At 44.6% G+C, this 57,671-nt stretch carries 47 protein-coding genes (1 of these 47 cut by a window edge); 18 read left to right on the top strand and 29 right to left on the bottom strand.

The features are described from left to right. Positions 1-353: 353 nt before the first annotated feature. From SDEN_RS05505 to SDEN_RS05490, 4 genes are all read right to left on the bottom strand, one after another. Positions 354-1,157 carry a DUF1338 domain-containing protein gene (locus SDEN_RS05505; protein WP_011495507.1) on the bottom strand — a complete coding sequence of 268 codons (804 nt, stop codon included), beginning with the start codon at positions 1,155-1,157 and terminating at the stop codon, positions 354-356. A gap of 114 nt (positions 1,158-1,271) precedes the next feature. Continuing rightward, entirely contained in the window at positions 1,272-2,768 is a 1,497-nt protein-coding gene (astD, locus tag SDEN_RS05500; protein ID WP_011495506.1) for a succinylglutamate-semialdehyde dehydrogenase, read from the bottom strand. Continuing rightward, a complete protein-coding gene (gene astA, locus SDEN_RS05495; protein ID WP_011495505.1) occupies positions 2,765-3,808 on the bottom strand; it encodes an arginine N-succinyltransferase in 1,044 nt (347 codons plus the stop codon). The genes astD and astA overlap by 4 nt, the downstream gene beginning before the upstream one ends. Positions 3,809-3,958: 150 nt before the next feature. After that, on the bottom strand, positions 3,959-5,176 hold the full coding sequence (locus SDEN_RS05490; RefSeq protein WP_011495504.1) for an aspartate aminotransferase family protein: 1,218 nt from the start codon (positions 5,174-5,176) through the stop codon (positions 3,959-3,961). 166 nt (positions 5,177-5,342) lie between these two features. Here SDEN_RS05490 and SDEN_RS05485 point away from each other — a divergent pair, with 166 nt between their 5' ends. The 4 genes from SDEN_RS05485 to SDEN_RS05460 all read left to right on the top strand — a co-directional run bounded on the left by SDEN_RS05485 (position 5,343) and on the right by SDEN_RS05460 (position 8,975). Continuing rightward, the gene (locus SDEN_RS05485; protein WP_011495503.1) at positions 5,343-5,771 is read left to right on the top strand and encodes an Lrp/AsnC family transcriptional regulator; all 429 of its coding nucleotides are present in this window, start codon (positions 5,343-5,345) and stop codon (positions 5,769-5,771) included. Positions 5,772-5,950: 179 nt separating this feature from the next. Continuing rightward, a complete protein-coding gene (locus SDEN_RS05480; RefSeq protein WP_011495502.1) occupies positions 5,951-6,862 on the top strand; it encodes a substrate-binding periplasmic protein in 912 nt (303 codons plus the stop codon). A 12-nt stretch (positions 6,863-6,874) separates the two neighbouring features. Further along, complete coding sequence (locus tag SDEN_RS05475) at positions 6,875-7,306, top strand: thioesterase family protein (RefSeq protein ID WP_011495501.1); 432 nt, start codon at positions 6,875-6,877, stop codon at positions 7,304-7,306. 509 nt (positions 7,307-7,815) lie between these two features. After that, positions 7,816-8,975 (top strand): IS3-like element ISSde6 family transposase gene (locus SDEN_RS05460; protein WP_086022092.1). Its coding sequence is split into 2 segments (ribosomal slippage): positions 7,816-8,065 and positions 8,065-8,975, totalling 1,161 coding nucleotides; the frame shifts between segments, so codons are not numbered across the junction. Here SDEN_RS05460 and SDEN_RS05455 read toward each other — a convergent pair. Beyond that, entirely contained in the window at positions 8,911-9,732 is an 822-nt protein-coding gene (locus tag SDEN_RS05455) for an FRG domain-containing protein (RefSeq protein WP_011495500.1), read from the bottom strand. The genes SDEN_RS05460 and SDEN_RS05455 overlap by 65 nt on opposite strands. 706 nt (positions 9,733-10,438) lie before the next feature. Here SDEN_RS05455 and SDEN_RS20655 point away from each other — a divergent pair. Then, a complete protein-coding gene (locus SDEN_RS20655) occupies positions 10,439-10,633 on the top strand; it encodes a hypothetical protein (RefSeq protein ID WP_041405690.1) in 195 nt (64 codons plus the stop codon). A gap of 275 nt (positions 10,634-10,908) precedes the next feature. Here the strand turns inward: SDEN_RS20655 and SDEN_RS05445 are convergent, their stop codons facing one another. Next, on the bottom strand, positions 10,909-12,411 hold the full coding sequence (locus SDEN_RS05445) for a putative bifunctional diguanylate cyclase/phosphodiesterase (RefSeq protein ID WP_011495499.1): 1,503 nt from the start codon (positions 12,409-12,411) through the stop codon (positions 10,909-10,911). A 56-nt stretch (positions 12,412-12,467) separates the two neighbouring features. Beyond that, on the bottom strand, positions 12,468-13,310 hold the full coding sequence (locus SDEN_RS05440; RefSeq protein ID WP_011495498.1) for an HDOD domain-containing protein: 843 nt from the start codon (positions 13,308-13,310) through the stop codon (positions 12,468-12,470). A gap of 283 nt (positions 13,311-13,593) precedes the next feature. Here SDEN_RS05440 and yegQ point away from each other — a divergent pair, with 283 nt between their 5' ends. Both yegQ and SDEN_RS05430 read left to right on the top strand, forming a co-directional pair. Beyond that, positions 13,594-15,003, top strand: a complete 1,410-nt coding sequence (gene yegQ / locus SDEN_RS05435) for a tRNA 5-hydroxyuridine modification protein YegQ (protein WP_011495497.1) — start codon at positions 13,594-13,596, stop codon at positions 15,001-15,003. Beyond that, positions 15,003-15,260 (top strand): YfhL family 4Fe-4S dicluster ferredoxin, encoded by a 258-nt coding sequence (locus SDEN_RS05430; RefSeq protein WP_011495496.1) that lies wholly within the window; start codon positions 15,003-15,005, stop codon positions 15,258-15,260. The genes yegQ and SDEN_RS05430 overlap by 1 nt, the downstream gene beginning before the upstream one ends. 12 nt (positions 15,261-15,272) lie before the next feature. Here SDEN_RS05430 and SDEN_RS05425 read toward each other — a convergent pair whose 3' ends face one another. Together SDEN_RS05425 and SDEN_RS05420 are read right to left on the bottom strand one after the other, a co-directional pair. After that, positions 15,273-16,241 (bottom strand): PA2778 family cysteine peptidase, encoded by a 969-nt coding sequence (locus tag SDEN_RS05425; RefSeq protein WP_011495495.1) that lies wholly within the window; start codon positions 16,239-16,241, stop codon positions 15,273-15,275. 15 nt (positions 16,242-16,256) lie between these two features. Next, positions 16,257-16,637, bottom strand: coding sequence for a PA2779 family protein (locus SDEN_RS05420; RefSeq protein ID WP_011495494.1), 381 nt, complete (start codon positions 16,635-16,637; stop codon positions 16,257-16,259). Positions 16,638-16,919: 282 nt separating this feature from the next. Here SDEN_RS05420 and SDEN_RS05415 point away from each other — a divergent pair, with 282 nt between their 5' ends. Then, the gene (locus tag SDEN_RS05415) at positions 16,920-17,264 is read left to right on the top strand and encodes a DUF2956 domain-containing protein (RefSeq protein WP_041405688.1); all 345 of its coding nucleotides are present in this window, start codon (positions 16,920-16,922) and stop codon (positions 17,262-17,264) included. 136 nt (positions 17,265-17,400) lie between these two features. Here SDEN_RS05415 and SDEN_RS05410 read toward each other — a convergent pair whose 3' ends face one another. Further along, the gene (locus SDEN_RS05410) at positions 17,401-17,946 is read right to left on the bottom strand and encodes a ubiquinone anaerobic biosynthesis accessory factor UbiT (RefSeq protein WP_011495492.1); all 546 of its coding nucleotides are present in this window, start codon (positions 17,944-17,946) and stop codon (positions 17,401-17,403) included. A gap of 147 nt (positions 17,947-18,093) precedes the next feature. On the opposite strand from SDEN_RS05410, the gene SDEN_RS05405 reads away from it, so the two are divergent. The 4 genes from SDEN_RS05405 to SDEN_RS05390 all read left to right on the top strand — a co-directional run bounded on the left by SDEN_RS05405 (position 18,094) and on the right by SDEN_RS05390 (position 22,426). Beyond that, on the top strand, positions 18,094-19,095 hold the full coding sequence (locus tag SDEN_RS05405; RefSeq protein ID WP_011495491.1) for a ubiquinone anaerobic biosynthesis protein UbiU: 1,002 nt from the start codon (positions 18,094-18,096) through the stop codon (positions 19,093-19,095). A gap of 55 nt (positions 19,096-19,150) precedes the next feature. Continuing rightward, positions 19,151-20,020, top strand: coding sequence for a U32 family peptidase (locus SDEN_RS05400; RefSeq protein WP_011495490.1), 870 nt, complete (start codon positions 19,151-19,153; stop codon positions 20,018-20,020). A 345-nt stretch (positions 20,021-20,365) separates the two neighbouring features. After that, positions 20,366-21,724: a YjiH family protein gene (locus tag SDEN_RS05395; protein ID WP_011495489.1), complete on the top strand. Its 1,359-nt coding sequence runs from the start codon at positions 20,366-20,368 to the stop codon at positions 21,722-21,724. 324 nt (positions 21,725-22,048) lie between these two features. Continuing rightward, positions 22,049-22,426, top strand: coding sequence for a PilZ domain-containing protein (locus tag SDEN_RS05390; protein ID WP_011495488.1), 378 nt, complete (start codon positions 22,049-22,051; stop codon positions 22,424-22,426). Between the two features lie 107 nt (positions 22,427-22,533). Here SDEN_RS05390 and radA read toward each other — a convergent pair whose 3' ends face one another. Then, positions 22,534-23,910, bottom strand: a complete 1,377-nt coding sequence (gene radA / locus SDEN_RS05385) for a DNA repair protein RadA (RefSeq protein ID WP_011495487.1) — start codon at positions 23,908-23,910, stop codon at positions 22,534-22,536. 174 nt (positions 23,911-24,084) lie between these two features. Between radA and SDEN_RS05380 the strand changes: the two genes are divergently transcribed. Next, positions 24,085-26,475, top strand: coding sequence for a PilZ domain-containing protein (locus tag SDEN_RS05380; protein WP_011495486.1), 2,391 nt, complete (start codon positions 24,085-24,087; stop codon positions 26,473-26,475). A gap of 78 nt (positions 26,476-26,553) precedes the next feature. Here the strand turns inward: SDEN_RS05380 and SDEN_RS05375 are convergent, their stop codons facing one another. Next, positions 26,554-27,465, bottom strand: a complete 912-nt coding sequence (locus SDEN_RS05375; RefSeq protein WP_011495485.1) for an alpha/beta fold hydrolase — start codon at positions 27,463-27,465, stop codon at positions 26,554-26,556. Positions 27,466-27,699: 234 nt separating this feature from the next. Next, entirely contained in the window at positions 27,700-28,746 is a 1,047-nt protein-coding gene (serB, locus tag SDEN_RS05370; RefSeq protein WP_011495484.1) for a phosphoserine phosphatase SerB, read from the bottom strand. A gap of 146 nt (positions 28,747-28,892) precedes the next feature. On the opposite strand from serB, the gene SDEN_RS05365 reads away from it, so the two are divergent. Together SDEN_RS05365 and gbpA are read left to right on the top strand one after the other, a co-directional pair. After that, complete coding sequence (locus SDEN_RS05365; protein WP_083759639.1) at positions 28,893-29,525, top strand: AhpA/YtjB family protein; 633 nt, start codon at positions 28,893-28,895, stop codon at positions 29,523-29,525. Between the two features lie 422 nt (positions 29,526-29,947). Further along, a complete protein-coding gene (gene gbpA / locus SDEN_RS05360) occupies positions 29,948-31,393 on the top strand; it encodes an N-acetylglucosamine-binding protein GbpA (protein WP_011495482.1) in 1,446 nt (481 codons plus the stop codon). Between the two features lie 458 nt (positions 31,394-31,851). Here gbpA and SDEN_RS05355 read toward each other — a convergent pair whose 3' ends face one another. The 11 genes from SDEN_RS05355 to pnp form a co-directional block, all read right to left on the bottom strand. Further along, positions 31,852-32,802, bottom strand: coding sequence for a hypothetical protein (locus SDEN_RS05355; RefSeq protein WP_232279930.1), 951 nt, complete (start codon positions 32,800-32,802; stop codon positions 31,852-31,854). Between the two features lie 238 nt (positions 32,803-33,040). Continuing rightward, the gene (gene deoD / locus SDEN_RS05350; RefSeq protein WP_011495480.1) at positions 33,041-33,751 is read right to left on the bottom strand and encodes a purine-nucleoside phosphorylase; all 711 of its coding nucleotides are present in this window, start codon (positions 33,749-33,751) and stop codon (positions 33,041-33,043) included. A gap of 85 nt (positions 33,752-33,836) precedes the next feature. Beyond that, a complete protein-coding gene (locus SDEN_RS05345; RefSeq protein WP_011495479.1) occupies positions 33,837-35,054 on the bottom strand; it encodes a phosphopentomutase in 1,218 nt (405 codons plus the stop codon). A gap of 11 nt (positions 35,055-35,065) precedes the next feature. Further along, positions 35,066-36,397 (bottom strand): thymidine phosphorylase, encoded by a 1,332-nt coding sequence (gene deoA, locus SDEN_RS05340; protein WP_011495478.1) that lies wholly within the window; start codon positions 36,395-36,397, stop codon positions 35,066-35,068. A gap of 123 nt (positions 36,398-36,520) precedes the next feature. Next, the gene (deoC, locus tag SDEN_RS05335) at positions 36,521-37,294 is read right to left on the bottom strand and encodes a deoxyribose-phosphate aldolase (RefSeq protein WP_041405686.1); all 774 of its coding nucleotides are present in this window, start codon (positions 37,292-37,294) and stop codon (positions 36,521-36,523) included. A gap of 376 nt (positions 37,295-37,670) precedes the next feature. Next, positions 37,671-38,558 (bottom strand): outer membrane protein OmpK, encoded by an 888-nt coding sequence (locus SDEN_RS05330; RefSeq protein WP_011495476.1) that lies wholly within the window; start codon positions 38,556-38,558, stop codon positions 37,671-37,673. A 326-nt stretch (positions 38,559-38,884) separates the two neighbouring features. Beyond that, positions 38,885-40,147 carry a NupC/NupG family nucleoside CNT transporter gene (locus SDEN_RS05325; protein ID WP_011495475.1) on the bottom strand — a complete coding sequence of 421 codons (1,263 nt, stop codon included), beginning with the start codon at positions 40,145-40,147 and terminating at the stop codon, positions 38,885-38,887. A gap of 176 nt (positions 40,148-40,323) precedes the next feature. Further along, positions 40,324-41,091, bottom strand: a complete 768-nt coding sequence (locus SDEN_RS05320) for a TatD family hydrolase (RefSeq protein ID WP_011495474.1) — start codon at positions 41,089-41,091, stop codon at positions 40,324-40,326. 93 nt (positions 41,092-41,184) lie between these two features. Continuing rightward, the gene (gene prfC, locus SDEN_RS05315) at positions 41,185-42,768 is read right to left on the bottom strand and encodes a peptide chain release factor 3 (RefSeq protein WP_011495473.1); all 1,584 of its coding nucleotides are present in this window, start codon (positions 42,766-42,768) and stop codon (positions 41,185-41,187) included. 219 nt (positions 42,769-42,987) lie between these two features. Further along, positions 42,988-43,884, bottom strand: a complete 897-nt coding sequence (nlpI, locus tag SDEN_RS05310) for a lipoprotein NlpI (protein WP_011495472.1) — start codon at positions 43,882-43,884, stop codon at positions 42,988-42,990. A 146-nt stretch (positions 43,885-44,030) separates the two neighbouring features. Next, positions 44,031-46,127 (bottom strand): polyribonucleotide nucleotidyltransferase, encoded by a 2,097-nt coding sequence (gene pnp / locus SDEN_RS05305; RefSeq protein ID WP_041405684.1) that lies wholly within the window; start codon positions 46,125-46,127, stop codon positions 44,031-44,033. A gap of 565 nt (positions 46,128-46,692) precedes the next feature. Between pnp and SDEN_RS05300 the strand changes: the two genes are divergently transcribed. Then, a complete protein-coding gene (locus tag SDEN_RS05300) occupies positions 46,693-48,729 on the top strand; it encodes a putative bifunctional diguanylate cyclase/phosphodiesterase (protein ID WP_011495470.1) in 2,037 nt (678 codons plus the stop codon). A gap of 2 nt (positions 48,730-48,731) precedes the next feature. Here the strand turns inward: SDEN_RS05300 and SDEN_RS05295 are convergent, their stop codons facing one another. Then, positions 48,732-49,478, bottom strand: coding sequence for a DUF599 domain-containing protein (locus SDEN_RS05295; RefSeq protein ID WP_011495469.1), 747 nt, complete (start codon positions 49,476-49,478; stop codon positions 48,732-48,734). Between the two features lie 469 nt (positions 49,479-49,947). Between SDEN_RS05295 and SDEN_RS05290 the strand changes: the two genes are divergently transcribed. After that, on the top strand, positions 49,948-51,777 hold the full coding sequence (locus tag SDEN_RS05290; protein WP_408640237.1) for a S8 family peptidase: 1,830 nt from the start codon (positions 49,948-49,950) through the stop codon (positions 51,775-51,777). A 134-nt stretch (positions 51,778-51,911) separates the two neighbouring features. Here SDEN_RS05290 and SDEN_RS05285 read toward each other — a convergent pair whose 3' ends face one another. The 4 genes from SDEN_RS05285 to SDEN_RS05270 all read right to left on the bottom strand — a co-directional run bounded on the left by SDEN_RS05285 (position 51,912) and on the right by SDEN_RS05270 (position 56,510). After that, entirely contained in the window at positions 51,912-52,433 is a 522-nt protein-coding gene (locus SDEN_RS05285; RefSeq protein ID WP_011495467.1) for an NADPH-dependent FMN reductase, read from the bottom strand. A gap of 112 nt (positions 52,434-52,545) precedes the next feature. Beyond that, the gene (locus SDEN_RS05280; protein WP_408640236.1) at positions 52,546-53,238 is read right to left on the bottom strand and encodes an RluA family pseudouridine synthase; all 693 of its coding nucleotides are present in this window, start codon (positions 53,236-53,238) and stop codon (positions 52,546-52,548) included. A gap of 343 nt (positions 53,239-53,581) precedes the next feature. Continuing rightward, on the bottom strand, positions 53,582-54,190 hold the full coding sequence (locus SDEN_RS05275; RefSeq protein WP_041405683.1) for a hypothetical protein: 609 nt from the start codon (positions 54,188-54,190) through the stop codon (positions 53,582-53,584). A gap of 1,030 nt (positions 54,191-55,220) precedes the next feature. After that, the gene (locus SDEN_RS05270; RefSeq protein ID WP_011495464.1) at positions 55,221-56,510 is read right to left on the bottom strand and encodes an NCS2 family permease; all 1,290 of its coding nucleotides are present in this window, start codon (positions 56,508-56,510) and stop codon (positions 55,221-55,223) included. A gap of 881 nt (positions 56,511-57,391) precedes the next feature. Between SDEN_RS05270 and SDEN_RS05265 the strand changes: the two genes are divergently transcribed. Beyond that, positions 57,392-57,671 carry the start of an aminoacyl-histidine dipeptidase gene (locus SDEN_RS05265; RefSeq protein ID WP_011495463.1) on the top strand. The gene runs 1,181 nt beyond the window's last position, so the window shows 280 of its 1,461 coding nt (coding positions 1-280); the start codon lies at positions 57,392-57,394; the stop codon falls past the right edge of the window.

Below are 57,671 nucleotides of genomic sequence, written 5' to 3'. Positions count from 1 at the left end.
ATTCCCCTCGAAGTTGCCGACATATTCGCTTAAAAATACCGTGCAACCATCAGGGACGATGGTTAAGGCTCGTAGGGCACACGGATGTGCTGTCGAGCCGTTAGGTATTTTTACGTGAATATGAGGAGCAACAACTTCGCGGGCGGCGCGGAGGGAGATCCAAGGGGGAGGGATTGCTGTTGATCTTTCCCCCTTGGCCGAGTGTGAGCTGGAAGCTCACGACTTTGATCCAAGCTAAGCTTGGACATAGATGAGTCATCATGTTTAGCTCACTGCTAAACATAAAACGCTAGCCAATAAAAAACCCGCTTGCGCGGGTTTTAAGCTCAAACATTGGCGATGATAGTCAGCAATTAACGGGCGTTAGTGCTTTCGAAAATCTTGTCGGCAGAGGCGGCCACAAAACCTGGGTACAGCGTGCCATCGGCCATTGGGAAACGGCGAGCAAATTCATAGAAACAGCTTGGGACCATCTTGCTGCCATCGGTGAATTCGACCAAGGCTTCATCGGCTAAGGTTGATGATTGCTTCAGCATCACTTCCTGGCTGCCTTTGATTTCACCGCCTGAGGTGTTTAATGCAAAACCTGCCGCTTTCAAGGTATCGTTCACTGAGACTAAGGTCTCAAAGTTTTTCAGTGCATTCACTGACACGGTAAAGTGGTTGGCACGAAAGCCCCACACAGAAACCCATGCGGCGTATTCACTTTCTTTCACTAAGGTGTTGTAAGTCGCTTGATCGATTGACCAGTGACGCCCAGAGTAAAGGAAATTGTCAGCAGTCACGGCGGCAACATCGATTTGATCCACCAACTTGTGCACTATGGCTTGTAATTCAGGCGAGCATTTTTCCAATAACAACTCAGAAATAAACACCTTAGGCTGAGTTGGATCTGGATGCTCATAATGCTTGGCATAGAGTTTCTTAGCTTCGAAATGGTATTCACCATTTTCTTTGTAACCCAGCGCCAAGAAGTGGGCGGCGAGCTTGTCTAAGTTAATTTTCTCAATGTTGAAGGTGCGCAGGGCAATATGATCGTTTTGCACATCATCTTGCTGAGACGAGCCTAGCAAGGCATGAATTTTGGCTGCCGATGGGGTAACCGACACATAGTTTTGCCACAACTCAGAGAACAACTCATTAACTTGGGTATGCATACTACAAATTCCTAATAACTGTGGTGACGAATTTAATGATGACTATTTTGGGTGTTACACTCGCCTTAACCCCTATTTTGACATGCTATCAAACGGGGTTAAAGCGAGCTTTCTTTATTCTATAACAAGCCCTGGGCTTAAACTGGCTGGCAAGCTTACCGCCTGCGCTTCTACCGATGACACTGGGTAGGCACAATAGTCAGCGGCATAATAGGCGCTAGCTCTGTGGTTACCACTGGCACCAATACCGCCAAATGGCGCGGCGCTTGATGCGCCAGTAATCGGCTTGTTCCAATTGACTATGCCAGCACGAATGCGGCGATAGAAATGTTGGTAGTCTGTTTCGCTGTCGGCCAATAATCCTGCCGATAAGCCAAAGGAGGTGTTATTGGCTTCATCGATGGCGGCATCAAAATCTGTGTAACGGTAGACTTTTAATAACGGCCCAAAATGCTCTTCATCCGCAAGCGGGCTTGCATCTGTCACATCGATAATACCTGGGGTCACAAAGCCAAGGCCTGGCGTCACTTGAGTCAGCTCAATCAGAGACACGCCACCAGCGGCTTGGATATCGGCCTGAGCCTTCACCATACCGGCAGCGGCTTTGTCGCTTATCATGGCGCCAAAGAAAGGCTGGGTCTCAGCAAACGGGTCGCCTAGGGCAATTTTAGCCGTCGAGGTTAACAATTTAGCCAAGATGGCATCGCCATTAGCGGTTTTGGGAATAAATAATCGTCTGGCGCAGGTGCATCGCTGGCCGCTACTGATGAACGCCGACTGAATAATATCGTGCACTGCGGCATCGACATTGGCCACTTCGGTGATGATAAGCGGGTTATTACCGCCCATCTCCAAGGCCAAAATTTTACCTGGTTGTCCTGCATATTGCTGATGCAGCAGGTGACCGGTATTGGAGCTACCAGTAAAGAACAAACCATCGATGCCCTTGTGGCTAGCTAATGCCTTACCTGTCGCTATCTCGCCCTGTAACAAATTCAGTACGCCATTAGGAAGCCCAGCTTGCTGCCATAACTGCATAGTAAGCTCAGCCACTTTGGGTGTTAACTCTGATGGCTTAAACAGCACAGTATTACCGGCGATAAGCGCAGGCACTATATGACCATTGGGTAAGTGGCCTGGGAAGTTATAAGGGCCAAATACCGCCACCACACCGTGAGGCTTATGACGAATAAAGGCTTTGGCGCCTGGCATAGGGTTTTCAACCGTGCCGGTACGCTCTGCATTTGCCTTAATAGAAATGGCGATTTTACCTGTCATGGCGCCCACTTCGGTGCGGCTTTCCCACAGGGCTTTACCTGTCTCTAACGCGATAGTGCGCGCAAATAGCTCGGCGTGCTCTTTAAGCTGCTCGGCAAAAGCTTCAACTATGACCAAACGCTCAGTCAAGCTCATGGCTGACCAAGTATAAAAAGCCGCTCTTGCGCTAGTAATAGCCGCATCCACTTGGCCCGCATCAGCGCCTAAGCCTTGCCAGATCACTTCGCCATTGGCAGGATTCACTGAACTGAATGATGGCCCTTTACCTGCAAGCCATTGGCCGGCAATAAACTGGGTTTGCGTAAGTGGGGTTAACTGTTCAAGTTGATTCATTTGGCACCTTTATCAAGATTTAGGTAGCGTACGTTGTCGCCATTTTGCACATTTAGCGCATCTGCAATCGCACTGGTGACAACCAGAGTATGGGAGGCTTTATCTAAGTAACAGTTATCACTGAAGGTGGCTCTAAATTGCTCGGTCTCACAGTTGCATATGCCTAACTGGCTCGGCCCTGTTAACTGTTCATCAGTGGATATTTGCACTTTAATTTTATGGCTTAGACGCACAGATTTTATCTGCTTAAGCTGGGCTTCGACGGTCGGGCCTGCATCGAATAAATCCACATAGCCTCTGTGAGTAAAGCCTTCTTTTTCAAGCAGTTTAAGCGCAGGCATAGTGTTATGGTGCACTTTACCTATCACTTGCTGCGCTTCAACCGGCAATAATCCCACATAAATGGGGTAGCGCGGCATTAAATCGGCAATAAAGCCTTTTTTACCCACACCAATCAAATAATCGGCCTTAGAAAACTCCATATTAAAGAAGTTGTTCTGCAACCAGTGCCAAAAAGGCGGGATGCCATTTTCATCGGCTTCGCCGCGCATCTCGGCAATCACAAGCTTTGCAAAGCGCTGTGGCTGCTCGGCCATAAACATAAAGCGCACTTTGGATAAGAAACGGCCATTTAAGCCAACCCGAAAGGGTTCCCGTAAAAACAGACTGCACACTTCCGTGCTGCCAGTGTAATCATTGCATAGGGTCAAGACTTCAACCGGGTTGACGGCCTTAAGCTCTGCGCTATGATGCACCACTGTACTTTTGTGAAAATGATAGAAAGGGTTATTGAGTCCCACTGCGGCTTCTATGCCTGTGGTGCCCAAAATCTCACCGGTTTGGGTGTCTTCCATTACAAACAAGTAGCCTTGCTCACCCGGAGACTTTATATCGGCAGCAAAGCTTTGCTCGGAATGGGCAATCTTATGGCTAAGCTTTTGCTCATCCATAGGCAGCGAGGTAAAACCTGCACCAGATTCAGTGGCAATTTGTAATAGCGCCGAATAGTCGGCGGCCTTAATTGGGCGAATAAGTAACATAAGCGGTTTCCATGATAAAACATTCTTGGCAAGCAGAGCTGATGAGTGAACTCTGATGTTCTGTTTACCAAGGAGACGAGATAAATTCGGGCATTAGCCTGAAGCTAGCGCCCGAATTTACCTGACGATTAAAAGCTTAATCGCGTCTCGTTAAACTGCTTTAGCCGCTGCAACGACTTTAGCCACAGCGCGCTCAAAACGGGCAAGACCTTGTGACACATCTTCTTTGGGGATCACAAGTGATGGCGCCATGCGCACAACGTTTGCCCCAGCCATCAATACCAACAAGCCTTCATCGGCGGCGGCGAGCATAAACTCACGGGCCTTACCGGCGTAATCGGCATTAAGCACAGCGCCGAGTAACAAGCCTTTACCGCGCACTTCGCTAAATACTTTATATTTATCGTTAATGGCGTTGATACCTTCACGGAACCACTGCTCACGCTCTTTTACGCCATCGAGCACTGCGCTAGTGTTCACCGTATTGAATGCCGCAAGGCCTACTGCACAAGCCAATGGGTTACCGCCATAGGTGCTGCCGTGAGTGCCGACAACAAGATGCTTAGCAATCTCAGTGGTAGTTAACATGGCGCCAATAGGGAAGCCGCCACCTAAGGCTTTAGCCGTAGTTAATACGTCAGGCACTACGCCTAAGCCCATGTAGGCATAAAGCTCGCCCGTACGGCCAACACCGGTTTGTACTTCGTCAAACACTAATAAGGCATTGTGCTTGTCACATAATTCACGCACACCTTGAATGAATTCTGGGGTTGGCGAAATAATGCCGCCCTCGCCTTGTAATGGCTCAAGTACCACGGCGCAGGTGTTGTCAGAAATCAGCGCTTTAACACTGTCTAAATTGTTGTATTCAGCGTGGTCAATATCACCAGGCTTAGGACCAAAGCCGTCAGAATAAGCCGCTTGACCGCCCACTGATACGGTAAATAAGGTGCGGCCATGGAAAGCTTGCTTAAAGGCGATGATTTGCGATTTATGCGGGCCATAGTTGTTCAGTGCCACGCGGCGAACCAATTTAAGTGCCGCTTCGTTTGATTCAGCACCTGAGTTGGCAAAATACACTTTCTCGGCGAACGTGTTATCCACCAGCGCTTTAGCTAGCATCAATGCAGGCTCATTGGTCATGGTGTTGGATAAATGCCATAACTTGTTGGCTTGCTCGGTTAAGGCATTAACCAATACAGGGTGACAGTGGCCTAGGCAGTTAACCGCAATACCACCAGCGAAATCGACAAATTCACGTCCTTGCTGATCCCAGATACGTGAGCCTTCGCCTTTAACGGGAATGATCGCCGATGGCGCATAGTTAGGAACCATCACTTCATCGAATAAACTTCTGCTGATTTGCATACTGACCTCTGATTGTAATTATGAACTTGCTGCAACCCAGTGTGCGGCGAGTAATTTAGTTATTCCTTTATTATATTGAGCACAAATAGCGAAATGCAGCTGCAGATTTAACAAAATTACGCTAAAATCTACCAATTTAACCAACCAACTGGTCATTGTGAGCAATATGATAAACAAAGAAGATGAACGACTACTGTCGCTATTAAGAAACAATGCCAGAATGAGCATCTCAGACCTAGCCCGCAGCCTAGACTTATCCCGCTCAACCGTACAGGCTCGCATCGCTAAGCTTGAGCAAAATGGCATCATTAAAGGCTATGTGGTGGAGTACGGCGAAGCCTATATCAGTAACTTAGTCTCGGCTCATGTGTCCATTAAGGTGAAGCAAAAGTTCACCACTAAAACCAATGTGGAACTCAGAAAGATGCACAAGATTTCGGCCCTGTATGCCATATCCGGTGAATATGACTTGATTGCGGTGGTGCAAGCCCAGACCACTGAAGAACTCAGCCACTTGCTTGATGATATTGGCAACTTAGATGGGGTTGAGCGCACCAACTCTGCGGTGATCTTAGAAACTAAATTTACCCGCTAAATCATAGCGGCTTATATTCAGTGTCACTCTCTATTTATAGGGTAACGATTATTCCGAATCACTCTATTTAAGCTCACCGTTAGTAACAAATCATTATGGAACCTATAATAACTGATGCTACTCTAGCCGAAGGTTAATATAAGCCGAGTTTAATTAATTTAAGCGATAAAAAGGATTTTATGATGTTCAGCGCATCGATACACGGCAATTTGCTCAGGGTATTATCTCAAGCCTTAGCCATAACGGGCTTATTTATGGGTCAAGGTGCCCTATCTGCTCGACCTTTATTCGCGGTTCTTGCTTGTTTAAGTTTGATCACCTTTAGTGGCACTAGCCTTGCTGAGCATGCCAAGTTAATTGATGTTGAAGTGTTAACCCAGCAATTATCCCATGAGCACGGCACCCAATCACAAGTGAACAGCATCATCTTAGCCGCAGAAGACAGCTGGCCCCCTTTTGCCGATCAGTTTGGCAAGGGTATTTCTCATCAACTGGTCAAGTCTGCCTTTGCTGAAGTGGGCATCCGCGTGGAAACCTTAGTTGTGCCTTACTCTCGTGGCCTTCGAATGGCTGAACGCGGCAATGTGGACGGTGTCTTTAATGTCACCAGAGAAGTTAGCACTCAAGATAAATTCATCTTCGGTCAGCAACCATTGTTTCAGGCCTCCGCCTCTTTCTATCAGCATAAATCGCACCCCATCAGCGCCAAAAGTAAATATGACTTAGCCCCGAAGGCTGTGATTGGCGTCATCAAAGGCTACGAATACGGCGATGAATTTCCCCAATTGGTGAAGCAAAAAGACTGGGTACTATTTATTGCCAATAACCAGATGCAATTGATCAACATGTTGTTAGTCAACCGAATTGATTTAGCCGTGATGTTTGATGCCGTGGCCAAGGAGCAGCTCACTCAGATGGGCGTTAATGAAGAAATCCAGCCGATATTTAACAATCACCAGAGTGACATTTTTGTCGCGTTTTCCAAGCAACAACCAAATTCATCACTGTTAGCAAAAAAACTCGATGAAGGCTTAATCAAGCTGAAAAGTCAGGGACAATACGCTAAACTCCTGCTTCCTTTGAAAAATTGAGTCATCTACGCCATGTCCAGCCCAGCTGCAATCAGTCCAATTTACCACTTTCCAGTGCAAATTTATTACGAAGATACTGATTTTTCAGGGGTTGTATATCATCCTAATTTTCTTAAATATTTCGAACGTGCCCGTGAACATGTGATTGGCGCTGAGCGCTTAAACCAACTGTGGCAGCAACTTGGGCTAGGTTTTGCTGTCTATCGCAGCGATATGTTGTGTCATGATGGGGTGGAATTTGCGGAAATCGTCGATGTGCAGACACAATTTTACTTCGAAAGTAAGTATCGCACTGTGTGGCAGCAATCCATTTGGCGCCCTAATAGTCAAAAAGCCGCGGTCACGGCCACCATTGAAATGGTGTGCATGAATAAGGCGCGTCAGTTAGTACCCATGCCTATGGCGCTGATGGCCCAGCTACAGCATAACTTTACCTCGGCATAGCTAAATATTAGCTAAGCATTAGCGTAACCTGAAGACTCAAAAGACTACTGTCAAAGTTTAACCATGGGTGAAAGAGTTGAACTGTCTTCGACTTTCCCGAGTTTAATCGAAGGAGCTAAATTAACCGATTAGTGTTGGGTGTCCATATTTATTCAAGGCGTTGCGTCCTTGGTTGAAGCGCTTGTTATAAGCAATCTAATGATTATTCACATTAAAATTAAAAATTTTATTAATGAGGTAGAAAATAAAACCATAGCTTAAAAAAGCCAAAACTCCGATGCTAATCAAAAATAAAATTACATTAAAATAACCTATTTTCTCAATAGATACATTTTCATCTCGCTGAAAACCAAACCATAAACCAACTATATTAATCAATAAAACAAGTGTGAAACTCGCAGTTCCAGTTCCAAGGGTATAGATACACAGCTTAACAAGCAGGTGTTCTGGTCTAATTCCATCGGACACTTAATTTTGAGACAGTATGGTCAATAAATTAAGAGGTCTATATGAGTCTAAAAAAATCACATAAGAGTTATCCTCAAGCATATAAAGATGAAGCCGTCTTGATGGTGCTAGAGCAAGGTTATAGCGTTGCTGATGCAGCAAAGTCTCTTGGGGTTAGCACTAGTCTGCTTTACAACTGGAAGGAAAAACACCAAGCCCTACAACAAGGTATCGCCTTAGAAGAATCGGAACGTGATGAGTTAAAAAGATTGCGTAGAGAAAACAAAGAATTACGCATGGAGAAAGAAATTCTAAAAAAGGCAAGTGCCTTCTTTGCGAGAGAAATGAAGTAAAATTTCGCTTCATCAAACAGCAATCAAACCTGTTCCCTATAGCACTGTTATGTCGAGTAATGAGTGTCAGTAAGTCAGGCTATTACGATTGGCATAAACGCCCTACAAATGTGATAAGCCTTGAAACATTGAAGCTTTATCGCCTTGTTCGACAGCTATTTAAGCAAAGTCGAGGCAGCTTAGGGAATCGTGAAATGGTGAAGAAATTGCGCAAGGAAGGCTACCAGGTTGGTCGCTATCTCGTTCGTAAAATTATGCACCGCCTTCGACTCAAAGCTACCCAGCGACGAGCTTACAAGGTGACGACACAGCGAAAACACTCTGATGCAGTGGCTGATAATCTGTTAAACATGAACTTTAACCCAGTATCCGCAAATCAGGTTTGGGCAGGTGACGTGACCTATTTAAAGACAGGTGAAGGCTGGATGTACTTGGCAGTGGTAATGGATTTATATTCACGCCGGATTGTTGGATGGCACATAGACAAGCGTATGACCACGGATTTGATATCTAAGGCATTAATGAAAGCCTACAACCTGCGTCAACCGGCCAGAGGGCTGGTATTTCACAGTGACCGAGGCTCACAGTATACCAGCAAGCAATTCGGTAAGCTGCTATCGAGCTATGGTATCCGAGCCAGTATGGGGGATGTGGGTGCGTGTTGGGATAATGCCGTCGTTGAACGTTTCTTTGGTAGTTTGAAACACGATTGGATTTTTAAAGTTGCTCAACCAACAAGGGAGTTTATGAAGCAAGATGTGACTGCTTACATGAAATATTACAACTTGGAGCGACTTCATTCTGCTAATGGTGATCTGTCACCTGTAGAATTTGAAAATTCTCAACTAAAAGTGTCCAATTTGGGTTGACCAGTACAATGCGCTTAGAAAGTGAGTTTAAGTCTTGATATATATCGTCTTCATTTATATCTAACTTATACAATGTTTTACGTATTGCCATAGCCGCTTCTTCATCGAAGACAAATTTTATCAACTCTGATCCAAGTCCATTCTCTTCCATGATTTCTTCGATTCCTTTAGGGTTGCTTCCATGAATGGTAAAGCATCCTTTTTGCGCACTTACTCGCTTGTTAGTGAAAGGCATTTTTACAGCAAGAGGGTTTTTTTCAAACTCAAAATCATCACCCTCTTTTTTACGTAGAGGGCTTGGCAAATATTTCTCTCCAGTTGTGGCCTTTCCTATTGCTGTAGGTATCACACGTCGATTTAGAAAATTAAGGTTATTTAGCATCCCGGTAGTCATCCCCCAAACAACACGATCAATAGCACTTCCGGCATCATCCACATCTGCATCACCGTCTAGTGCAAAATACAAGGCCACTATTACAGATGTTGACCAATCGAGTAATCGTGTCGGGAAACCATAATGTTGCATCAAACTATACAACTCCCAGTTACTTTCAATATAGTCATGATGATTTTGATAGGATGCCATAAAATCTAAAACGGCACTTACCTCTTTCCAACCATTCAAATCAAAACGAACTGAACCAGGAATCAAAGAGTAATTTTTATTTGTTACACCTCTGAACCATAGTTCCTTACCAAGACTTTCCATTTCAGAGATTAAACCTTCAAAAGAAGTAATCCTTATTTCCCTAATCATATAAATTCATAACCCTAGTAAAATTTAACGCCCTGTTCTAGGGAATCCCCTGATAATTGCTTTTATTTTCAATTTAGTAGACACGCATGGTGCTATCTGTTCTAATCAATTTCGCCACTCTTACTCAAGATGGCTACTAAAACTAACACCATATGTGTTGCTGGCAAACTTAAGCATATATTACACGATTTACTCAAAAAACAATGCCCTCATTCTTATAATATAAGCATCAAACATCGCGCGGTAATATCAGTTGTCTGACTAGAAAAAAGTACGACGAAGGCAAGAATTAACACCCAATTCCGTTAAAAAAGTTGTCGATAATATACTGGGTATTAAACGAATATATCTAACTGGTTCATACCGCTGGCAGACCGAAATTATGAGGGGATCCGCCAGCGCCGTAATAAAAGGCACAAAATAGCAGACTAATCTTGGCGAAGAAGGAGCACAAAACTGCTGTTTTGTGTTCTTTGTTTAATTACTTTTTTAGGTTTACTTTTGCAACGAATACTTACCCCAAATAAATACCCTTTCGAAAAAGTAGCCACATAATGAACTCGGCAAAATAACTAGTAAACCGTATATAATTACTAACCAAAATCCTTGTAGGTGGTCTAGATGTTTCACAACTAAAGCCAACGAAAAGTAATTACAAACACCACACAGTATCCCTACAATAGATACAAGCCATTTTCGCCCATTAGTGGTTACTTTCCAGCTTGAAAGACTTATTCCCTTCAAATCATTGAAAAAAGACTTTGTAGTCAAAGCCGACGAAAAAAAACCAAATAAAATGAAAATCACTAATTCCGTGCCTTTTAGCTCAACCAAAGGTATTGAAGCTAAAGTGAATGAAATCAGAGTTATCCATGCTAGAAAAATGCGCATTTCTGAGTAAACCTAACAGCGTATTAACGCAAATTTCGGGAAAGCATCCTAAAACAATCTCTCAATCTTCGACTTATTTACGCTAAAATTATTATTTATTTTAACAACTTACCAGTTAATAAGTTGCTTATCAATCACTTTAAGGCTAAGCACTCTTTATTGGAAGGAAGTAATAATTTAGATATTCAAGAATAGCCCTGCTTTAACCATGGCTGACTCTGCAATCAAGGTAACCCTCACAACTTAGACTAATACTTAAATTAATAACAAAACAAGCTGGGGTTTTTAATGGCTTAATTGCTGATTCAAGGTAATGAATTGGGTTTGAAACGCCTCGGGCTCAAGGGGCTTAGCGTAATAATCACCTTGAATGGTATCGACGCCAAAACTTTTAAGCTGCTCAAGTACTGTTTTAGACTCGACCCCTTCGACCGTGACTTCAAAGCCTAAATTTTTTGCCAATTCTATACTACTCTTAATCAATTGTTTACTTCTATTATCCGAGTCAAAATCCTCCAAAAAAGCCTTATCGATTTTAACTTCATCCACAGGTAAGAATCTCAGATACGCTAGCGATGAGTGACCTGTACCGAAGTCATCGATGGCGAGTTTCACGCCTATCTTTCTAAGGGCTTCTAAGCAGCTAATGGTGCGTTCGAGATCGGCCATTAATACGCTTTCAGTCATCTCTATCATTAAGTTCGCTGCAGGCACTTGATAATGCTTAAGTTTGGCGCTGATTTCCTCAGCCAATTGGGGGTTATCTATGTCCGTGGTGGAGAGATTGACCGCCACCTTGACCTGCATTCCTTGGGCTTGCCAAGCGGCTTGTTGGGCTAATACTTTATCTAACACCCAAAAGCTGATGAGCTCTATCATGCCAGCATATTCCACTAAGGGGATAAATTCAGCAGGAGACAGCTTGCCAAGGCTTGGGTGTTGCCAACGAATAAGCGCTTCCACTTGTTGACAGTTACCAGTATGTAAATCGAGTTTGGCTTGATATACCAAGTGCAACTGGCCTTCTAATAAGGCTTTGGGCAATGAGTTGATGATGAGCAGCTCTCGATACTGCACCTTATCGTCATCTTGTTGGTAATAAGCCATGGCATTCTTACTCTGCTTGGCTTTTTTCAACGCCAGATCTAAACGCCTCAACATTAGGCTCATGTCGGCATTATGATGGCTGAGTTCTAACACACCCAGTTGCATTTTCACGCTAATGGGCGTTTTCTCTATGACAAACGCCCTTTGTAAGTTTTGCTTTATGATGAGCAAACTCTCAGGGCTGAGCTCATTTTTATAAAATAGCAAGAACTCATCGCCGTTCATGCGCGATACAAAATCAGGACTGGGGTTAAGAGATGTGACTCTTTTGGCGAAGTCTTGCAGCAGCAAATCACCAAAGGCGAAGCCAAACAAGTTATTTACAAAGCGAAATCGTTGAATATCAACTAAGACTAGCATGCCAGTTTTAACAGGAAGTTGCTGTTTTAGGTAGCGTTTAAAGCCGACTCGATTGGCAAGCCCAGTCAGCTTGTCATGTTCGATGGAAAAAGGAGAGAGCTGTAAGAGTTGTTGCAATGCCCGCACTAGTGGATGAAACAAGACAGGCACAGTGTCAAATTTAAGCAGTTTATCCTCAGTTTTTAATGACTCGATGACTTGGGTCAAGCTGGATAAAAAAACCATCTGGCGGCGTAAAAATAATAAGCAAACACAAGCGGCAATCATAAATACAGCGGTTAACCCTGTTATGACTAACAAAAGCAGATTAATGACCGACACTATGAGTTAACTCCTTGTAATTAAAAACTGCCCCTCTATTGGAATGAAAAACTAGTCTAGTGGTAACTTTGTTTGATGGAGTGAAAGGTATCTATAAATTCATCGCTGGCTAAATCTTCAGGGGTCACAGGTAAGCCTCGCTCGGCAAACACCCCTAGACGCTGCTGTAATTCATCTCCCGCACGAAGCTCGCCAGTATAAAACGCGGCGGCGCGGATAAAATCGACGTAGTTTACTGTTTCGGGTAAATAACTTAAATCACTCCAACGCTCGACCACTTCCATCACTTCTGGAGCGAAGTCCCAACTTTTCAACACGGCGCGGCCGATTGGCCCTTGCATCTTTCTCACCAATAAACGCAATTGATCTATGCTGGTAAACAGCTCGGGCTGAGATTCAGCTTCAGTGAGTACAGGTAAAGCCCCAATATTGTGGACTAGGCCTGCAAGTGTCAGGGTTTCCCTGTCTAACGCTTTCGATGGGTTGCGTCTGTTGTACATCAACAGTATTGAGCCTGCTGCCGCGGTCACCTCAATGGAGGTGTGCCACACCTCATCCATGACTTCCCAAACCATCTCATTACTTGAAATAAACAACTGCTCCATGGCAACCGAAGTGGCGATGGTTTTAATTTTAACCAGACCGATGCGATTCACCGCTGCGCGAATATTTTCGGCTTTAGGACCACGGCAATACATCACACTGTTGGCCACTTTGACAATACGGGCTGAAATGGCCGCATCTTGACCTATGATATCACCCACCTGTTTGAGGCTAGTCTCAGGACGAGCGACCACTTCTTGTACTCGCATTGCCACTTCAGGCAAGGTCGGAAGCACCAAGGCATCTTCTTTGAGTTTTTTGAGTAATCCAACTAGGACCTGATGTTCTGCTGTCATAGGGTTAGCATCCAATAGCGCTATTTGTTTTTCTTAATTGAAGATTATACCAGCTGAGACAAAATGTGGACGGGCAAAATGGAAGAAAAATGCAAGTTTTTTAAAATCTTGAGCGAATTATACTGGTTTACCACATACAAGCCCCGCGCCCCATAAGGTCCATGACCGCAAGTCGATCTAGCGCACACTTTGACAGCCAAAATTTGCGACTCATATAAGCTGGTTCTAGAATGCAGCCCCACGCATTTTGCGTCACCACTTTTTATGACATTTGAGATCAAGCATGTTTAAACCTGAGTTATTATCCCCCGCTGGCACCCTGAAGAACATGCGCTATGCCTTCGCCTATGGCGCAGATGCAGTTTACGCAGGCCAGCCCAGGTACAGCCTTAGGGTACGTAATAATGAATTTAACATGGAAAACTTGGCCTCAGGCATTCAAGAAGCGCACGCCTTAGGTAAAAAGCTCTATGTGGTGAGTAATATTGCGCCCCACAATGCCAAATTAAAAACCTATATCAAAGATATGCAACCTGTAGTGGCCATGCAGCCAGATGCGTTGATCATGTCTGACCCTGGACTCATTATGATGGTGCGCGAAGCCTTTCCTCGGCAAGTGGTGCATTTATCGGTGCAAGCAAACGCCATTAACTGGGCCTCGGTAAAGTTTTGGCAACAGCAAGGCATTAAGCGGGTGATTTTATCCCGAGAGTTGTCTTTAGATGAAATTGAAGAAATTCGTCAGCGCTGCCCAGATATCGAGCTTGAAGTATTCGTTCATGGCGCCCTGTGCATGGCCTACTCTGGCCGCTGCCTGTTATCTGGCTACATTAATAAACGTGACCCAAACCAAGGCACTTGCACTAATAGTTGTCGCTGGAAATACGATGCCCATGAAGCCAAGCAAGATGACAATGGTGACATCATAGCGCTGCAGCCAAGCCCTTCTATTTACACGCCAAGGGATGCACAGATTGGCGCCGTACAAATGCAAATGCCCACCTTAGGTGCAGGCGCCCCAACAGATAAGATGTTTTTACTGGAGGAGCCAGGCCGCCCCGGTGAACTCATGCCAGCTTTTGAGGATGAGCATGGCACTTATATCATGAACTCTAAAGACTTACGGGCCATTCAGCATGTTGAGCGCCTAGCGAAAATGGGCATAGATTCATTAAAAATTGAAGGCCGCACTAAATCTTTCTATTACGTTGCCCGCACCGCGCAGTTATACCGTCAAGCCATAGAAGATGCCGCCAGTGGTAAAGATTTTGACCGCACCTTAATGCACAACCTTGAGGGGCTCGCTCATCGCGGCTACACCGAAGGCTTCTTACGCCGCCATGTGCATGATGAATACCAAAACTATGATCACGGTTATTCCATCAGTGACACCCAGCAATTTGTCGGTGAGTTTACGGCTAAGCGTAACGATGCCGGCATGGCCGAGATTGATGTGAAAAATAAGTTTTCCGTGGGCGATAGTGTTGAAGTGATGACGCCCCAAGGCAACTTCACCTTGACCATAGATGCGCTACTTAACCGTAAAGGTGAGAATGTCGAAGCGGGTCTGGGGTCTGGACATTTTGTGTTCATGACCATAGCCCCAGAGGTGGATTTAACCAAGGCGATATTGATGCGCAACTTGCCGCAAGGCATGGACAGCCGTAATCCGCACTCATCAGGCTGTGCTTAATGGCACTCTTGATCGATGACAGCTGCATAAATTGCGACATGTGCGAGCCTGAATGTCCAAATCAGGCCATCGCCCTTGGGGAAGAAATCTATGAAATCGACCCCAAGCTATGCACTGAATGCGTGGGGCACTACGACAAACCCACTTGTATTTCGGTGTGCCCTATCGATTGCATCGCCATTGACCCTGAGCATAAAGAATCCCAAGACGCGCTATTGATTAAATACGCCACTCTCACAGGCAAGCTTTCGGGTTAGTTGTTCTTTAACTCAATCGAGTGAGCAACTTAGATTATCTGGAGTTTGTGCTATGTCTTTTTGAGTGCTTAGCAGGTTGCTATCTTTGGGTTCTAGACTCAGCGCTTTTTCGATGGTTTCCATTGCCTGTTGCTTGCAACCAAACAAAGACAAACTATAGGCGTAATTATTCAAATAAGCTGCCTGTTGTCCTGCATAAACTAATCCCTGTTGATACCAAAATATGGCCTTGGCATTATCATTAGCCAAATAATAATTTCCGAGTAAAAAGTAATTTAACCAATAGTCAGGCCATTGTTTAGTCGCTTTTTCAAGCGCATTAACTCCGAAAGTAGGTTGCCCACTGCTGAGCAGATCTTGGGCTGCGCTGGCATAAATAAAAGGGTCAAAATGTTTACTGCTAATATCGGTTGGCACTATGGCCAACAACCAATACTCACCCCGCTGCCAGGTTCTTTCAAATACCTCAAGTTCGGCAATACGATGTTTATCAACCCCCGAATGCATTACAAGATACTGATTATTAAGATCATAACCTGTCACTACCGCGTAATGCCACATGGGGAACCAAGAGGTCGATACATTTTGTAAAACAATAACGGGAATATCTTCACTCACCAAAGAAAGTAGCTGCGCCAGATTGCCTGGACTTGCATAGGCAAGTAATTCCTGTTGGCGGGCAGCCGCCACCATTTCAATTTGCAAACTGCCTTGCAAATCGGGAATAAAAAGCGCCGGAGCGATTTGCTGAGGCGTTTTGCTTATGCCATAAAAATTAAAGACTTCTGAAAGCGTAGTGGGGCCGCAGAAATAATCCTCTTGAGGATAAAAAGGCACTCCTGTAATTTGATGTTTAAGCGGGATATCCGGTGGATTAGCCAACAATATGCTTGTTTGGGGAGGTACGGATAGGCAACCGCTAAGAAATAAACAAAAGCCAATAATAACAATGGCTTTTGTTAGCATGCTACTTCTACTCATAGTATAAAATACAATTTAGTTTATTGGCCGAATAAAGGAAAACACATCGGTAACACCCACCAAGTCGAGTACCACTAACACCACTAATACAGTAACAACAACCCCAACTATGCCACCAGCGGCTGTAGGCATATCATTTATCTGGCTGTTTAATTTCATTAACTCTTGATCTGTCATACTGGCGATACGCATTTCCGCATCCTCGATGCTAACCCCAAGAGTCACCAGTTTATCTTGCACCTCAGCACTATTAAGCATCTCTAAAACCTGCTGTTTAGTGTACATACTTTGCTGTTGAGCAATAACTTGCTCCGAGGAGATTAAGCCAGCATTGACGGTCGAAATACACGTCAAGCAAGTTAGCATTGTTACGGCTACCGCAAGCACTTTCTTCATTGGATGTCCTTTAATTTTGCGAAGGTAAATTTCTCATCAAGAGTAGGGTTAATACTGAGTAATAACAAGGTATATAGCCATTAAGCTGAAATGAGTAAAGATTGATTAATTCTACTTAGCTTCCCCCTCTTTAGTGGCTGCAAATAAATGACTATGGACCTAAATCCAAACTGAGACGTTTTCGACTAAAAAATGTGTGTTATGTTTATGTTTTATAATAGATTAGCCTGACTTATAATCAGCGTTATGCAGGTAAAGCCAATAATTAAAGTAGAATCGCAGATGAAAACCCCAATCTCAAATGAGACTCAGCAAGACGCCCTAGCCGCGGCCAAGGCCATTCAGAAGCCTGGGCAAACTAAAGAGCAAACCCGGCTCATCGCCCAAGGGATTGAAAAAGGCATTACCGAGTATAAAAAGCAGCAAAAAGCCAAATCACGGGAACGGGATAAAGCCCGTAAACTGCAATTAAAAGCGAAATCTCGCCCAGCAAAGGATCAAAGCGATGATCTCGATAACAATGAAACCTCTGGCACTCAAACTCAATTCACCACAGCGACTTGGATAGTCATCACCTTATTACTCTTAAGTTGGGCCTGTTTTGGCGTTTATCTGGCCAAGGTTTAAAATATTATTCCTCTTTACGGCTTCATATCATATTCTAAGCTGAGAGCTCACCTTGGGATCATGTCACCCCAAGCTTGGAACTGAAATCATCAGCTAACACACCTTGGCTTTGCTGCATGCGCCCAAGACTTGCCAATCATGACGCGGCCACTTGGCTGTGTGATTGCAGCATTTCAAGCCCTTGAGAGCACTTTTCAATACTGACACGGATAACCTTTGGCAATGCATCAAGCTCTATGGCAAGCAGTAAGTTTTTTACCTCAAGCCCAAGCTCGGTATCCCCTTCTATCAAGAGTTTTCGCTGGAAAAACAAGCTGTCCGGGTCTTCCTTGCCCGAAGCAATTAAGAGTAATTCAGGCACATTGGCACTAAAGCTCACATCCGCTTGCCTAGGTGATCGCAGTTGTAAGACTCTAGTGTCAACATCTTGCCCAGGGATTAACTCAAGCTTGATGCTTAACTCAAAACTGAGCCCAATATCCAGCACCTCAATGTTGACCCATTTATCAGTCAAAAAATCCAACTCACCTTGCTGTAGCGAATGCTTTAGCCCTAACTCGAGCACTTTTCTTATGGCCTCATGTTTATATTTCTGCGGCACGAGTGCCAGGGAATGACGGCTAAGTTTTGGGGCTTGGTTTAAGATGGTTTGAGCCAATTGATGCTTCACAGCACTAAGCATGGGGATCTCCTACAGTAAGTAATCACAATTTCAAACCAGTTTACTCAGTATTTGTTTCTCAAAACCTGTTTCAAATCAAACCTTGTTCACTCAATCACTTTTACACTGCCCGCTCACCCAGTTGATAATAAAATTGCGAGATACATCATGGAACTCCTCTGCCCGGCCGGTAACCTTGCCGCCCTAAAAGCCGCCTTCAATGCTGGCGCCGATGCCGTCTACCTAGGCCTTAAAGATGATACGAATGCCCGCTCCTTCGCTGGACTTAACTTCACCCCAGAACAAATTAAGCACGCCACGCAGCTTGCTCATCGACAAGGCCGTCACGTGTTCTTAACCATCAATACCTTCCCCAAACCCGGTGAAGAGTGGCGCTGGTATGACGCCATCGACTTAGCCGCCAGGCTTGAGATGGACGCGCTAATTGTCGCAGACCTCTCTCTACTCAGTTATGCCCATGAGCACTACCCTCAATTAGCCCTTCATTTATCAGTACAAGCAAGTGCCACCAACTTAGGTGCGCTGTCATTCTATAAAAACGCTTTTAATATCCAGCGCGCCGTGCTGCCAAGGGTATTGTCCATGAAGCAAGTGCGTGATTTATCCAAAGTCAGCCCGGTAGATTTAGAAGTATTTGCCTTTGGCAGTTTATGCATCATGGCCGAAGGGCGCTGTCACTTATCCTCTTATGTGACCGGTCAGTCCCCCAATACCGGCGGCTCTTGCTCACCCGCTAAGCATGTGCGCTGGCAAGATGAAGGTAAGCACAGGATGACTCGCCTCAATGAAGTCTTGATAGACAAGGCCGATGAAACCGAGCAACTGGGCTACCCTGTGGTCTGCAAGGGCCGCTATGTGGCAGAAGAAGAGTCTGAGGCAAAATACTTACTGGAATCCCCCACCAGCTTAAACACGTTAAGCCTATTGCCAGAACTTGCTGCAAGTGGCATTAAGTCACTCAAAATTGAAGGCCGTCAGCGCAGCCCAGCCTATGTGGAACAAGTCACCCGGGTTTGGCGCAGCGCCATCGACACTTACTTTGCCAACCCAAGCGCCTACCATGAAACCCAAGAGTGGCAGCGAGTGCTTGGCAAAGTATCCGAAGGGCAAACCACCACCTTGGGCGCTTATGAACGTCAATGGCAATAAGCCCATGAATCAATAAACAATCAAGATAAATACAGTCATTTACTAGGTATTCGAGATGAAAATAGCATTAGGTCCTATCAGCTACTGCTGGGAAAAAGACAAGGTTTACACTTTTTATGAGAAGGCGGCTCAAAGCCAAGTGCACAGCGTGTATTTAGGCGAAACTGTCTGCAGTAGGCGCCGTGAAGTAAAACTCGCAGACTATCTCGCTATAGCTCGGCAATTAAACGCAGCCGGTAAAGAGGTTATCCTATCCACCATGGCCTTGATTGAAGCCCAATCCGAAATTGGCGAGCTTAAGCGTTGCGTGGATAATGGCGAGTTTATTATCGAAGCCAACGACATGGCCGCGGTGCATTACGCCAGTGAGGCCAAATTGCCATTTATTTGTGGCCCGAGCATCAATAATTACAATCGTGCCAGCCTAGATATCTTGCACAAGCTGGGCATGGTGCGTTTTGTGATGCCCTATGAGCTTTCAAGAGACTGGCTCACAAAAGTGATAGAAACTCAGCCTGAGTTTGATATCGAAGTCATGGGCCATGGCTATATGCCGCTAGCTCATTCGGCACGCTGTTTTACCGCGAAGCACTTTGGCCTGAGGAAGGATAATTGCGACACCCTATGTAAGACTCACCCTAAAGGCATGTTAGCCCAAACCCAAGAAAACCAACCTCTGTTAAGGCTCAATGGCATACAGACTCAATCGGCCGCCTATGTAGATCTCATCAGTGAAATTCCTAACATGAAGGCCTTAGGCGTAAGCTACTTTAGGGTATCCCCCACGGCCCTTTCCAGCATAGAGCTTGCCGATGAGCTGTGCATTACATTAACCCAGCAACAAGTGCCCCAAAGCAAGCACAGCAGCGAAAGCTGTAACGGTTACTGGTTTGGTGAAGCAGGATTTAATCAGGTCTCACCTTAAGCACCATTAACAGCGCCACTCACAGCTTCATTTAGTCACTTCAGTTATTTTTAGCAACACACGGCCTCAGCCATTCCTTGCTGAGGCGATTTCACTTTCTTTATCTTATTTATGGCCGACTTTCGCATCTATCCCTTCAAATCATCATGTTATTAAATCACTAATACTGCATAGCTAAACAAAGGAGCAAACAGGCTGACAAGGCTTGATAGTGTTGGCTTTCCACTTCATTAGCGGGTAATCTTGCACTCTATTTTTATGCAGCCCTCATTTTGAGGCGAGTAAAATGCTAGGGTTAACAACCCCAACCTTGCATTTTTACAGTAGCCATATAGGTAACACGCCGTGGAAGTCCCAAAAAAACAACATACCCTAAAAACCATTATCAGCTTTATTTTGCCTTCGCTTATCGGCTTGCTGCTGTTTATGCTGCCCGTCAGTTATGATGATGCCATCACCATTCCTATTGCGGTATTAGCTAAATCATTGCAGGCCCTTTTAGCAGGCAAGCTCACCTTGATAGTGTCCTGCATCATAGTGTTTATGGCCTTAGCCACTGTGCTTGCCAAACTCATCAAACCCAAATTTATCAGCCAGAGTCCCTTTCTCACGACCTTATTGCTCATTCCAACACTTTGGGTCTTGATGCGCATTCTTGGTGCAGTTTTTGTCGTGATGACTTACCTGCAACTGGGCCCTGAGTTGATACATTCCTCCGCCACCGGCGCCTTGGTGTTAAACGATTTATTACCTGTGTTGTTTTCGGTATTTTTACTAGCTGGCATGTTATTGCCCCTGCTGGTGAACTTCGGTTTGCTGGAGTTTTTTGGCACCATGATGACTAAGATCATGCGCCCTGTGTTTAACCTTCCTGGACGCAGCGCCATAGATTGTATGGCGTCTTGGTTAGGCGATGGCAGCGTGGGCATTCTCATGACCAACAAACAGTATGAAACCCGTTTTTATACTCAGCGTGAAGCCGCTGTGATAGGTACCACCTTTTCGGCAGTGTCTATTACCTTCAGCCTAGTCGTCATCTCCCAAGTTAAGCTTGAGTACCTGTTTATTCCTTTTTACTTAACTGTTTGCTTAGCCGGTGTTGTGGCTGCCATTGTGGTGCCTAAACTGCCACCATTATCATGGAAAAAAGACCAATATATCGATGACACCCCGCGCCATGCCGATGATGAAATGATCCCAACTAACTACAATGTGGTTTCTTGGGGTTATGAGCAAGCATTAGCAAAGGCTCATAAGTCTGGTGGGATTAAACACTTTTTCGAAGAAGGTGTTAAAAATGCCATCGACATGATTTTTGGTATTATTCCGGCCGTAATGGCCATAGGCACCATAGCGCTAATATTGGCCGAGCATACTCCGCTGTTTAATTATTTAGGCATGCCGTTTGTACCTTTATTAGAGCTATTGCAAATTCCTGAAGCAGTGGAAGCATCAAAAACCATAGTGGTGGGCTTTGCCGATATGTTTCTGCCGTCAATTCTGGCAAGCTCAATCGAGTCCGATCTGACTCGCTTTGTGATTGCTGCGCTTTCAGTGACACAGCTTATTTATATGAGCGAAGTGGGCGCCTTACTGCTTGGCAGTAAAATCCCGGTAAATTTCTTCGATTTATTTGTGGTATTTATTTTACGTACCTTAGTCACCTTGCCTGTGATTGCTGGTGCCGCGCATCTGTTGCTCTAATCTCACTAAGTGACAAATAAAAGAGACCTTAGGGTCTCTTTTTTATATAAATATGTGCAAAAACAAAAATATAAACTAACCTCAAAGTAATCGTTTAATCGATATAACTGCTGGGCTTATAGTTGTGAAGTAAAATTGCAGCTTTCGCTCAAGGAGCCCCCCTTTACTAGCAAGGCTTAATGTTAAATATACCCAGTCGAGTAGATAACAAAAGAGCCTAGTTTAGGTTCGATAACAACAACCATTTATGCTTAATACTTGTGCAGCTAAACATAAATACCTTATGCTTAGTTAAATAGTGACCGCTTCGATAAAGGATCTGTTATGGATGAAAAACGACGCTTTTCCCGCTTCCTCTTTGCAACCAGTGCCCGCTTGTATCAAGGGGACAGTGTGTGGGAAACCAAGATCCTAGATCTGTGCCTAAATGGCGCATTAGTGGAAACCCCAACAGGCTTTCACCCAGACCAAGGCCCATTATCCTTGGTATTTTGTTTGCCCGACTCAGATATAGAGATCACCATGGAAGTGGGCATCATCTTAAAAGGCGCTGTTAAGCTCAGATTTGAATGCTTACACATAGACCTTGATAGCATCAGCCACCTCAAACGCATGGTGGAGTTGAACTTAGGCGATACTGAATTGCTACACAGGGAATTGGCGCTGTTTATCGATGAACATGAGCAGGCTCATGGCGTTTAGCTGTTCTAATACTATGCATTAATCCTGAATTGATACATGAAAAAAGGATCCGATTTAGGATCCTTTTTGTCATCAGCGCTTTTATCTCTGTTCCTTTACAACATGCTTTAAAGCACTTCTAAGGCTTGGGATAATTTACTCACTCCAATGACCTGCATGCCAGGCGGTGACTTCTTAGGGACATTGGCTTTAGGGACTATGGCGCGGGTAAACCCGTGTTTAGCCGCTTCAATGAGTCTTTCTTGTCCATTAGGCACTGGCCGTATTTCGCCAGATAAGCCCACCTCACCAAACACCACTAAATCACGGGGTAAAATCTCACCACGAAAACTTGATACCATGGCCAGCAATAAGGTTAAGTCGGCGCTCGTCTCAGAGACCTTAACCCCGCCGACCACGTTAACGAACACATCTTGATCGGACATCTGTAGCCCGCCGTGTCTGTGCATCACAGCCAGTAACATGGCGAGGCGATTAGCATCCATACCCACAGCCACTCGCCTTGGGTTCGCCATGGCCGAGCTGTCTACTAAAACCTGTAATTCCACCAGCAAGGGCCGGGTGCCTTCCCATACCACCATGACTAAAGAACCCGAGGCCGCCTCTTCGCCGCGAGACAGAAAAATCGCCGATGGATTGGCCACTTCTTTAAGGCCTCGCTCCGTCATGGCAAACACCCCAAGCTCATTGATGGCGCCAAAACGGTTTTTATGGGAGCGCAACGTGCGATAACGGCTATCACTATCCCCTTCAAACATCACAGAGCAGTCTATGCAGTGTTCCAACACTTTAGGGCCAGCTAGGCTACCGTCTTTGGTCACATGGCCCACCATGATGATGGCTATGCCTTGCTGTTTCGCAAAACGGGTTAAATAAGAAGCCGACTCACGCACCTGAGACACACTGCCAGGGGAAGATTGCACATCGCTCATGTGCATCACTTGAATGGAGTCTATCACTATAACTTTGGGCTTTTCTTGCAGGGCGATATCGCAAATAGCCTCAACACTGGTCTCAGATAGCATGTTCAAATTTGCCGTAGGCAATCCTAACCTGTGAGCCCGCATTGCGACTTGTTGCAACGACTCTTCTCCAGTGACATAAAGCGCAGGCATCACTTGAGCCAGTTGACACAAGGTTTGCAGCAATAAGGTACTTTTACCCGCCCCAGGATGGCCGCCAATCAAAATGGCGCTGCCAGGCACTATCCCGCCGCCTAGCACTCTATCCAGTTCGGCAAAGGAGCTGGCTATTCGTGGTTGTGCATTTAAATCAATTTTATCTAGGGTCTGCACTTTGGCAGTCCCACTCCCCGCCGCACCTGCGTAACCGGCAAACTGATGGGTACGGGTTGCACTTGTGCCTGTGCCTAAACGCACTTCGGTAATACAGTTCCAAGCTTGGCAAGTGTTGCACTGCCCTTGCCAGCGAGGGAAATCTTGGCCACATTCATTACACACATAGGCCGTCTTATTTTTAGCCATAATCTTTAACCAAATGAAAAACGAAAGACAGAAACACACTGCGGCTTGAGAAGAAAACCAGTATAATCAATACGCTTAATTTATACTTTAGGTATAAAATCAATAAAGCCCAGCAGTTTTTTGCCGATAAGATTAACAGCCAGACTCACAAGAAGCATTAAAAACGATAACATAATGAGTTTAGACAACCACAATGCTCTAATTGAGCAACTCAAGCCGCTGTTAATGGAACCTGATTTCCAGGAGATTTTTACCCAATTAACCGCCGATGAGTCCAATTCCACCCGCTTTCTGATTAAGATGGAGCTCAATCGGCTGGCAGGAATTTGCACGCGAATCATCGACATGCGTGGTAAGTCAGAACTCGAATGCCAAGAAATCTCCCTTGGTGGCGTGACTCACTTTCTCGATGAACCCGCTCAAAATGCTCTACTGCAAGCTTTGCCACTGTACCGCAACAAGTACACCTTAGGTGTGTATGAACATGTCATAAAAGCCCACAAAAAGTATTTGTATAAGCAGCAATTTTTGCAGTCAAAGGCACAGTCAGGCACGCAGGATGTGAATGAGTTTGTGGTACCCGCTGTGGTGCTTGGCAATTATTTCAGCCGCACCGAAGAGCGAATGAATTACAGCATCAAGGTGAGAATGCTGCAACAGGGGATCAGTGAATTTAGTGGTACCACCTTAGACCTGTCCGTCAGCGGCGCTCGTATTAAACTCGATGTCAACCAAGTCATTGACACTGACAGACCATTAATCGTTAAACTCAGCGCGCTGAATGAAGATGAGTACTTTGAAGAATTACAACTTGGTGTCGAATATAAAGTTGTAGATTTACAACACAATAGTAAAGACACCATCATCAGGCTCAAGCGACTAGGCAATGCTGAATCATTGGACAAACTCATCCATGAGCTTATTGACAGTTATAAATATCGCTACAAGTTAGATGTCAACGATGTGTTTGTTACAGCCACAGGCCTTGGATTTGAGCGTCATTATTTACCTTTATTTAAGCATTTGCCTCTGTATTTGACCTTAGAGCAACAGCAGTATCAAATCAGTCATGAGCTACTCAATGTGGGCAACGCTGAGATCCAAAGCTTCTTTAAGGATGAACACGCAAATTGCCAATTATCCGCCATGCTCACAGAGGTGCGACTCAGTAAAATAGTCAATCAAGCAGAAGATCCTAATCACAGATTATTCTTTTGTTTTACCCACAACGCAAATGGGCGAGTTCATTTCTATTCAGCCAGCCTTGCCGAGCTTATCCAAACCCAAACTCAAGCCTTGTTCTTTGGATTTGGAGCCAAAAAAGACAGCTGGCGAGTGTTTAAATTAAACCTGCATCAAATCGATCATCAGCAGCATTATAAAAGTTCAACCTTACAAGGTGATGACCCGCTTTACTCTGCCGATACCGAGCAAGAACTTAAGCAGATGACCCATGTACTGCAATTACAGGATGTCACTAATCCCAGTATTAAAGAGCATTATCAGGCTTGGGTTTATTACAATGATGTCAACGATCTCAAAGCCTTTGCCCAAGCTAAAGTAAAGAATAACAGTGTTAAACGCTTGTCTATGCCTTTTAGCGAACGTCGTCATGAAGCCAGGTACAGCTTTAAATCCAGCGTAGATATCAGCCAAGGGGATAAAAAAGCCAGCGGCATAAGTTGTGATATATCAAGCCGTGGTTTGCAAATCAAACTCGATGACAAAATTGACTTCACATGCCCTGCTGCTGTGCAGCTTAGTTTCCCTAAGTTACAAACCATTGCAGGCAATGTGCAGTTAGATCAGCTTAATTATCAGCTGGTTCAGACACGCTACCAAGGTACACATTTGCATTTAAGCGCCATACTCGGCCACACCCCCCATGTGGGTGTTGAGTTTATGAATAAGCTTATTGCCCAAAATAAGGGCAAGCTGACTCAATTATCAGAACCTAATGGGGCCCTTAAAGAGCTTTCGGATGGGATGAAAAATCTGTTAACTCGCCAATTTGCGGGCGTGCCTTTCTTTATTGAAAAAACCAGCAAATCGGCAAAAATAGCTTGCCTAGGCATAGGCACTAAAGTCGATGACATCAGTCACTTGTTTGCCGCTGGAACAGAGAATACCTTGCAGTATAACTTAGGTCCGTTGCTGGAAAACGGTCAATTTAAGCAACATTACCTTGAACCCTGCAAGAAAATGAAGCATCAACACAGATTGAATTTCTTCGAAGTCTTCATACAAGTGAAGCATCATGCCAGGGGCTCAATTAGCCTCACCACACGTCACCTCGACGAGTTAATCAGCAAGGAAGCCCAGCTGCAATTTATTCGTGGCGGGCAAAAAGCAGGAAAATTTACCGCCCTACGTATCTACATAGGTGCAGCAGAGAAAAGTGATTTATCTTATATACGCCGCGAGCTTGAATATATTACCTCTCAGGCTAAGCATAAAGCTCATCAGCTTGAGGAAAGACTTAATAGCATCATAGGGGTCGGTGAGCTACTGGATGTCACTCAAGAAGTCTTGTGTCGTTATCCTGAATTAACTATAGAACAGTAATTGCACCTCTTGAATAACTCCAAGAGGTGTTGTGACATTCTCCCCTGAACTCGGCTTAACTGAACTCAGCGTCTAAACCTAAGCCTCTTGATACCAGTGAGCAATTTGCGGGAAATGATCGTCCACCGCCTGCCCGTGAGTCAACATGTCCGCATGGCCATAATCGTATAAATAGCCGCTTTCCTTGGCAAGTAGAGTGTATTTAGGGGAATTCATGCCGCATTCGACCAACATGTCTTTCACATCACTGGGATTGCCAAGCACTTTATCCTTATGACCTGCAATAAACCAGGTCTTAGGCCACAGGGTTTTATTGGCGGCTTTAGCATAATCAAAACCGTCATCATGATCGACCCAATCTCCCCTCACCCAGTCGATGCTTTGCAATAACGAGGCGCGGCTTTCGTTATCCATCCCAAGCCCCAGTTTATCGGCGGCAAGATAGCCCTGAAAAAAACTCAGCGCGGGGGCGACACGATTCCAGAAGAGATCCACCATTAGCCACTTGCGAACCGAGCGAATTTTAATGGTGCGTTTAGTCCCAAAGGTCAGCAGGGAGGCCACACTTTGTTGTAAATCCCGATGGCGTACTAAGGCGCTGGCCATTAAGACCCCGCCCCAAGAGTGACCACACCAATGCACTTTATCCACTAAGGGGTGGCGAGAGAGAATATAATCATGGACTAAAGGCAATTGCTCACGAATAACCTCGCCTTGACCCAATTCAAAGCCTCTAGAAACTCTAGGTCCACTCAGGCCACGTCCGGCGGTATCCAGCACATACACATCAAAACCTGCCGCCGCCATAAAGCAACCTAGGCCTCGACCCGAGTCACTGTAAAACACCCGCCCATTGGACATGGCGCCATGGAGCATCAGAATAGGCGTATTATTAGTGTGCTGAGCTTTGGGGGCGATATGACGTAAATGCAGCTGCCCTCCTCGATAAGGAATAAACAGAGATTGCTGAGATATGGCTTTCGGGTTCACATTTGAGCTAGTCAAGATCGTCGCGTCATCTAAATAAACATAAGGCTAAACTAATCTCGGCGAAGGATAAACACAAGCATTTAGAGTAAAAAACCTAAGCAAACGTTTAACTTAACCTAAATGCGGTTTTAATCCATTTAAAAAATAGCGTTTGAAATAACAAGGTTTGAATCACTCAAGCTGTAATGGCTCAAGCTGTAATAACTAGGCTTGTAACAGCTAAGCTTGTAACAATTATGCTTGCAACAAAAAGACCAGCGCCCTCAAGTCTAATTGGCTCACCGCCGCATCAGCAGCGTTAATCAATTTTTCCTTGCCGTGAAAGGCAATGCCAAAGTCAGCCGCTTGTATCATGGGAATATCGTTGGCACCGTCACCAATGGCCAAGTTTTGACCCGCTGGAATATGCCACTTGTGGGCGCATTCACTCAATACCTTAGCCTTAAATTCAGCATCAACCACAGTACCTATAACCTCCCCTTGCAGCACGCCGTTTACTATCACCAATTGATTAGCGTAAGCGGCGTCAAGCGCCAGCTTATCTTTGAGATATTCAACAAAATGGCTAAAGCCTCCTGAGGCCAGCACTAAGTGCCAGCCATGAGACTTAAGCTCGGCTATCATGACCTCAAGACCTGGCATTAGCGGCAAGTTAATGCACAAATCGTCTATGATGCTCGCTGGTGCCCCCTTAAGTTTAGCCACCCGCTGGCGTAAACTTTGTTCAAAATCCAGCTCACCTTGCATGGCAAGTTCGGTGACCGCAGCCACCTCTTCACCCACCCCTGCCAATGCCGCAAGTTCATCGATACATTCTATTTCAATGGCCGTTGAGTCCATGTCCATCACCAATAACCCTGGGGTGGTTAAACGCGGTAACGGCTGCTGTATTTCTATCAGCTCGCCCCCCCTCAGCGATGGAAATTGCCTAATTTCAGCGCCTAGGCTATGCTTGGCCGCTATTTCAAGGCCAACTAGGCTGTTTTCACGAGACAATATGCAGATAGCAAAGGGAGCGGACAGCTTACTAAGCCAGTGTTTAATCTGAGTTTGAACCTCTCGCTCAAAAAGAACTCGAATACGTATTGGGAAGGCCGCGGCGATTTCAGTTAGGTAGGCGCTCTCTTGATATTGGTACACCTTGGCCCCATCATTGAGATGAGTTTCGCTGGATTTATCGTCAGGGTTACTATAGGTATCCGCCGCTGCGCTATCCAGCATAACGACAGAGACATCATCTCCTAGAAACCAAGTTAAAGGCTGAACGACTGCGGTTTCCATGGATTATATTTCCCGTATTGATGCTACAAATGTGATGAATTAAAATGACTAAAGCGCTATAGCTGCTTGATAGTTAAATAAAACAACTATCAGTCTTTTTCAATTCGATTAGTATGAATTAAACAGAAAAATGAGAAAACATTAAAGTGATTTTTGCTAAAGGCCTTAAAAAAAGGCACAAGATGACCAGACTCATTCAAGTATGCGTTGCCGTCGGACTGATTTTCGGCCTAGTGCACCTGTGGCAATCTAGCCTAATCAATGGCAACCAATTGCTAAACTCGCAAACTAAAGTCATGGCAAGACTACTGGCCCAACAAGCCGCCAATGGTGCGGCGCCGGCCATGTATCTGAAAAATACTCAGCAGATTGAGTGGCTCGCCAATACCTTAGTGACAGATCCTAAGATAATGTCAGTCAATATCTATGACTCTAGCGGTAACCGCCTTGCCTTCGCCCAGAGCGTCAGCAGCGAAAAGCTAGATCCTGACTCAAAAGAGCTTGAGGAATTGCTCAAGCCTTATGCCCCTCTCATAGAAAACGTCACCCAAGGGGACAATAATCTTGGTTATGTGGAGGTCAGATTAAATCCTAACATTTTCTTCGACGAGATAAAGATACTTCATGAAGAAAATATGCAATTACAACAGATTATGTTAATTGTCGCAGGGATCATCGGCCTGCTGCTGTCAAAGTCCATGTCATTTAAACGCGCCGAATTCGACCGCCTCAATGCCATCAAGCCCAGAGTGAAGAAACCCAGGAAAAGCTTGAAATAACGGGGATAAAGTGATGCTTAGCATTCATTAACCTAAAAATCATGTCTGCCGAGTACAACTCGTCTCTACGGCCCATACATGCTTGCCATGGAATATAAGCTCGTTTCAAAGCGAGCCTATTTTATCTTTACGCTAATACCAATGGTATTATTTAGCGATGCATTTTTGCCTCCTACTCTCAGCTTTTCCCCCTAAAAACTCAATGAACACAAATAGCTGAATTTTATTGGCTTTACAATTTTGACAGCGCTGTCTTTCACTGCTAGTTTTATTAAACTGCCTGCCAATGTCACATACCTGTAACATTGAAGGCCAAAGACAAGCTTAATCCAGTTTAGCAAACTCATTGACAAATCAGGCTGTGTCTTTCCCATGTTAATCAATGGATTTTTGAAGTTAGATAACCAAAGGAGTGTATTAAAGTGGCAAATTCTACCGTTTCCCCCCATGTGTCTAAATTGAACATTGTGGTTGCATCCCTGCTCGCGGGGCATGCTTTTGTGAGTACTTCGGTTGAGGCACATGGTTATGTGCTGTCGCCAGAATCACGCTCATACGCTTGTAAAACGGGCAGCAATACTAACTGTGGTGCGGTTCAATGGGAGCCACAAAGCGTTGAAGGACCTTCAGGCTTCCCTGAATATGGCCCTGCCGATGGTCAGTTAGCGAGCGCAGCTAATGGGGCGTTTTCCCCTCTAGATATTCAGAGTCCCAGCCGTTGGTCAAAGACAGATATGACAGCAGGGTGGAATAAATTGACTTGGCAGTTTACCGCGAACCATGTCACCCGCAACTGGCGTTATTATTTAACCCGCCAAGACTGGGATCAACACCAAGCTTTGAGCCGCGCAAGTTTCGACTTAGCCCCTTTTTGTGTGGTCGACGGTGGTATGGTGCAACCCGCTAAATTAGTGACCCATGACTGTTATGTCCCTGAAGGTCGCGGTGGTTACCATGTCATTCTAGCCCTGTGGGAAGTAGGCGATACCAGCAATAGTTTCTACAATGCTATCGACGTTAACTTAGGCTCCGATCCCGCGGAGCCCCAAGAATGGCGAGATGTTGGCGATATTAATCCATCGCTGGATCTTAAGCCTGGTGACAAGGTCATGACCCGGGTGTTTGATGCTCATGGTGAGCAAACGGCTAAACAAACCTTAATCACCATTAGTGACGCGACTCAAGGCAATAAACAAAATTGGCCCTTCCTGCTCGCTAGCGCCATTAATTCTCAGCAAGTACAGCTTAGCGCCGGACAAAAAAATACCGCTGGCGACATAGTGCCTGTTTACGGCAAAAATGATATTTTTACCTTGATAGACTCAGACATAGAAACCGTTGAAATAGGCTTTCAACTGGCCCCTGCACCGGATAATCAACTAGAAGTAAGCTCCCTTACCCAAGATGTTCAAATTATCGATGCTAAGGCTCAAGTCCGTTTCGATGTGACCACCAATACAGAGATGCAAGTGTCTGGTTATTTATTCAGCCATGATGGCACCGCTGCGGGCTTTGTTGAACAGGCGGTGAATAATACTAGTGCAAGTTTCCTACTGGATGTCATTAATCCCAAGGTTGGCCATTATCATTTACAGGTGAAAGGTGAGCCTCGACAAGGGGATATTATTCAGCAAAATTTCGATGTATTCCTAAAGGATAAACAACCAGAACCCGAGGCTGACTTTGTGTTTCCGCAAGGATTACAAGACTATGTGGCTGGTACCACAGTATTGCAACCCAAGACGGGGAAAATCTATCAATGCAAACCTTTCCCCTACAGCGGCTATTGCAGGCAATGGACAACCGCGGCAACAGCATTTGAGCCAGGGGTCGGCACCTCTTGGACAATGGCCTGGACTGAGTTGTAATAAAGGCTGCCTATGCCCCACGGTTGCACCGAAACCTAAGTGGCTCTCGGTGCAACTAGCATTAAATACCTTGTAATACCAATCGTATTAATTATCTGGTCATTCAGCGGGAATTCAAAGGGGATTAATCAAGGCACAGGCTTGAAGGCATAGTGGTGCTATGTCAAAAGTCTTCAACGCAGAGAAATCCCCTTTGAAACCCGCCCCTTGGGAGCGTCTCAAGCGTTCCTCTTCATCGTTGCATTAATTTGAAAGGGTATAACCCTTACTGCATTAATGCGCCTTGAATTGAAAAGCTTGAGGCGCTCTGATAGATCACATAATTAATGTGATTGGTATAACAACTTTACTCTAATGATTTAACCATCTTAGGCTAGGATACCCCCTGTGTCAGGATAGCTGGCAGCCCCTCAATGTGTCACTGAAACTCCTGTATACAGGTTTACCATGATCATTATTTAGATGTTCTGTTTCACAAAGTTAAGAATATCATTATGAATTTTCAAGTTGGTTTCATGTCCAATACTTTTATATGTATGAAAAACGACATTCACATTACTTTTTATATAGATGTCCTGGCATTTAATCCAACGTTCAGGCTGCATTTGATGACCTAACACCGAATGAATCGTTTTCCTCTCGCTATCTGAATACGCATCATCATATTCAACGGCATCATTAGTGTCATTCTTACCCATAAATAAAAATTGAGGCAAAGATACCCACGCTGATTTATCAAAGGGCTTACCGACAATTTGTTTGAAATCATTAATGCCAATTGGATAATCTAATTTTTCTTCGTCAATCTTCTCTAATGGCAACATTAATATTCCATTTACCCCCCCCGCAACAACTAACTGGAGACTAGAGGGATGCAACATTGAAAACCGGTTAGCTAAACTTCCTGAGGCAGAAAAACCCGTCAAAATCACTTTAGACTCAATATTTACAGCGTGTTTATTAAGTTCTATTTTTGCTTGTTCGATCATTGCGAGTAATTGAAGATCAAGTCTTTTTAGATTACCCGACCCAATTAATAAAGTGTCGCGGTCTAATGCATGCGTATAGGTTTCCCAGATAGTTTCAGGGCGTGGGAATATTGGAATTAGAATTGGGAATTGTAGTTTTTCTGCAATCCACGGTCCTATAGCATTCCCGATAATTGCATTTTTAGCTTTTTGATAATGGACCTCGAAATCATCAGAAGCCATACCAGAATTGTTCGTTTCGACCACTAAATACTTAACGCTTTGATTGACGCTATCGTCTGGTATTTTTAACAGGAATGGAAACTCAAATCCCTGACTAGGTTGAGCTTTAATTTCAATCACAGTCCCTGCAAAGCAAAAATCGATCATCAGTATAGAAAGTGAAATCACAACTACCTTTATTGTATTTATGAGTAACAAAATGAATCCTCCTTGAGTACATCTAACACTTTAGTATTTCTTCGCGGCGCAGTTTGTGAGGTATTAATAAACTTCAACTAATCTACTCTTTAATTCAACACCACTACCGTTCTAATTTTAGAATTAACGCCCCATCCATATTATCACAGCCAATAAAAAACGGACTCCATTGAGTCCGTTTTAATGCGCTGTCTATGCTGTGAGTTATAAGGTTACGGCATAAACTGACGACAGCTAATTACAGCGTGATAGCCGCATCCAATGTCATGATGATCATGTCATTAAATGTGGTTTGACGCTCATCTGAAGTGGTTTTTTCGCCAGTACGTATGTGATCAGAGACTGTCACAACACATAGGGCTTTAGCACCGAGTTCATGAGCTACGCCATAAAGACCAGCGGCTTCCATCTCGACGCCTAACACACCCATTTTTTCCATTACATCAAACATCTGTGGATCTGGCGTGTAAAAAAGATCTGCAGAGAAGACGTTACCCACACGGATTTGTGTGCCGTGCTCTTTGGCGGAATCTACCACAGCGCTTAATAGGCTGTAATCTGCAATGGCAGCAAAATCATGATCTTTGAAACGTAAACGGTTCACTTTAGAGTCAGTACAAGCCCCCATGGCGATGATCACGTCACGGACTTTAACGTCAGTGCTGATAGCGCCACAAGTACCCACACGAATAAGGTTTTTAACGCCATATTCTTTAATCAATTCATAAGCATAGATAGAGGCTGAAGGGATACCCATGCCGCTACCCATAACCGAAATGCGCTTACCTTTATAGGTACCAGTGAAACCTAACATGTTACGTACGTCAGTCACTTGCTCTACGTTTTCTAAGAACGTCTCAGCAATGTATTTTGCGCGTAATGGATCGCCAGGAAACAACATTGTTTCTGCAAAAGCGCCTGGTACTGCGTTAATGTGTGGTGTAGCCATGAGAAAAACCCCTTTTTCTATTTATTTTATGCTCATCAATAGATTACATGAGCACTGTATCAATATATTGGTATCGAATTTAACATTACTGAATAAATGATTCGCCGTATTCCATCGGTTCCAGCTCAAAATAGCTGGCGATAGACTGCCCCATATCGGCAAAGCTGTTACGCAGCCCCAGTGAGCCTGCCGCAAGGCCTGCGCCTAATGCTAAGACCGGCACTCGCTCGCGGGTGTGGTCACTACCAGGCCAAGTGGGATCGCAGCCGTGATCGGCAGTCAGTAGCAATAAATCATCTTGCTCCAACAAGGCCAACAGCTCAGGCAAGCGTTCATCAAAATACTCCAATGCTTTAGCATAGCCTGCCACATCGCGGCGATGGCCATAATGTGAATCAAAATCAACGAAATTAGTAAATACTATGGTTCTGTCACCGGCTTGCTTGATTTGCTCAAGCGTGGCATCAAATAATGCCTCTAAGCCACTGGCTTTGACTTTTTTGGTGATACCGCAGTGAGCATAGATGTCGGCAATCTTGCCGACGCTGACCACTTCACCGCCAGCGTCCTTAAGCTTATCCAGCACTGTCTTCGAAGGTGGCTCGACGGCGTAATCACGACGATTTCCTGTACGAGAAAAATCACTTGGGCCTGTGCCAATAAATGGACGGGCGATAACCCGACCTATGTTGTAAGGGCCTAGCTCTTCACGGGCAATTTCACACAGGCGTAATAGGTTATCTAAACCAAAGCTTTCTTCGTGGCAGGCGACCTGAAACACAGAATCTGCCGAGGTATAGAATATCGGCATGCCAGAACGCATGTGCTCTTCACCTAACTGCTCAAGAATTGTAGTGCCTGAAGCATGACAATTGCCTAAGAAACCGCTAAGGCCTGCGCGAGCTAAAATTTTATCGGTCAATTCTTTTGGGAAGGAGTCTTGCAAATCATTGAAATAACCCCAGTCATAGAGCACGGGAACACCGGCCATTTCCCAGTGACCGCTTGGGGTATCTTTACCTGTGCTCAACTCATCGGCGTAACCATAAGCGCCAACCACTTCAACATCTTGGCTAAAACCAGGAGCAAACTGCCCTGTGCTCTCAAAACCCGCATGGCCTAAGCCAAGTTTGGCTAAGTTAGGCAATTTTAGGCTACCATCACGGCCAATATTAGCCTTGCCTTCGGCGCAGGCCTTGGCAATGTTGCCAAAGGTGTCAGCGCCGATATCGCCGAACTTGTCGGCATCGCTGGCGGCACCTATGCCAAAAGAATCCAGCATTAAAATAAATGTACGTTTCATGTCTTGCTCCGTTATAAGTCTGCTGCACGGATGTAGCGATAAATCTCTGGCATTTTTTCAGGCATAGAAGATTGAATTTTTATCGCATTTTTAACTGCTAGTTCCGCTTCGAGGAAATCATCTTCCGTCTGTGCATGGATCATGGCAATCGGCTTATCCGTAGAAATTTGCTCTCCAAGGGCGCACACTTGGGTCAAACCTACGCTGTAATCTAATTTGTCGCCTGGCTTACGACGCCCGCCCCCTAAGGTCACAACCGCTAATCCAAGCTCGCGGGTATCCATGCTGTGGGCATAGCCTTGTGCATCGCTGAACACAGGGCGAATGATCTTAGCTTGAGGCAAATACTTATCATAGGCCTCAATAAAGTCAGTCGGTCCGCCAAGGCCTGCAATCATTTTCCCAAAGACTTCGGCCGCTTTGCCATTATCGAGTACTGTATTAAGTTTAGTACGGGCCTCAATCTCATTTTGCGCGATACCCCCCAAAACTAGCATTTCAGCACATAAGCCCATGGTGACTTCATAGAGTCTGGGATTGCGATACTCGCCGGTTAAGAAGTTAATCGCTTCGACGACTTCAACGGCATTACCCGCGCAAGATGCAAGCACCTGGTTCATGTCTGTTAGCAAAGCTGTAGTCTTAGTACCCGCACCATTAGCCACTGCCGCAATACTGCGAGCTAGCTCTTCCGATGCGGCGTAGCTTGGCATAAAAGCGCCGCTACCCACTTTGACATCCATTACCAGCGCATCTAAACCCGCCGCTAATTTCTTCGACAAAATAGAGGCGGTGATCAATGAGATTGACTCAACCGTCGCGGTATTATCTCGAATCGAATAAAAGCGCTTATCCGCTGGAACTAAGTCTCCAGTTTGACCAATAATGGCGACGCCTGCTTCTTTAACCACTTTTCTAAACAGTTCGCTCGATGGCTCAGTTTGATAACCAAGAATGGCATCAAATTTATCTAAGGTGCCCCCTGTGTGACCTAAGCCGCGCCCCGAAATCATAGGAACGTACCCGCCACATGCCGCCGCCATAGGGCCAAGCATTAGGCTGATGACATCACCGACCCCGCCAGTACTGTGTTTATCGATAACAGGGCCATTAAGGCCTAAGCTGTCCCAGTTAAGTACTGTGCCTGAGTCTCGCATGCCTATGGTTAACGCGATGCGCTCGTCCATATTCATGTCATTAAAGTAAACCGCCATTCCAAAAGCGGCGATTTGCCCTTCTGAAACTGAATTTGTAGTAATGCCATTCACGAAGAACTGAATTTCTGCAGCCGTTAACGCTTGGCCATTACGTTTTTTACGAATTATCTCTTGAGCTAAAAACATACTTCCGCCCCTTGGATGACAATTCGGGCATACAGAATTGCCAACATGACTGTGGCGCACCCATGACCTTTGGGTCATAGGCACTGTAAAAAGTAGGATCTATTCAAACTAATCGAAATTAAATTAGTAACCTTGGTTTGGTTTGGCAGCTTCTGCTAATTCTAAGGTATGCAATAGGCTGTTAAGTAAGCTCGAAGCGCCAAAACGGAAGGTGCTTGGTGTCGCCCAATCGGCGCCTAAAATACGTTCGGCAAGGGCTAAGAACTCAGCCGTTTGCGCCGCATCACGTACGCCGCCAGCAGGCTTAAAACCAACCTTAGTGTTTTTCTCTTTGATGACAGTCAGCATGATTTCAGCGGCTTCTAAGGTCGCGTTTACTGGCACTTTACCGGTAGAAGTCTTGATAAAATCGGCGCCAGCATCGATGGCAAGTTCAGAAGCCTTGCGAATAAGCGCAGGATTTTTAAGCTCGCCAGATTCGATAATCACTTTTAATATGGCTTCATCGCCACAGGCTTCTTTACAAGCTTTGACTAGCTCAAAACCTGTGGTTTCATCACCATCCATCAAGGCGCGATAAGGAAACACCACATCAACTTCATCGGCGCCATAGGCAACGGCAGCACGAGTCTCTAACACGGCAATAGCAATATCGTCATTGCCATGAGGGAAGTTAGTCACAGTCGCAATCTTGATGTCTTCGGCGTCAAGCTCGTTTAGGGTCTTGCGCGCAATAGGGATAAAACGAGGGTAGATACAAATAGCGGCAGTGTGTCCCGCAGCGGTGACGGCCTTGTGGCATAAATCGATGACCTTTTGATCTGTGTCATCATCATTTAACGTCGTTAAGTCCATTAACTGAATGCCAAGTTGGGCTGCTTTTTTTAAATCACTCATCATTGCTCTCCAAAACGAAAATATAAGAAATAAAAAATTAACTGTAGGCAAAGGCAATGAACAGTCTTACTGTGATTATTGTTTGGCCGGGCCTTCAGCATTGTCAGCCATACCCATTCAGGTACCACTAACGTAAGTATTCAACCTTGATAACGAGTACCACGACGTGAATCCTTGAAGACCGGAAGAAGATTGGCAAAGCGTGTTGGCAACCTTTTCCGCGAAAATTCCTTTTTAGCGCGCAAAAATTTAATAACTAACCAAGTATCTCTTGGTTTTAACTCTTAATTAAATTGTCTTAATGAATTTGAAACCATTTAATTAAGGGTTAAACAGGTAAAATTTGGAGCCGCCGCGAGGGCGGCTCCAACTACTATTAGAACTTGTAAGTTGCTGTTAAGTAGTGACCCCAACCGGTGGTGTTTAAACCAGTCCAATCTGGCTCAGCCCAAGGTGCACCAGCAAACGCACGGTCATTTAGACCATAAACATTGTTGTAGTACTTAGCACCATAACCTAGCGCGAAACGATCTGAGTGCCAGTATAGGCCTAAGAAAAATGCGCCACCGTTATCAGTAAGGTTATACTTACCATCGATGTTGGTGCCTGAAGCTTTCTCATCCATAGCGAACTGCCAATCGATATAACCTTGGAACGATAAGAAGCTACCGTTGTCGAAGAATTTGAAAGGCTTGAACCAGTTAGCAGAGAACTGGTAACCGTTCCACTCTTTAGTATTGATGTCGTAAGTACCGTATAAGTTCATACCAGTCTTACCTAACCAAGGCACTTCAACGTCAGCACCCACACCCCAAAATGACATATTTACGTCACCTGAACCGTCTTTGTTTGCTGCACCGCCGCCCCAGTTGTATAGCGTAGAGAAGTAAACTTCTTTAACAGGGCCGAAAGACAAATCTTTACCTGTGATAGCATCGATAGAGAAACGTGGTGCAAACTTCATGAACATCTTGCTTGCGTTACCAGTTTTATCACCAGAATCAGCTTTAGCTAAGTTGAACACATCAACATAACCGTATAAGTCAACAACACCTGAACGGCCGCCAAATTCCATTTCTAGGTAGTCGTGCTTTGCATCTACGCCATCAGCAATTGGATGCTCATCAACTGAATACATAGCATTGAACTGCATCCACTTGTAATCGCCAGCGTGGATATCAGTACCACGGTCAGCAGCAAAAGCAGTGCCAGACATTGCAGCTACCGTTGTAGTAGCTAGCGCTAACATTTTAACATTTTTCATCATCAACCCCATCTTTAGGCTTTACTGTCATCGAGGACAGCGTTTTTATTGTGCGTTGGTATTTTAGCGCGATTTTAATAAAGTTCAATCTCGAATCGGATAAAATACAAACACAAAGTTCTAATATGTGAACAATATCGTGACTTTTCTCGCTACGCCTTGCTCAAATTTTAATATTGCCTCCCAAAACTGGCCATTTAACACATGGTCTCTGTGCGTTTATGGAGACAAATAAATCACTTTGTAATCGGAAAATGGTGGATTAACACTGTCTCTATCACAGCTTACATCAAAATAATTGGGCCCAATTAAGGGCCCAATGACACTTAGATGGCTAAGAATAAACCAGCAAGTGTTGCGCTCATTAAGTTAGCTAAAGAACCAGCGATAACCGCACGGATACCTAAGTTAGCTAAATCATGGCGACGGTTTGGCGCCATAGCACCTAAACCACCAAGTAGAATCGCAATAGAAGAAAGGTTAGCGAATCCACACAGTGCAAACGAAATGATAGCTTTAGTTCTATCAGTCATCATGACACCTGTCTCAGCAACTACTTTGAAACCTTCTGCAGACGCATCAAGTAAGTAAGGAGCAAAGTTAAGGTAGGCTACGAATTCGTTTACTACGATCTTTTGACCAATGAAAGAACCAGCGACTAAGGCTTCGCTCCAAGGCACACCGATTAGGAATGCTAAAGGCATGAAGATGTAACCTAGGATAAGCTCTAGGGTGATACCTTCTAGACCGAACCAACCAGTAACACCACCTATGATGCCGTTGATCATAGCGATTAAGCCTACGAATGCGATTAGCATAGCGCCAACGTTAAGCGCTAGGTTCATACCTGAAGAAGCACCAGCAGCAGCTGCGTCTAATACGTTAGCTGGCTTGTCTGGATCTTCTGGTAATTCATCCATATCGTTCTTAGCAGTTTCAGTTTCAGGGTGCATCAGTTTAGCCATTAATAGACCACCTGGTGCTGCCATGAATGATGCGGCAACTAAGTATTCGATAGGTACACCCATCTGCGCGTAACCTGCAAGAACAGAACCTGCAATAGACGCTAAACCACCCACCATGATGGCGAATAATTCAGATTGAGTCATAGTTGGGATAAACGGACGCACAACTAATGGCGCTTCAGTTTGACCAACGAAGATGTTAGCAGTTGCTGACATTGACTCAGTACGGCTTGTACCTAGTGCTTTTTGCAGGCCACCACCGATAATACGGATGATCCACTGCATGATGCCTAGGTAGTAAAGCACGGCAATTAAAGAAGAGAAGAAAATGATAATTGGCAATACGTTAATTGCGAAGATGAAACCAACTTTAAAGTTAGCTAAATCGCCGAATAAGAAACTAATACCATTCTGTGCATAACCAATAACGCTAGATACAGCATCTGAAGCACCCTTCAGAATATCTTTGCCCACTGGCACGTATAAAACAAAACCACCGAATGCCGCTTGAATAGCTAATGCGCCACCCACAGTGCGAACATTGATCGCTTTTTTGTTAGTTGATAGGAGGAAACCTATCGCAAGCAGGGTTACCACCCCTACTAAACTCATTACTATTTCCATAAATCATCACCCTTTTTGTTAACATTTTTATTAAATGTTGTTAACTCACCTTTTCCGCCGATGATTATAACTGAGCATGAAATGAAAATCGTTGTTTAGATCAAATTTTTAAAGCTAAATTTCAACCCCTTATGAAAAATAATTGCAAAAACACCAGTTAGTTCCAACAAAAACAACTAAAGCTCAAATAGTTGCGCCACATTTTCATCAAGCTGTTCTAATATAGAGACAGTTGATTTATTCTGTAAAAACGCGATTTCGGCCACAAAACTGGGGATATTTAAGGGAGAATTTCGCGAATTCACTGCATTGATGGGGGTCATATTCGGTGAATCTGTCTCTATGAGGAAAGAATCAGGCGCTAATTGAGCGACTGTTTCTCGTAATTTCTTCGCCTTGGGGTCCATGATGAGCCCGCCTACACCTAATTTATAACCTAGGGCGATATAAGCCTTAGCCAACTCAGGGCCGCCATAGAAACCATGAATAACCCCGCCCTTAGGATTGGGATAGCACTTAAGTAAGCCCAGTAACTCATTATGAGCCCGAACCGAATGCAAAATAACCGGTAATTGATGGCTTATCGCCAGCTGTAACTGCCGCTCAAGTAAGGCGACTTGAGTAGAGAAAGCCCTTTGCTTATGGCGTTTGTCTAAACCACACTCCCCTACAGCCACTAATTTATTGTCTTTACGATTAAGCTCGATTAATTGAGCCAACGCCGCAACTTCGGTTTCGATATTATCAGGACAAAACCAGGGATGGATCCCAAGGGCATAATAACAGTCATATTGCGCCGCGATTGTTAACTGTTTAGACCAATGACGGGATGAGACCCCAGGTAAAATGGCCGAGCTGATGCCTTGTCGCTTCATATCGGCAAACAACTGCGTTCTGTCGTGGTCAAAATCATCAAAATCAAGATGAGCATGGGAGTCAATCATTGGTTACTTTCTCCGCATAATAAATCTAGAGATATAAAAAAAGACGGCTAACCGTCTTTTTGTAGAGAAAAGGGACAAAACTAGAATATCTGGTTAGTTTTCCCGAGTCTTTGCAAACGCAACATCAGGGTACCTCTCCATAGATAAGTTTAAATTCACCATAGTCGGCGCGATATAGGTCAGGTTATTACCGCCGTCTAGGGCTAAGTTCACACTGCATTTACGGCGAAACTCTTCGAGTTTACGCTCATCCTTACAGTAAACCCAGCGCGCCGTGGACACGTTAATAGCTTCATAAATAGCTTCAACGTTGTATTCGCTTTTAAGGCGACCCACAACTACTTCAAACTGCAGCACACCGACGGCGCCGACGATCAAATCGTTATTGTCCAGCGGCCTAAACACCTGAACGGCTCCTTCTTCGGCTAATTGCACTAGACCTTTTAACAACTGCTTTTGCTTTAATGGATCTTTTAAGCGAATGCGGCGGAACATTTCAGGAGCGAAGTTAGGAATACCAGTGAACTTAAGTTTTTCACCTTGAGTAAAGGTATCACCAATCTGTATGGTGCCATGGTTATGCAGGCCTATGATGTCACCTGGGTAGGCTTCTTCAACTTGCTCTCGGTCTCCGGCGACAAAGGTTAATGCATCTGAAATACGCACATCTTTGCCGACACGAACATGGTGCATTTTCATGCCCTTTTCATATTTACCTGAAACCACGCGCATAAAGGCCACCCGGTCCCTGTGTTTAGGGTCCATATTCGCTTGGATTTTAAAGATAAATCCTGAAAAATCACTATCGAGGGAGGTCACTTCACGCACTTCAGTTTGACGAGGCTGAGGCTTAGGTGCCCACTGAGTCAAGCCATCGAGCATATGATCAACACCAAAGTTACCTAATGCCGTACCAAAATACACAGGTGTCAGCTCACCTTTTAAGAAGGCCGCTAGCTCAAACTCATGGGAGGCACCTATTACCAACTCAAGCTCTTCGCGCAGTTGCTCGGCTAACTCGCTACCAATAGCCTTATCTAGCTCAGGGTTGTCTAAGCCTTTGACTATGCGTACTTCTTGCATCATGTGCCCAAGACCTGACTGATACAAAATCGTTTCATCGCGATGAAGGTGATAAACCCCTTTAAAGGATTTACCACAGCCTATTGGCCAAGTAATTGGCGCACAGGCAATTTTAAGTTCATTTTCAACTTCATCCATGACTTCCATGGGATCGCGAATATCACGATCGCACTTGTTCATGAAGGTAATAATAGGCGTATCCCTAAGGCGGGTCACTTCCATCAGCTTACGGGTGCGATCTTCTACACCTTTTGCAGCATCAATCACCATCAAACAAGAGTCAACCGCAGTCAAGGTGCGATAAGTATCTTCGGAGAAGTCTTCGTGACCCGGAGTATCAAGTAAGTTGACTAGGCAATCTTTATAGGGGAATTGCATCACAGATGTGGTAATAGAAATACCACGATCTTTCTCCATTTCCATCCAATCTGATTTAGCGTGCTGCTTAGAGCCACGGCCTTTTACTGTTCCCGCAACTTGAATAGCTTGACCGAATAACAATACTTTTTCTGTAATTGTTGTCTTACCCGCATCGGGGTGCGAAATGATGGCGAAGGTACGACGTATATCTACCTCAGCGTGATTACCTAACATGATGACCTTGCACTTTTGCCGCTAAAAATGGCGCAAATTATAGCGTCATTAGCCATGATTAGCTAGATAACCTCAACCATAGAGCGTGAACCATTATTAAACAGCGGTTGATACTGGCAAGGAATTAACGTCAACTCCTGTTTAAAAGAGGATTTTTCAATAGCTAAAACAAAAAATGCATCTATATTAGATGCATTTTTGGGTTACAACTTATTAAGGTTACTCGCCTAAATGTTGCCTCATTTTAGCCAGCTCGATGCGCGCATATCTGTGTTCAACAAAATCATAGATATTGGTCGCTAAGGTCAAGCGGTAATAATTAGCCGCCTGTTGATACTCTTGATTCATCGCGGCGCGTTTTGCCAGATAGAAATAAGCTTCACAGAGACGTTCAGCGTATTCTCTGGGTTTAGTTAAGTCGACCTTAGCAGCTTGAAATACCTGCTCCTTGGTGAGCTTACCTAAATAATAATCCACCAATACGCTAGACCAGGCCGAATCATTGAGTTGCTGTCTGTTACCTTGCAACTGAACAGCAGCTTGCTCTTTCTCTACCGATTCTGCGATTAAATAGAGCCATAACGCGCGGTAACCGTCGCTGGGGTCTCTGTCATAAAATGCCTGCATGTCTTCGACTGCCAGCTGATTACGCTCGCCATAATACAAGGCGATACCCCGGTTTAAAAAAGCATAATCATAATCTGGCGCTAACTCTAATACTCCATCGAACGCCTCATAAGCACTCTCAAACTCGCCTTCTTGAGTGTAATAAATTCCTATAAAATTATACGCATCCGCTAAATCTGGTTGTAATTTTAATGCTTGATGAAAATCGATTCGACCGAGTAACCTCAAACCAACACTGTCGTAAATTACGCCGCGATCATAATGAAAGCGCGCTCTTTGCTCTCGAGTGAGTTCCATGGTACCAAGAATTTCATTGAGCTTAGCCAAGGTCACTTCGAGTTTATAATCTGGCACTAATGGCGCGACCATGACTTTGCCGTCAACGGCATCATCGATTGAGTTTGAGGGTGTTGTGGATACGCAAGCTGACAAGAACACTGACGTCACGATGAAAAGTGCACTTAATTTGACACGAAAAAAAGCTTCCATCAGCCCTACCTTATGAGGATTTATTAATATTCAATATCATAGCAATCTAAGCAAATAAGAACCATGGCATAAGCGATTATATTTTCATTCTTTTAGGCATAAAAAAAGGAGATCAAATGATCTCCTTTTTAAGCAAGTCAGCAGGCTTATTCAGCAGCCACTTTCTCTTGTGCTTCTTTGATAGACAATCTTACGCGGCCTTGACGATCCACTTCCATGACCTTAACTTTAACGTCTTGGTTCATTTCAAGATGATCTGACACGTTAGCAACGCGCTCATCACTGATCTGTGAAATGTGAACTAAACCATCTTTACCAGGAAGAATGTTAATGAAGGCACCGAAATCTACGATACGGATAACTTTACCGTTGTAGACACGACCCACTTCAACTTCAGCGGTAATTTCTTCGATACGGCGGATAGCTTCTTTAGTCGCTTCACCGTTTGAAGAGGCAATCTTCACAGTACCGTCATCATCAAGCTCGATAGTCGTGCCAGTTTCTTCGGTAAGTGCACGAATTACCGCGCCGCCTTTACCAATAACATCACGGATTTTCTCTGGGTTGATCTTGATTGTGGTGATGCGTGGAGCATGTGCAGAGATATCGCCACGATGCGTGCCAATCGCTTGGTCCATCACGTTTAGGATATGAACACGTGCGCCATAAGCTTGTTGCAGTGCGATATCCATGATTTCTTTAGTGATGCCTTCGATTTTGATATCCATCTGCAGAGCAGTAATACCATCACGAGTACCAGCAACTTTAAAGTCCATGTCACCTAAATGATCTTCGTCGCCTAGAATGTCAGAAAGTACAACGAAATCGTCGCCTTCTTTAACTAGACCCATTGCAATACCAGCAACAGAAGTCTTGATTGGTACGCCGGCATCCATCAATGCTAATGAAGTACCACAAACAGAAGCCATAGAGCTTGAACCATTTGATTCAGTAATCTCTGATACTACGCGGATGCTGTATGGGAATTCTTCAGCTGTAGGCATAACGGCATTCATACCGCGCCACGCTAACTTACCATGACCGATTTCGCGGCGCTTAGGTGAACCTACCATGCCTGTTTCACCAACAGAGTATGGAGGGAAGTTATAGTGAAGCATGAAGCGGTTAGTACGCTCACCCATGATGCTGTCAATCTTCTGTGCATCACGCTCAGTACCTAACGTACAAGTCACTAATGCCTGAGTTTCACCACGGGTAAACAATGAACTACCGTGAGTACGTGGCAGTACGCCTGCTAATACGTTCAACGCACGGATCATGTCTGGTTCGCGGCCGTCGATACGTGGCTTACCCGCGATGATGCGGCTACGTACTACGTTTTTCTCTAGACTACCCAATAAGTTATCTACTTCACGAGTATCAACATCTGGATTTTCAGCAACTAATGCCGCTTTTGCAGCAGCTTTAACAACACCGACTTGAACATATCTGTCTTGCTTAACTTCAATTTGGTACGCATCTGTCATGCCAGCTTCTGCAAGCTCTTTGATTTTTGCGACTAACGCTTGATCTTGAACTGGTGCAGTCCAATCCCACGTTGGCTTGCCAGCTTCTGCTTTAAATTCAGCAATCGCATCGACAACCACTTGTTGTTGATCGTGACCGTAAGTTACCGCGCCTAGCATGATTTCTTCTGCAAGGGCTTTGGCTTCAGATTCAACCATAAGAACCGCAGCTTTAGTACCTGCTACCACTAAGTTAAGTGAGCTTGTTGCAAGCTGGTCAACTGTTGGGTTAAGTAGGTATTCGCCATTGATATAACCCACACGCGCCGCACCTAGTGGGCCGCTGAATGGAATACCAGAAATAGCTAAGGCCGCAGAAGTACCTATCATCGAAATAATATCTGGCTCGATTTGTGGGTCAACAGAAACCACAGTGATGATAACTTGAACTTCGTTTTTAAAACCGTTAGGGAATAAAGGACGAATAGGACGGTCAATAAGACGTGCAATCAGAGTTTCATCTTCTGATGGACGACCTTCACGTTTGAAGAAACCGCCAGGAATTTTACCCGCAGCGTAGGTTTTTTCTTGATAGTTAACAGTTAGCGGGAAGAAGTCACGGCTTAAATCCGCTACTTTTTTACCAACAACAGTAACTAGTACTGTGGTATCGCCCATGCTTGCTAAAACTGCAGCATCTGCTTGACGTGCAATAACACCTGTTTCTAAGGTGACTGTATGTTGACCATACTCAAAACTCTTTACAATTGGATTCACGTGACCCATTCCTTAATTTAATGACCTTTAATTACGCGCACAAGTATACTGCAATTAACCTACAGAGTTAAATAGCGCCGCGAGCTATGTGTGAAAAATATCTTAAAATCGCAATTATTAGTAATTTATTGCGAAAAATCCATATAAAAAACAACTGTTTTAGCGAAAGCACAGACGAAAAAGCTCAACTTCACCCGCAACCAGGTGCTATAAGCCTATAAACGTACACAAAGTTGCACCTGCCACAAGCAGTCTTGTGGTTACACTTATAAAAAATTAACAACAAGAGGCTGAGGCTAATGAAGCCAATTCACCCAAAGGCACATATAAAAAACCGCTAAACACTTAATAGTAGATGACAAACTTGCCCGAGTTCACTAAAGTAATTCTTAGTCAGCTTAATCGATAACTCACAGTTAACTCACGCTAGTGTAGCAATACATTTTGCCTTGAGTATCAATGTTATTCTTATGTAGAGCTGCAAATGTTTGAGTAGTAAAGGCATAAGATGTTATAAACTTGTTTAATTTGTATTTTGCCGCATTGTATAGATGGAATTGACCAGATGACAGCACGCTTTAAATCGCTAACGTGGAAACAGACTAATCTCGTTGTGTTCACTGCGCTGTTTTTCGCCATCGCCATCTTCTTTGTTGAAGTCGCGTTGGTAGGCATAGACACAAAGCATCAATTAGAGAAAGAGCAGACTGAGCTGCTAGATTCTGTGGAGCAGACTGCAGCAAACTCAGTGTGGGCACTGGATGATAAGCTTGCAGAGCAGACCTTAAAAGGGATCATGAAAGTCGACAATATCAGCTCGGCGAGCATCACTCTCGATGACAATTCACTGTTTGTCACCGTCGCCAACAACCAAGAATCAGTTCAAGATTACCATGTCGCATTAAGTGAATTTCTGTTTGGACACTTGGAACAAGCGTCGCGCCCCTTGTATCGTCCCTTTTATTTTGAAGCCAATAAAGAGCTGCAACTCATTGGCACGTTAACCATTATTTATGATACCCATTCTTTAACCAATAATCTTTTTGGTCAGCTTAAATTTAGCTTTATCGCCACCTTAGCTCGAGCTCTTTTACTCACCTTAGTGCTTTCCTTGGTTTTCCATCGATTTCTGACCCAGCCTATCGCTAAAATTAGCGAGGCCATAGATAAGATTGACCCAGATAATCCCGATGAAAACTTATTGCCAGCATCTATTGCCCATAAAGACGATGAACTGGGACTGGTTACCAGTAAATTTAATCAAATTTTACTGCAATTTAGCCAAGCTCAGAACAAACTTAGAAAAATGGCCACCAGAGATCCCCTAACCGGTTTGCCCAATCGCGCCCTTTTGCTAGAAACGCTCAGCGTCACCATACAAAGATCGCGAGTGCACAAGCGCAGTTTTGCTATTTTCTTCATCGATTTAGACAGGTTCAAAAACGTCAATGACTCCTTAGGCCATACCATAGGCGATCAATTCCTTGCACGTATCGCGCGTATTTTGGAGCGGGGCATAGGCGACAAAGGCAGCGTGGCACGTTTGGGTGGCGATGAGTTTGTGATCTTGGCCGATGAAATCCAGACTCCATCACAGGCCGCTGATTTCGTAGGTAAATTATTATCACAACTCAATACGCCTATCCAACTTAATGAGCATTCTATTCACCCTGCCGCCTCTATCGGTATCTCCATTTACCCCGATGATTGTGCCAGTGCAGAAGATCTTATTCGCCATGCCGATATTGCCATGTACAGCGCCAAAGCGGCGGGTTCCAATCAATGGGCCTTCTTTAAACAGCAGATGACAGAAAGAGCGGCAGTGCGTTTGCGAACTGAAGCTTCGTTACATGACGCCCTTAAAAATAATGAATTTGTACTGTATTTTCAGCCTAAGTTTGATTTGAAAACCAATAAGGTTGTCAGCTGTGAAGCCTTGATCCGTTGGCAACAGGATGGCCGTTTAATCAGCCCTATGTCATTTATTCCGGTGGCCGAAGAAACGGGGATCATAGTGCCCATCGGGCGCTGGGTTATAGAGCAGAGCTGTAAAGTATTGCGAGATTGGCAACGAAAATATAACTATGTCATCCCCATTGCGGTCAATGTGGCATCACAGCAATTTGCCGATGCGAGCCTAGTACCTGATATTAAGCAATTAGCACTCAGGTATCAGATCCGCCCAGAACAACTAGAAATAGAGATTACCGAAACGTCATTGATGAACGACATTGAGCAGGCCATCGCAAAACTGGAGCAACTCAAATCAGCGGGTTTTAGAATTGCCGTGGATGATTTTGGTACAGGCTACTCATCCTTATCTTATTTACGACACTTGCCTATCACAACCATGAAGATTGACCGTTGCTTCGTCACAGACCTGCCTCATGACAGTGCTATTGCCTCAACTATCTTGATGCTAGGCCAGCAGCTCAATCTGGAAATCGTTGCCGAAGGCATAGAAAATGAAGAGCAGCTCAGTTGGCTTAACGATCATAATTGCCCAATAGGGCAAGGATTTTTCTTTAGCCAGCCGCTGCCATTAGATGAATTTGAAACTAAGTATCTGGCGGGGCAAACCGCTGAAATCGTTACGCTTTAAAGCTAGACTTTCGGTTCATCTTTAAGCACATCGTGATTATTCGATGCCATATACTGCTCTAAATGTCCTTGAGCGGCAGTAATGGCCACCACGGCCTTAGATTTAAATTCACGATGATACAAGGTATAAACCACGAATAAACTGGCGGCTATGAGCAACCAAGAGTGGAAAAACCAACACAGTGCCGCAATGGAAAAATAGTAAGATCTCAAGCCATAATTGTAGGAGTGTGCCGCCTGATCTTGCACTGTGGCCATCTGCTTGGCATAAGCTTTTAACGACTCATTCTTGCCATCTTTATCTACCGGTGCTGCGCCTATCATCACATTCAAAAAGCCATACTGCCGCATAGACCAAGTAAACTGAAAAAATGCCATCACAAATATTCCTGCTAATAAGGCAAGCTTTGCTTGCATGAGTGCATGATCGGCTTTAGCCGAGTAAGGAATAGAGCCTATCACCTCCTCTACTTGGTCGACTTGAGCAAATAACGTCAATACGCCAGCGAGCACCAGCAAGGTGGTTGAGGCAAAAAACGCAATATTGCGCTCCAAATTTGCCAATAATGCCACTTCACTGACTCTGATGTCCTTCGTCATCAGCATCCTCATCCAATGGATCCTATGCTGGTGCAGACAGCGTGCAATACAGTTAGTGTTCTTTGCTTTCTTTCTGGCAAAAAACGTATAGCCCAACCAAGAGCCTATAAAGCAAAATAACGCCAAACCATCGAGAAATGTAATTGTCATTGCAAGCCTGCTCAATCAACAAAAAAATGATTATGCCTAAGTCTTTGTTGGATTTATATCCTTGTTTGGGGGATTTTAATACTTTAAGCCGACATATACTGCTACTGGGTCCAAGTCAGCATTGGATCATGGCTTGTGTAACAGCAGACTTTAGTGTTTAAGATAATTGATAAATAGTAAATTAACACGCCCCAATTAAATTTACATTAAATTAACAAACCCCCTCTTTTGTACTAATCCTTATTAATACCCCTAAAGGGAGGACTTTCTAAAAAACCCCGCCAATTGTAAATTTATTGTTACACAAATGTAGCCGCGGTGTTCTAACAATAAGGCGAGATTCTTTAAAATGTCATTTTATCTCCTACTTTTAATGGGTCTCGTAGTCAATGGAGGCTTAACCAAAATGGAGATTAACATGCAAAACAAACACAAAATCGCTTTAGCCGTACTCGCCAGTTTAAGCACTATGTCATTGCAAACCCAAGCAGCAGAGCTGCTCAGTATTGATAGTGCAAATGCTATCAAGGACACCTATATCGTGGTGTTTGACACGCCCAGTGTGTTGAATACACAAGATGCATCAGCCATGGCAGACTTTGCGACCCAGCAAGGTAACAGCCTAGCTAACGAATACAATATCAGTGTGATTAATAATTTTGGCAGTGCGCTAAACGGCGTGTTAATCAAAGCCAATGCAAAGCAAGTCAATGAATTACTCAATGACCCAAAAATTAAGTACATAGAACAAGATCAAATGATGTCTATTACGCCACAAGTATCCATTGCAGGCGATCAGGCGAGCCCAACTTGGGGTATAGACAGGATCGATCAGCGCGATTTGCCACTGAGCAATAGCTACCATTATGATTACGATGGCACAGGTGTCACAGCCTATGTGGTTGATACCGGCGTGCTCAATGGTCATAACGAGTTTGGTGGCAGAGCCAGCAGTGGTTATGACTTTATCGATAACGATAGCGATACTACGGATTGTAACGGTCACGGTACTCATGTCGCTGGCACCATCGGCGGCTCTACCTACGGTGTGGCAAAGAATGTCAATATCGTCGGTGTGAGAGTATTAAATTGTAGTGGTTCAGGTAGTAATTCCGGGGTAATTGCCGGCATTAACTGGGTGAAAAACAACGCCTCAGGCCCTTCAGTTGCCAACATGAGTTTAGGTGGCGGTGCATCCCAAGCCACTGATGATGCGGTTAACGCTGCTGTCGCTGCGGGAATAAGCTTTGTGGTAGCAGCCGGTAACGATAACAGCAATGCTTGTAACTATTCACCCGCACGCGCCGCTGATGCTGTCACCGTTGGTTCAACCACCAGCACAGATGCACGTTCAAGCTTCTCAAACTACGGTACCTGTCTTGATATTTATGCGCCAGGCTCTAGCATTAAATCAGCTTGGTACACCTCAAATAGCGCCACCAATACCATTAGCGGCACGTCTATGGCTGCGCCTCATGTGGCCGGTGTTGCCGCCCTTTACCTCAACGAAACCCCAAGCATGACACCAACTCAAGTCACAGGCATGCTATCAAGCCGCGCCAGCAGTGGTAAGGTTAGTGATGCTAAGACTGGCTCACCTAATGCGCTACTCTATTCGTTGGCTGGAGGCTGTGGCTCAGACTGCCCACCACCGCCAGGAGATACGGAATTATTCGATGAGCAAGCCGTTAGCACATCCGGCGCTCAAGGCTCTGAAACCCATTACTTTATTGAAGTTCCTGCCAATGCAACCAGCCTAGCGGTCAATTTAGCAGGTGGTAGCGGCGATGCGGATATTTATGTCAGTCAAGGCACTAAGCCAACACTCACAAGTTACCAGTGTCGTCCGTTCAAGAACGGCAACAATGAAAGCTGTAATTTCACTAACCCGGCAGCAGGAAAATGGTATGTCATGGTGCAAGGTTACTCAGCTTACGCCAATGCTAACCTCACCGCGGACTACACAGTTGGCGGAGGTTCAACCTGTAACACCAGCGATTGCCTAGTCAATGGTGTTCCAAGAACAGGATTAGCAGGTGCTTCTGGATCACAGACTTTCTATAAGGTGATAGTGCCTGCTAACCGGACATTAACGGTTGCCATGAGCGGTGGCTCTGGCGATGCAGATCTGTATGTTAAAGCAGGAACTCAGCCAACAACAGGCAGCTTTGATTGCCGCCCTTACTTAAACGGTAACAATGAGACTTGCTCATTCACGCCAACCGTTGAGACCACTTACCATGTGATGCTAAGGGGCTATAGCGCCTATTCTGGTACCAGTTTAGTGGCTAATTACTAACGCCTCGAATGAGTGTGTTTGTGTGTAAAAACACTAGCGCAGGTTAATTTTTAATAAATATTAGCCATAAAAAACGCCGCATATTGCGGCGTTTTATTTTTACTTTTACTGTTTAAATTTACTAGGTAAAAAGCTCAAAGCAGTTTGATGATTTGAGTTAATTCAGCAAAGAGCTTTGGTTCAGTGAGTGCTTGTTCTTTAGTATCGAATACAGCAGAGAAGCTCGGCACACTGAGACTGCCTTTAAGCTCGGCGCCAAAATAAGGGGCGGAATTGACCGCTTGAGCGAGAACACTGGCACCGCCACGGGCACCCGGTGATGTGGACAGAAACACACAAGGCTTATTCTGGAACACTTTGCCGTCTATGCGCGAACACCAATCGAACAGATTTTTATAGGCCGCGCTATAGCTACCATTGTGCTCGGCAAACGACACTAGAATGGCATCGGCGCTGGCTAATTTTTGCAAGAAATCTTTGGCCAATTGCGGCTGCCCAAGCAGTTGTTCTTTGTCTTGACTAAAAAGCGGCAGCTCAAAATCATTCAGATCCAATAACTCAACCTCGGCATCTAAGACTAAGCTTGCAGCAAAGCCGACCAGCTGTTTATTGATGGATTGACTGCTGCTACTGGCGGCAAATGCGACGATTTTCATTGATAAACTCCATTTTTCATTTTTTACAATAGTATTTGGATTAGCATGTTAAATAGTATTTGAACTTTTACTTAAATCGGTATTTAAATCATTAACTTGGCTAAGATAACATTTAAAATGGACAAGGGCAGTTAATTTGCATGTCCCCCCCCGTTAACGGGTGAGTGAACGCCAGTGATTGCGCATGGAGCATCATCCTAGAAACCGGCTCTCTTCCATCAACTATGCCGCCATAGAGATCGCAGCCCAAAATAGGATGACCTAGGTGCTGACTGTGCAGCCTAAGCTGATGCGTACGTCCAGTTATCGGCGTAAATTGCACTCGGCTTAGGTCAGTCTGCTCACAATAACTTAGCACTTTGTACTCAGTCATCGCACTTTTACCCTCAAGTTCACATATTTTAAGCCGTGGAAACAGCGCTGCATCTTTAGCAATGGGGGCATCGATCACCCCGCTGTCGGTGCTGAGCTTGCCCATTAATAGCGCTTGATAAGTTTTAGTCACGCTTCTATTTTGAAATTGCTGGGTCAATAAGCCATTAATGTGTTTATTCCGCGCCACCAAAATGATCCCAGAGGTACCAAAATCGAGGCGATGCAATAAACGTGCATCGGCAAAATCTTGCACTAACCGATAATGCACCGAATCTAAATTCAGTGGATTTTTACCCGACAAACTTAATAAGCCGCTAGGTTTATCGATGGCTAATATCGCCTCATCTTCATATAGAATTTGAATCTGTGCTAAACAGGGCGGCGCGATAAAAGTATCAATTGCTGTGGATGTCATTGTCGGTGTCATTATTATATTAAATACGGTGTATTAGATGCTGTGTAAGATGCAGCTGCCATAAAATACAGCGCTAAAAAGGTTTTCGCCAGTTTACCTTGTATCCCGTATCAAGCAAGTAAACCTCAACAAGGGGCTGTAGAGATTGTCACTAGTGTCTAAGATTACTCGCTGCAGAGTGAGGAAATGCGTTAGATAATGGGTGCTAAACGGCTAAGCCCAACGCATTCATCAATGAAAGCATGAGCTATCGTAGCTATCAATTCGCTTCGAAGGCCATTTGGACGAATATATTGTTCTGTGACATTAACCTGACACAGAATAATGCCCTCCTCATTTACAGGCTTGCCAAGGCCCATTAAATTGCCTTCATGTTGTTAGACTGTTGATGAATATATTTGGCGAACTTCAATGACCCACTGAGAGCAAGCAAAACGATAGCAAGGAAATAGATACTTTCGTACTCAGCAGAGCTGTAGTAGTTAAGCCAAAAACGATAAAAGATATAGAAACTTCCTGATACATGCACCGCCTTCCATAAGACAGGCCTTACTCTACCCATCACATAATCAGATGACGTTATGGTAAGTAGCAGCACCGTTGCTAACAGGTTTCCACCGCTCAAAACGCTGTTGAAATCGAATGCTCCTTCCAATGCTTTAGGGTATAGCCCTACTTTAAGAGCTATGGCCAAAAAATGCATACCCCATACCAGACCAAAAGTAATGCCTATGTACCTGCGGTTTTGAATTAACCACTTACAAGCATCTGATTTGTAGAAGTAATAAATAGAGGAAGCTGAGAACGCGGTAACAAATAAAACAAATGCTGCCCGGGCCGTGAATATCAGCACTAAATTTACAGATTGCTCACTAAACCCATCAATTAAAAGAATAGCTAAGCAAATCAGCGTTACAAGCGTAACGAGAAACACACTGGTTTTTGGACCTTGGATCTTGGTAATCATAATCACTTCTTATAAATACTTGTTTTAACTAGCACAGAGCCTCCAGTGGAAACTCTGTTCACAGATTACACCAGTGACCAACCAGGTTGTTCCAACATAAAATCATTACCCACCTGTACAGGCATGCCTTGGTCTATTTGTTTCACAAGTAGTCATAGACATGTACTCGTCATATAAAACCAACAATTCGGGAAGAGCATCCCTGCTGCCTAACTTAATAGATCAGCTCGAGCCCTTCAGCCTCCCATTAACATAGGTGTCGCCATTTAGATCTACAATGAGCATATTTTGGTATATGCATCTTGATTAAGTTCTGACACATTTTTGCCAAAAGTTAGATAATGAATGTTCAAACAATAACATCCATATTAAAAAGCCAGTTCGGCATCCGTGCCTCTCGCTCATAAGCGCAATCACCGAAGGTGATTATTCACCGTTTGGATCAAAGTCGCAGGGTTCCACTCTGCACTGGCCAAGAGGGAAGATTCAACAGCAAATCCTCCCTCTTGGATCTCCCTCCGTGCCGCCCGCGAAGTTGTTATTCCTCATATGACGAAGAAAATACCTAACGGCTCGACAGCACATCCATGTGCCCAACGAGCCTTAACCATCATCCCTGATGGTTGCACGGTATTTTAATCGTCCTATTTCGGCAACTTCGAGGGTATTGGTGCAGACTTTGAGTTCACAATTTGTGACTTTCATTAAGTGTGGTTTTCGATTTTGAGATCTAACAGGTTGAATCATGGTGATTTACAAGACGACCGTCCATCCCATGGATGGGATGTTCGACCTTTAGTTTAAATCAAGAGCCAAGGACGGACTTGCAGCGTGTTGTAAAGCAGATACCACTATGTGCCTGTACGACTGAGTTTCAGTCATAAAGATGAAGTATTCGAATTAAACATTCACTGCAATGTAGCTCATCGGCGAGTTTAACAACCAGCGCTAAAACTCGTTAGCGCTGGTAAGGCTGCAGGAATATCAATCAAGCGAGCTCTATTGGCCAAACTGATTTAATCACTGAAATTTAGCCATAAATAAACTTGGCCACGAACAAGGCGGCGACGAATAAAATCCCCCAATTAAGGTCACTGAATTTCCCAGTCATGGATTTAATCGCAACATAAGAGATAAAACCAAACCCTATGGCGTTAGCGATTGAGAATGTCAGTGGCATTAATAAACACACCACCACCACAGGGGCCGCTTCGGTTAAATCATCCCAATCAACATGCACAAGCCCTGACATCATCAAAATGGCCACGTAAAACAACACCCCAGCAGTGGCGTAAACGGGCACCATACCGGCTAATGGTGAAATAAATAAAGCCGCTAAGAATAACAGACCCACTACCACGGCGGTTAATCCAGTACGGCCACCGGCGCTAACGCCAGCGGTGCTTTCGATATAACTTGTGGTGGTTGAGGTGCCTAATGCCGCCCCCGCTATGGTGGCTAAACTGTCGGCGGTTAAGGCGCGCTTGACCCGAGGCAGGCGCCCTTTTTCATCGAGCAGTCCCCCGCGCTGAGCGACCGCCACTAAGGTCCCTGAAGTATCGAATAAATCCACAAATAAGAAAGCAAAAATAACTGATAACATGCTCAGTTCAAGCACGCTGGATAAGTCCATTTTCATCAGGGTTGGCATGATTGAAGGCGGCATAGCCACAAGCCCTTGATAGCTCACATCACCAAAGAGTAACCCAAAGATGGTAATTGCCATCACGCTGAAAATCACTGCAGCCTTAAGGCCGCGATGCACCATGGCAATGATCAAGAAAAAGCCTAAGCAAGACATTAATGCCGGAAACGAAGTGATGTCTCCCATGGTCACTAAGGTCGCAGGGCTTGCAACAACGATGCCGGCGCTTTTAAGGCCAATTAATGCGAGGAAAAGTCCGATCCCCGCCGCGATGCCAAAGCGCAGCGACATAGGAATGCTGTTCACTATCCACTCACGAATTTTGGCTAAGGATAACACCAAGAAACACACCCCAGACATGAACACAGCGCCTAACGCTGTCTCCCAGCTGTAGCCCATCTCCCCAACTACGGTATAAGTGAAGAAAGCGTTGAGGCCCATGCCTGGCGCAAGCGCTATGGGGTAATTAGCCAGAAAACCCATCACAAAGCAGCCGATGGCGGCGGCTAAACAGGTCGCGACGAAAACTGCACCATGATCCATGCCGGCATCGGCCAGCATCATGGGGTTCACAAAAATAATATAAGCCATGGTTAGAAATGTGGTTAAACCGGCTATGGCTTCTTGTTTCAGGCTAGTCTGATGTTGTTTGAGTTTAAATAGTTTTTCAAGCATGAAACCCGTTTCCTTAAGGCAAGATGAAGATCATAGCCACGAGATAAGTCTCAGGTTATTGGCTGATCAATGTTTTTAACAGCTGGGATTATAAAGATTTATCGTTGTGATGTACGAAAGGGGGACCTGTGAGAGGCCGAAATCAGTATTCATGAAAAAAAACAAAAAAAAGCCCGCTCATAAGAGCGGGCGAGACAGATCATTTAGCATTCCCAATATGGGGAAGAGAACACTATTACTACCAAGGTAGCTGTATTAAAACAGAATCCTGTATTAATACATTTTGTCTAAAACACACCTTGAAACAAGGTGATAGAAAAGGTTGATGGATGTAAATCTAATTTAAGGGGGGTTAGACCTTAAATTTCATGGCGAATAAACCGCCACGCAAAGCATCAGTATTTAACCAGCTGCTCTTCAAATAAATATTGGTGTTACCTGTGTACATAGTTAAATCTCCAAATTAAAAGTTGTGTAAACCTAGTCAAAGCTTGGCTCAGTTCCGTGGAACGTACTTTTCTCAAATCCATTGAGACAACTTGTCACTCGATTCCTTGGAGGCTATATCCATCCTGGATAAACTAGTGTTGAAAGGCCGGTTGCCTGCCAACGAAATGAATTATACAAAACCGTAAGTTTATTACAACCATTTTTTTGATCTTTCTCAAAATAACCCTAAATATCGTTATTAACTTACGAGTAAAAACTCTAATTATTACGCCAAACCCTGAATCATCAAGGGTAACAATTACAACAAAAATACAACATCACGTTCCTGCTTTAGCAATTAATCGCAGGATCTCAGCGCCAATTCATGAGCAATAAACAACAAGAATATGATAAACTGCGGCCAAATTTTCCCCATACAATAAGGGAGTAACATGAGCGAATTAACCCAACTTTTCCCCCAGCCATTATGGCAATGGTTTGCCCAGATCTGCGCGATTCCTCACCCATCCAAGCATGAACAAGCATTGAGTCTCCATATTCAGCAATGGGCCAAAGACAAAGGCTTGAGTGTTATAGAAGATAAAGTCGGCAATCTCATCATTAAAAAGCCCGCTTTTGCCGGAATGGAAGACAGAAAAAAGGTCGTACTGCAGGCCCATTTAGACATGGTGCCGCAAAAGAATGCCGATAAAGTACATAATTTTGAAACAG

It is taken from the genome of Shewanella denitrificans OS217 (genome assembly GCF_000013765.1).
Lineage (GTDB): Bacteria > Pseudomonadota > Gammaproteobacteria > Enterobacterales > Shewanellaceae > Shewanella > Shewanella denitrificans.
The sequence above is the reverse complement of the archived record's forward strand: the minus strand, read 5'-3'. Positions and strand labels throughout refer to the sequence as shown.

What these genes read in the sequence shown, in the direction of transcription:
- SDEN_RS05285 (WP_011495467.1), bottom strand. Translation starts at nt 52,433, where the DNA reads ATGAAAATCGTCGCATTTGCCGCCAGTAGCAGCAGTCAATCCATCAAT.
- SDEN_RS05415 (WP_041405688.1), top strand. Translation starts at nt 16,920, where the DNA reads ATGAAAACCCCAATCTCAAATGAGACTCAGCAAGACGCCCTAGCCGCG.
- deoC (WP_041405686.1), bottom strand. Translation starts at nt 37,294, where the DNA reads ATGAGTGATTTAAAAAAAGCAGCCCAACTTGGCATTCAGTTAATGGAC.
- radA (WP_011495487.1), bottom strand. Translation starts at nt 23,910, where the DNA reads ATGGCTAAAAATAAGACGGCCTATGTGTGTAATGAATGTGGCCAAGAT.
- SDEN_RS05270 (WP_011495464.1), bottom strand. Translation starts at nt 56,510, where the DNA reads ATGCTTGAAAAACTATTTAAACTCAAACAACATCAGACTAGCCTGAAA.
- SDEN_RS05325 (WP_011495475.1), bottom strand. Translation starts at nt 40,147, where the DNA reads ATGGAAATAGTAATGAGTTTAGTAGGGGTGGTAACCCTGCTTGCGATA.
- SDEN_RS05480 (WP_011495502.1), top strand. Translation starts at nt 5,951, where the DNA reads ATGATGTTCAGCGCATCGATACACGGCAATTTGCTCAGGGTATTATCT.
- SDEN_RS05320 (WP_011495474.1), bottom strand. Translation starts at nt 41,091, where the DNA reads ATGATTGACTCCCATGCTCATCTTGATTTTGATGATTTTGACCACGAC.
- astD (WP_011495506.1), bottom strand. Translation starts at nt 2,768, where the DNA reads ATGAATCAACTTGAACAGTTAACCCCACTTACGCAAACCCAGTTTATT.
- SDEN_RS05405 (WP_011495491.1), top strand. Translation starts at nt 18,094, where the DNA reads ATGGAACTCCTCTGCCCGGCCGGTAACCTTGCCGCCCTAAAAGCCGCC.
- SDEN_RS05475 (WP_011495501.1), top strand. Translation starts at nt 6,875, where the DNA reads ATGTCCAGCCCAGCTGCAATCAGTCCAATTTACCACTTTCCAGTGCAA.
- SDEN_RS05300 (WP_011495470.1), top strand. Translation starts at nt 46,693, where the DNA reads ATGACAGCACGCTTTAAATCGCTAACGTGGAAACAGACTAATCTCGTT.
- SDEN_RS05455 (WP_011495500.1), bottom strand. Translation starts at nt 9,732, where the DNA reads ATGATTAGGGAAATAAGGATTACTTCTTTTGAAGGTTTAATCTCTGAA.
- SDEN_RS05420 (WP_011495494.1), bottom strand. Translation starts at nt 16,637, where the DNA reads ATGAAGAAAGTGCTTGCGGTAGCCGTAACAATGCTAACTTGCTTGACG.
- deoD (WP_011495480.1), bottom strand. Translation starts at nt 33,751, where the DNA reads ATGGCTACACCACACATTAACGCAGTACCAGGCGCTTTTGCAGAAACA.
- prfC (WP_011495473.1), bottom strand. Translation starts at nt 42,768, where the DNA reads ATGTTAGGTAATCACGCTGAGGTAGATATACGTCGTACCTTCGCCATC.
- yegQ (WP_011495497.1), top strand. Translation starts at nt 13,594, where the DNA reads ATGTTTAAACCTGAGTTATTATCCCCCGCTGGCACCCTGAAGAACATG.
- SDEN_RS05330 (WP_011495476.1), bottom strand. Translation starts at nt 38,558, where the DNA reads ATGAAAAATGTTAAAATGTTAGCGCTAGCTACTACAACGGTAGCTGCA.
- SDEN_RS05410 (WP_011495492.1), bottom strand. Translation starts at nt 17,946, where the DNA reads ATGCTTAGTGCTGTGAAGCATCAATTGGCTCAAACCATCTTAAACCAA.
- SDEN_RS05390 (WP_011495488.1), top strand. Translation starts at nt 22,049, where the DNA reads ATGGATGAAAAACGACGCTTTTCCCGCTTCCTCTTTGCAACCAGTGCC.
- nlpI (WP_011495472.1), bottom strand. Translation starts at nt 43,884, where the DNA reads ATGGAAGCTTTTTTTCGTGTCAAATTAAGTGCACTTTTCATCGTGACG.
- serB (WP_011495484.1), bottom strand. Translation starts at nt 28,746, where the DNA reads ATGGAAACCGCAGTCGTTCAGCCTTTAACTTGGTTTCTAGGAGATGAT.
- SDEN_RS05430 (WP_011495496.1), top strand. Translation starts at nt 15,003, where the DNA reads ATGGCACTCTTGATCGATGACAGCTGCATAAATTGCGACATGTGCGAG.
- SDEN_RS05400 (WP_011495490.1), top strand. Translation starts at nt 19,151, where the DNA reads ATGAAAATAGCATTAGGTCCTATCAGCTACTGCTGGGAAAAAGACAAG.
- SDEN_RS05275 (WP_041405683.1), bottom strand. Translation starts at nt 54,190, where the DNA reads ATGATTACCAAGATCCAAGGTCCAAAAACCAGTGTGTTTCTCGTTACG.
- SDEN_RS05345 (WP_011495479.1), bottom strand. Translation starts at nt 35,054, where the DNA reads ATGAAACGTACATTTATTTTAATGCTGGATTCTTTTGGCATAGGTGCC.
- SDEN_RS05290 (WP_408640237.1), top strand. Translation starts at nt 49,948, where the DNA reads ATGTCATTGCAAACCCAAGCAGCAGAGCTGCTCAGTATTGATAGTGCA.
- SDEN_RS05440 (WP_011495498.1), bottom strand. Translation starts at nt 13,310, where the DNA reads ATGACAGCAGAACATCAGGTCCTAGTTGGATTACTCAAAAAACTCAAA.
- SDEN_RS05490 (WP_011495504.1), bottom strand. Translation starts at nt 5,176, where the DNA reads ATGCAAATCAGCAGAAGTTTATTCGATGAAGTGATGGTTCCTAACTAT.
- SDEN_RS05485 (WP_011495503.1), top strand. Translation starts at nt 5,343, where the DNA reads ATGATAAACAAAGAAGATGAACGACTACTGTCGCTATTAAGAAACAAT.
- astA (WP_011495505.1), bottom strand. Translation starts at nt 3,808, where the DNA reads ATGTTACTTATTCGCCCAATTAAGGCCGCCGACTATTCGGCGCTATTA.
- SDEN_RS05425 (WP_011495495.1), bottom strand. Translation starts at nt 16,241, where the DNA reads ATGAGTAGAAGTAGCATGCTAACAAAAGCCATTGTTATTATTGGCTTT.
- SDEN_RS05380 (WP_011495486.1), top strand. Translation starts at nt 24,085, where the DNA reads ATGAGTTTAGACAACCACAATGCTCTAATTGAGCAACTCAAGCCGCTG.
- SDEN_RS05505 (WP_011495507.1), bottom strand. Translation starts at nt 1,157, where the DNA reads ATGCATACCCAAGTTAATGAGTTGTTCTCTGAGTTGTGGCAAAACTAT.
- SDEN_RS05295 (WP_011495469.1), bottom strand. Translation starts at nt 49,478, where the DNA reads ATGACAATTACATTTCTCGATGGTTTGGCGTTATTTTGCTTTATAGGC.
- deoA (WP_011495478.1), bottom strand. Translation starts at nt 36,397, where the DNA reads ATGTTTTTAGCTCAAGAGATAATTCGTAAAAAACGTAATGGCCAAGCG.